Raw genomic sequence first — 51,788 nt, 5'->3', positions numbered from 1 at the left:
GCGCCGGGCTCCCGCCCGCGGCGTCCGCCCGGCGGCCCGCCGGTCCCGCGCCCGGGACGGCGTACGGCCGCGGCGGCGCCGTCCCGCGCGGGGCCGACCCCGCGCGGGGGACCCCGTACGGGCGCCGCAGGCCCTGGCAGGCGCCGGAGGCCACCCGCGGCAACGCCCTGCACGCGGGGGCCTGGTGGCTGTGGGCCCTCGGGCTCGCCACCGCCGCCTCCCGCACCACCAACCCCCTGCTCCTCGGGCTGGTCGTCGGCGTGGCCGGCTACGTGGTCGCGGCCCGGCGCACCGCCGCCCCCTGGGCCCGGTCCTACGGGGCGTTCCTCAAGCTCGGCCTGGTCGTCATCGGCCTGCGCCTCGTCTTCTCCATGCTGCTCGGCTCCCCCATCCCCGGCTCGCACACGCTGTTCACCCTCCCCGAGGTCCCGCTGCCCGCCTGGGCCCAGGGCATCCGCTTCGGCGGCCGGGTCACCGCCGAGCAGCTGGTCTTCGCCTTCTACGACGGCGCCAAGCTGGCCGCCCTCCTCGTCTGCGTCGGGGCGGCGAACGCCCTCGCCAATCCGGCCCGGCTGCTGAAGTCCCTCCCGGCCGCCCTCTACGAGGCCGGGGTCGCCGTCGTCGTCGCCATGACCTTCGCGCCGAACATGGTCGCCGACGTCGTCCGGCTGCGGACCGCGCGCCGGCTCCGGGGCCGCCCCACCGGCGGGGTCAAGGCCGTCCTCCAGATCGGCCTGCCGGTCCTGGAGGGCGCCCTGGAGCGCTCGGTGGCGACCGCCGCGTCGATGGACGCGCGCGGCTACGGCCGCACGGCACAGGTCCCGCCCGCCGTCCGGCACACCACCAACGTCCTCACCCTGGGCGGCCTGCTCGGGATGTGCGCGGGCACGTACGGCCTGCTGGCCGCGCAGGGGGCGGCGTACGGCCTTCCCGTGCTCGGCATCGGCCTGATCCTGGCCCTGGGCGGGCTGCGCCTGGGCGGGCGCCGGTCGGCGCGCACCCGCTACCGGCCCGACCGCTGGGGCCCGCGCGCCTGGCTGGTCGCCGGATCGGGGGCGGTCGTCGCCGCCCTCCTCGTCCACGCGGGCACCGCCGACCCGGACGGCCTGCACCCGGGCGTGGTCCCGCTGGCCTCACCCGACCTCCCGCTCTGGCCGGCGGCCGCGATCCTGATCGGCCTGCTTCCCGCCTTCGTGGCCCCCGTACCGCCCCAGGAGGCGTCGCAGTGATCAGTTTCGAGCAGGTGTCGGTCACCTACCGGGGCGCGGACGCCCCCTCCCTCCGGGGCGTCGACCTGGTCGTCCCGGAGGGCGAGCTGACGCTCCTCGTCGGCCCGTCGGGGGTCGGCAAGTCCACCCTGCTGGGCACCGTCTCGGGGCTGGTCCCGCACTTCACCGGCGGGACGCTGCACGGGCGGGTGACGGTCGCGGGCCGTGACACGCGCACGCACCGGCCCCGCGAGCTGGCGGACGTAGTGGGCACGGTGGGACAGGACCCGCTCGCGCACTTCGTGACGGACGTGGTGGAGGACGAGCTGGCGTACGGGATGGAGTCCCTGGGCCTGGCGCCCGCCGTGATGCGGCGCCGGGTGGAGGAGACCCTCGACCTGCTCGGCCTGAACGAGCTGCGCGACCGGCCCATCGCGACCCTCTCGGGCGGCCAGCAGCAGCGGGTGGCGATCGGCTCGGTCCTGACCCCGCACCCGAGGGTGCTGGTCCTGGACGAGCCGACGTCCGCGCTGGACCCGGCGGCGGCGGAGGAGGTACTGGCCGTCCTCCAGCGGCTGGTCCACGACCTCGGCACCACCGTCCTGATGGCGGAGCACCGCCTGGAGCGGGTGGTGCAGTACGCGGACCGGGTGCTGCTGCTGCCGGCCCCGGGGGCGGCTCCCGTCCTGGGCGCCCCGGCCGAGGTCATGGCCGTCTCGCCGGTCCACCCGCCGGTGGTGTCCCTGGGCCGCCTCGCGGGGTGGTCCCCGCTGCCCCTCTCGGTCCGCGACGCCCGCCGCCTGGCCGCCCCGCTCCGCGCCCGCCTCACCGCCGCCCCCGCTCCCACCGCCACCCCCACTCCCACCCCGGAAACCTCCCCGGCCCATGCCGCACACCCGGCGCCCGAGTCCGCTTCTGGCCTGCTCGGCGGACGGCTGACCCGTCCGGCCCCGCCGGCGTGTGAGGCGCGGGGGTCCGGGGGCGCAGCCCCCGACAGCGGAGCCCCCGGCCTGTTCGCGCGCCTGCTCCGGCGGAACGCGCCCCCCGCCGAAGCCCCCGGCCCGGGGCACGACACGGGGCGCCCCGCAGGACCGGCCGAGGCCAGAAACCTCACCGTCCGGCGCGGCCGCGCAGAGGTCCTGCACGGCATCGACCTGAGCGTGGCCCCCGGCGAGGTCATCGCCCTCATGGGACGCAACGGCGCCGGCAAGTCCACCCTGCTGTCCGCCCTCGTCGGCACGGTCGCCCCCGCCTCCGGCTCCGTGGCCGTCGGCGGCCGCACGCCCCACCGCACCCCGCCGCACGAGATGGTCCGCCGGGTGGGCCTCGTCCCGCAGGAGCCGCGCGACCTCCTGTACGCCGACACGGTCGCCGGCGAGTGCGCCGCCGCGGACTCCGACGCCGGCGCCGCCCCCGGCACCTGCCGCGGCCTGGTCACCGCCCTGCTCCCGGACGTGGCCGACGACACCCACCCCCGCGACCTCTCCGAGGGCCAGCGGCTGGCTCTCGCCCTGGCCCTGGTGCTGACCGGGCGCCCCGCACTGCTCCTCCTCGACGAGCCCACCCGCGGCCTGGACTACGCCGCCAAGGCCCGCCTGATCGAGATCCTGCGGGCCCTGTCGGCGGAGGGCCACGCCATCGTGCTGGCCACGCACGACGTGGAGCTCGCCGCCGAGCTGGTGCACCGGGTGGTGATCCTGGCGGGCGGCGAGATCGTCGCCGACGGTCCGACGGCCGAGGTCGTCGTGTCCTCGCCCGCCTTCGCGCCGCAGGTGGCGAAGGTCCTGGCGCCGGGTCACTGGCTCACGGTGGGCCAAGTCGCCGACGCCCTCGACACCGCGGGCTCCCCGGGAGCCACCCGGGGAGGCACTCCGTGAGCCGCGCCGTGAGCCGTCCCGTGCGGATCGGCCCGCGGGCCGCCGCGGCCCTGGTCCTGGTCACCCTGATCGGCATCGCGGCGTTCGGCTGGCCGCTCCTGGCCGACCGGCAGTCCGGGCTCGCCCACTCCCAGGACGCCCCCTGGCTCTTCGCCGCGCTGCTGCCCCTGCTGGTCGCCGTGGTCGTCGCGACCATCGCGGACGACGGCATGGACGCCAAGGCCGTGGCGATGCTCGGTGTCCTGGCGGCCGTCGGGGCGGCGCTGAGACCGCTGGGTGCGGGGACGGCGGGCCTGGAGCCGATGTTCTTCCTGATGGTGCTCAGCGGCCGGGTCCTGGGACCCGGCTTCGGCTTCGTCCTGGGCTCGGTGACGATGTTCGCGTCCGCGCTGCTGACGGGCGGGGTGGGTCCGTGGATGCCGTTCCAGATGCTGGCGCTGGGCTGGTTCTCGCTGGGCGCGGGGCTGCTACCGGGCCCCGAGCGGATCCGGGGGCGGGCGGAGCTGCTGATGCTGGCCGCGTACGGCTTCGTCGGTTCGTTCGCGTACGGCACGGTCATGAACCTCCAGGGCTGGGTGATCCTGCAGGGCATGGGGCAGGGCGTCTCCTTCCACCCCTCGGAGCCGGTGGGGGCGAATCTGGCGCGGTTCGTCGCGTACTGCCTGGCGACCTCGGTGGGCTGGGACCTGGGGCGGGCCGCGCTGACGGTCGTACTGACGCTGACGCTCGGGGCCACGCTGTTGAAGGCCTTGCGGCGGGCGACCCGTAAAGCGGCGTTCGGTGCCCCGATTTCCTTTGATTCGGGGGTTTAGTCCGTTTTCGACTACCCCCTCAACAGGGTACGTACGGTTGCGGAGCGTGAGATCCGGGCCGGTCGGCGGTGACCCGCCCCACAGGACGTGCGTCACATACGAGCAGGCCTAGTAGCCCCCGAACGTCCCCTGAAGACCCCCTCGAACCGGTCGCCACCTGCACGGACGGTGATCGCGGCCGAGGGGGGCCGATCCGCCCCGACTGCGAGGCCCACTAGTAAGAGGGGACGTTGCCACGCCGTCGGGGCGTCTGTAGAACTGGATGAGTCGCAAGGCGGCACGGGTGCTTCACCCCCCGCCGACGAACCCCTCTCCACCGCGTGAGTGGCTCACGCATGCCTCCGGCATGCCTGCGGCTGATCCTGTCCCCTGTGAAAGGCATTCCGTGTCCCACACCGTCATCCGCCGCATCGCCGCTTCCAAGAAGACCTTCGTGGGCTCCGTCCTCGCCCTGGGAGTCGCCGGCTCGATGCTCGCCACCGTCCCCGCGCAGGCCGCCCCGATGAACGCCAAGGCGATCGCGCAGCAGATGATCAAGGACCCGGCGCAGTTCGCGGCGTTCAACAACATCGTGTCCCGCGAGAGCGGCTGGAACCACACCGCCACGAACTCCTCCTCGGGCGCCTACGGCCTGGTCCAGGCCCTGCCGGCCTCGAAGATGTCCTCCGCGGGCTCCGACTGGAAGACCAACCCGGCCACCCAGATCAAGTGGGGCCTGGACTACATGAACTCCCGCTACGGCAGCCCTGCCGGCGCCTGGAAGTTCTGGCAGTCCCACCACTGGTACTAAGCCGACCCCCGGCTTGGCATCCCAGTGGCAGCAGACGCCGCACCAGCACCACCAGCACCACCCGTCCCTGCGCCCGCACCAGCGGTTGAAGCAGCGGTTGCAGCAACAGCTCCACCAGAACGCGTGCGAAGGCCCCGGCAGCCCGACCTCCCCAGGTCCGGCCACCGGGGCCTTCGACTTTCCCATCCCACTGGGTTCAGAGCGCGCCCGCGCGGGTCACAGGCGCTGAATGATCGTGCCGGTCGCCAGCGCGCCGCCCGCGCACATGGCGACCAGCGCGAATTCCTTGTCGCGGCGCTCCAGCTCGTGCAGCGCGGTGGCGATCAGCCGGGCGCCGGTGGCGCCGACGGGGTGGCCGAGCGCGATCCCGCCCCCGTTGACGTTGACCTTCTCCAGGTCCTGGTCGAAGACCTTGGCCCAGCTGAGGACCACGGAGGCGAAGGCCTCGTTGATCTCGACGAGGTCGATGTCCTTCAGGGACATCCCGGCCTTGCCGAGCACGGCGCGCGTCGCGTCGATCGGCCCGTCGAGGTGGAAGTGCGGGTCCGAGCCGACCAGGGCCTGGGCGACGATCCGGGCCCGCGGCCGCAGCTTGAGCGCGCGGGCCATCTTGCGGGAGGCCCACATCACGGCGGCGGCCCCGTCGGATATCTGCGAGGAGTTCCCGGCCGTGTGCACGGCGGTCGGCATGACGGGCTTGAGCCGGGCCAGCGCCTCCATGCTGGTGTCCCGCAGCCCCTCGTCCCGGTCGACCAGGCGCCACATGCCCTGCCCGGCCGCCTGCTCCTCCTCGGTCGTCGGCACCTGCACGGCGAACGTCTCGCGCTTGAAGCGCTCCTCGGCCCAGGCGGCGGCGGCCCGCTCCTGGGAGAGCACTCCCAGCCGGTCCACGTCCTCGCGGGTCAGGCCCCGGTGGCGGGCGATCCGCTCGGCGGCCTCGAACTGGTTCGGGAGGTCGACGTTCCACTCGTCCGGGAAGGGCTTGCCGGGGCCGTGCTTGGAGCCCGAGCCCAGCGGCACCCGGCTCATGGCCTCGACGCCGCAGGCGATGCCGATGTCCATGACCCCGCCGGAGATCATGTTGGCGACCATGTGGTTGGCCTGCTGCGAGCTGCCGCACTGGCAGTCCACCGTGGTCGCGGCGGTCTCGTACGGGAGTCCCATGGCGAGCCAGGCGTTGCGGGCCGGATTCATCGACTGCTCGCCCGCGTGGGTGACGGTGCCGCCGACGATCTGCTCGACGCAGTCGGGCCGGATTCCGGTCCGGGCGAGGAGTTCGCGGTAGGTCTCGCCGAGCAGGTAGGCGGGATGGAGGTTGGCGAGCGCGCCCCCACGCTTGCCGATGGGGGTGCGTACGGCTTCGACGATGACGGGTTCCGCGGCCATGAGCTCGTCCTCTCCTGCATGCGCCAGCGCGGCGGGCCGTCCCGGCGCCCCGCCCGAACTAGTACGCGTTCTAGTTCCCCCCGCAGTCTTATGACCGCAGGCCCCCTCACGCAAGGGTCTTGCACGCGGCCTGCACGGATTCCACACGCAACAGTTGACGCGCCCACCCTTGTCACTTCTGGAACTCGTTACTACCTTCAAGCCAATCTCTGATGGGCCGTCAGACTTTGGAGTCGCCCGATGTCCTGCCCCGCGCTGCCCGAAGGCTTCGACGCCACCGACCCCGATCTGCTCCAAAGCCGCGTACCGCTCCCGGAGTTCGCCCGGCTGCGACAGACCGCGCCCGTGTCGTGGTGTGCCCAGCGGCGCGGCGTCACCGGCTTCGACGACGAGGGCTACTGGGTCGTGACCCGGCACGCGGACGTCAGGTACGTCTCCACGCACCCGGAGCTCTTCTCCTCCACCACCAACACCGCGATCATCCGCTTCAACGAGCACATCCCGCGTGATGCCATCGATGCCCAGCGACTGATCATGCTGAACATGGACCCGCCGGAACACACCCGGGTACGCCAGATCGTGCAGCGCGGCTTCACCCCGCGGGCCATCCGCGGCCTGGAGGACGCCCTGCGGGACCGCGCCCGGAAGATCGTCGAGGAGGCCGCGGCGGCCTCCGCCGACGGCAGCTTCGACTTCGTCACGCAGGTGGCGTGCGAGCTGCCGCTCCAGGCCATCGCCGAGCTGATCGGCGTACCGCAGGAGGACCGCTCGCGGATCTTCGACTGGTCGAACAAGATGGTCGCCTACGACGACCCCGAGTACGCCATCACCGAGGAGGTCGGCGCCAACGCGGCGATGGAGCTCATCGGCTACGCCATGAACCTCTCCGCCGAGCGCAAGGAGTGCCCGGCCAAGGACATCGTCACGCAGCTGGTGGCGGCCGAGGGGCAGGGCAACCTCGGCTCCGACGAGTTCGGCTTCTTCGTGCTGCTGCTGGCCGTCGCGGGCAACGAGACCACCCGCAACGCCATCAGCCACGGCATGCACGCCTTCCTGACCCACCCCGACCAGTGGGAGCTGTACAAGCGCACCCGCCCCTCGACGACGGCGGAGGAGATCGTCCGCTGGGCCACGCCCGTGGTGTCCTTCCAGCGCACCGCGACCCAGGACCTGGAACTGGGCGGCCAGAAGATCAAGGCGGGCGACCGGGTGGGCCTGTTCTACTCGTCCGCCAACCACGACCCCGAGGTCTTCACGGACCCGGACCGCTTCGACGTCACCCGCGACCCGAACCCGCACCTCGGCTTCGGCGGCGGCGGCCCGCACTTCTGCCTCGGCAAGTCCCTGGCCGTGATGGAGATCGACCTCATCTTCAACGCCCTGGCCGACGCCCTGCCCGACCTGCGCCTGACCGGCGAGGAACCCCGCCGACTGCGCGCGGCCTGGCTGAACGGCATCAAGGAACTGCGGGTAACCCGCACCTGACGCAGCACCCCACCGCCCCCGAACCAGCCCCGCCGGCGTGTGAGGCGCGGGGGCCCGGGGGCAGAGCCCCCCGGCACCGGCGCCGCACCCACCCACCGCCGGACGGCTACCGGCTACCGGCTCCGCGCAGCGGCCACAACCCCGTCCTCCGCCGCGCCCCGCGGCCTCGGCACGGACAGCCCCGCCCGCCACTTCGGGCACAGGCGCCCCACCGACCGCCACCGCCCCCGAACCAGCCCCGCCGGCGTTTGAGGCGCGGGGGCCCGGGGGCAGAGCCCCCCGGCACCGGCGCCGCACCCGCCCACCGCCGGACGGCTACCGGCTCCGCGCAGCGGCCACAACCCCGTCCTCCGCCGCGCCCCGCGGCCTCGGCACGGGCAGGCCCGCCGCCCCCGAGGCAACCGCTCCGCGCGGCCCCGACAGCACGTACACCAGCCCGAAGCCCGCACCCACCACGACCGCCCCGCCCACCGCGTCCAGCACCCAGTGGTTGGCGGTGGCGACGATCGCGCACACGGTGATCAGCGGGTGCAGCGCCCCCAGCAGCTTCTGCCACCCCTTCGGCGCCAGCACGACGATCACGATGCCGCACCACAGCGACCACCCGAAGTGCAGCGAGGGCATGGCCGCGTACTGGTTGGAGATCGCGGTCATCGCCCCGTACGACGGGTTGGCCAGGTCCTGCGGCCCGTGCACGGTGTCGATGAAGCCGAGCCCCGGCATCAGCCGCGGCGGCGCGAGCGGGTACAGCCAGAAACCGGCCAGGGCCAGCACCGTCGCCAGCCCCAGCGAGGCCCGCGCCCACCGGTAGTCGCCCGGCCGGCGCCAGTACAGCACGGCGAGGATCGCCAGCGGCACCACGAAGTGGAAGGAGGTGTAGTAGAAGTTGAAGAACCCCTCCAGCCAGGGCGTGTCCACCACCGCGTGGTTCACGGCGTGCTCGATGTCGATGCCGAGCGCCTTCTCGATCCCGTGGATCTCGTCGGCGTTGCCCTCGGCGAGCGAGCGGCTCGTGGGCGCGGCGGCGCGGATGTGCGAGTACAGCGAGTACCCGACGCGTATCAGCAGCAGTTCCAGCAGCAGGTTCGGCCGGGACAGGACCCGCCGCCAGAACGGCAGCAGCGGCACCCACGCCCACCGGGCGGTCGCCGGGCGCCCGTACGCGGTCGGTACGGGCTCCCGCCAGTGCGGCGCCGAGCGCGGCAGGAACGGCACGGCGCAGGCCGCCGCCAGGGCGGTCAGCAGCAGCACGTTGTCCCGTACGGGGGCCAGCGCGGCCAGGTTGGGCAGCAGCACGTCGCTGGGCAGGGTCAGCGCCAGGACCACCGCAACGGGCCACACGGGCCGGTCGGCGGCGCGCTTGCCGACCTTGCCGGCGACGGCGAGCAGCACCCACAGCAGCTGGTGGCGCCAGCCGGCCGGGGACACGGCGACGGCCACGCAACCGGTGACGGCCACGGCGAGCAACAGTTGCCCGTCACGGGCGTAGCGGGCGGCGCGGCGCAGGCCGATCCAGACGGCTCCGGCCGCGAGGGCGGCGTAGAGGGCGATCTCGCCGGGCCCGCTCATCCCGAGGCGCAGCAGTGCGCCGTGCAGGGACTGGTGGGCGGGGCCGCCCGGGGCGCCGCCGAGGCCGGCTCCGGCCAGGTGCTCGACCCAGTACGTCCACGAGTCCCGCGGCATGGCCGCCCACGACAGCGCGGTGGCTCCGGCGAAGGTCACGGCGGCGGTGTGGGCGGCGGGGCGGCGCCCCGCCGCCCACAGCAGCGGCGCGAAGAGCAGGAGCGCGGGCTGGAGCGCGGCGGCGAGGCCGATCAGCAGGCCGGCGGGCCGGTCGGCGGGCACCCGGAAGACGGCCAGCAGCACGAGCAGCACCGGCAGCACGGCCGTCTGGCCGGGCGAGGCGGCCTCGCGGACGGGCAGCGAGACCATCATCAGCGCGGTCAGCACGGGTGCGGCCAGCAGGGCCGTGCGCCGCGGGACGGGATCGGGCAGGCCGCGCGCGGCGACGAGCCCGATGGCGGCGACGCACAGCAGCGTCACGCAGGTCCAGGCCACCTCCAGCGACGGGGCGGCGAAGCCGGTGAGCGGCTTGAGGACCAACCCGGCGAAGGGGGTCCCGGTGAACTGCCCGGCGTCGTACAGCGAGCCGGGGAGGCTGCCGGGGAGGTGGAATCCGCTGAGCCACTCGCCTGGCGGCACGCGCAGCACCGCGGCGGCCTGTCTGACGGCGAGCGCACCCGCCAGCGCCCACAGCAGGAGGCGTACCGCCCCCAGTCTGCCGCTATCGCCTATGACCCCGGCATGTCCGGTCGCACCACTGTGCTCTGCCGCGTTAGCCACGCCTCGCCGGCCTCCCGCCCTGTTGACCGCAACCCCGACTTCGCCTGGCTGCCGCGTTTCGTACCGCGTGTGATTACCGGGACGACGATATCCCCCGCGGGATACCTAGGATGGCCCGCATGAGCATCGTGAAGATCAACGCACTCACCGTTCCGGCAGAGCAGAGGGAGGTGCTGGAGCAGCGCTTCGCCTCCCGGGCGGGCGCCGTGGAGGGCTCGGACGGGTTCGAGTGGTTCGAGCTGCTGCGGCCCGTGGAGGGCATTGACCAGTACCTCGTCTACACGCGGTGGCGTTCGGAGGAGGACTTCCAGGCGTGGATGGAAGGTCCGATGAAGGCCGCTCACCAGGGCGGCGGGCAGGGCGGCGGCGAAGGCGAAGGACGTCCGAAGCCCGCGGCTTCGGCCTCTTCGGTGTGGTCGTTCGAGGTCGTGCAGCAGGCGGCGCCGAAGAAGGGCTGAGGCCGCGGTACCGGTGTGACGGGGCGGGGAGCGCCGCCCGGGGGCGGCGCCCCGGGCGGCGCTCCTTGCCCCTGCCCTGCCGTCACCCCTCATCCGTCAGGCCCAGCAGGCGTCGGCCGTCAGGCCCAGAAGGCGTCGGCCTCGTCGATGTCCTCGGTGCACTCGTCGATATCGGTGATCTTGTGGCCGATGACGGTGCAGAACAGGCCGCCGCGGATCTCGATCCCCCGGTCGCCGCGGTCGCCGCGGGACGTGTGGAAGGTCATCACGTGGCCCCGGCCGTCGGCGAGGACGGTTTCCAGGTCCACCCGCAGGGTGCCCTTCGTCTCCTGCCCGAGCCGGCGGTAGAGGTCGAGGACGGCTTCCCGCCCCTTGTGGTGCCCTGACAGCGGGTTGCTGCCGGGTACGTGGTGGATGACGTCAGCCGTCATCAGCGTGCCCAGGGTCTCCATGTCGCCCTTGCCGAAGGCCTCGTAGCCGCGGCGGATCAGGGCACAGTCCGGATGCTCCGACATGATCGTTCACACCCTCCACGTGCGGGAACGCCCCCTTTTCCTATCATCGGCCCGACGCTGTGGATATTCCACGCGGCCCTCGCCGACCGAACTCCACAATGGCCCCATGAACACGTACACGTACAGCGAGCAGGACGAACAGAGCGCGAGGATGCGGCCTGACGCACGGGCCACACCTCCGCCCGTCGCACGCGACGCAGAAGGGCGCGGAGGCGGCGGGGCCCTGGGGCGGGCAGGTGCGTGGGCAGTCGCCCCCGAGCGGGTCGACTCCCCGGACGCCGTCGCCCTGCGCCGCGCCTACTACGCGGAGGTGGCCGGCCGGTACTGGAACCGCCCGGTGACGGAAACCGAGATCGACGCGGGGCTGCTGGACTTCCCCGATGACGGGCTGGTCCCTCCGACGGGCCGGTTCGTGGTCGGCAGACGGGACGGCGCGCCCCCTGGCGTGCGGCGGAATACGCCTGCTCGACCCCCGGACCGGCCCCGTCACCGCCGAGCTCACCAAGGTGTATGTCGACCCGCGCGCCCGCGGCACCGGAGGCGGGGCGGCCTTGCTGGAGGTCCTGGAAGCGCAGGGCCGCGCGATGGGCGCGGAGCGGGTCCGGCTGGACACCCGGTCGGACCTCGTGGAGGCCCGCGCGCTGTACGCGCGCCGGGGCTACGCCGAGATACCTGCGTACAACTCCGGCCCGTATGCGGAGCACTGGTTCGAGAAGAACCTGCTCACGAGCACACTCTGAGCACCGGGTCGGGACGGTCCGGAACGGGTCGGGACGGTCCGGGGGCGGAGGCGCGGCAGGGGGTGGATCGGCGGCCGGCTAGTGCGCGGCGTGGTCGCGCCGGGGCGCGGAATCGTAAGGCTCTTCGGCGTCGGAGCCGCATAGGTCGGCGTTGAGCTCGCGGACGAGTTTGATCAGGTCGGTCGGGCGGTCGGGTCCCCACCAGTCGCCGAGCAGTTCGGCGAGGGACTCCTGTCTGGCGGCGGAGAGTCTCGCCGCGCTCTCGCGCCCCTTCTCGGTCGCGATCAGCGACAGCCCCTCCCGCGTGGCGAGCCCGCGCCCCTCGATCTGGCGGGCGGCGTCCGTGATGACCTTCAGGGGCACGTTCGTGCGTTCGGCCAGGACGGCCGGGTCGGCGGAGCCGTACTTGTTGATCCGCAGCAGCAGCCAGCTGGAGGCGGGCAGCAGGTCGTAGCCCGCCTTCTGGGTGATCTTCTCGTAGACGTGGCGTCGGCCCTCGCGGGTGCCCAGCACCGACAGGGCGCGGGCGACCTCGTCGTGGGATGAGCGCTGGACGGGGTTGGAGGCGAGTGTCTCGCTCACGTCGGGTGCGGTCACCGAGCCGCGGAGCGTGTCCTCCTTGAGGAACCACGCAACGACGAAGGCGATGAGCACGATCGGCACGGCGTAGAGGAAGACGTCGGTGATGGCGGTCGCGTAGGCGTCCAGGACGCGCGGGCGCAGCTCGGCCGGGAGCACGCCGATGGCCCGGGGGTCCGCCTCCAACTGGGCGGGGCCGACGCCGGGCGGCAGCGCGGCGCCCCGCAGGACGGAGACCAGCTTGTCGTCGAGCAGGTTGGTGAAGATCGTGCCGAAGATCGCGACGCCGAAGGAGGCGCCGATGGAGCGGAAGAAGGTGGCACCTGAGGTTGCGACGCCCAGGTCGGCATAGCTGACGGAGTTCTGCACCACCAGGACGAGGACCTGCATGACCAGGCCGAGCCCGGCTCCGAAGACGAAGAAGTAGACGCTCATCTCCCAGGTGGAGCTGGTGCGGTGGAGCTGGTGGAGGAGGAGCAGACCGAGGGCGGTGACGCCGGTGCCGGCGATCGGGAAGACCTTCCACCGGCCGGTGCGGCTGACGATCTGGCCGGAGGCGGTGGAGGAGATCAGCATGCCGAGGACCATCGGCAGCATGTGGACGCCGGACATGGTGGGGGAGACGCCCTGGACGACCTGTAGGAACGTCGGGAGGTAGACCATCGCCCCGAACATCGCGAAACCGACGACGAAGCTGATCACCGAGCAGAGGGTGAAGGTGCGGATGCGGAAGAGCTTCAGCGGCAGGACCGGTTCGGCGGCCTTGCGTTCCACGAGGACGAAGGCGGCGAGCAGGACGGCTCCGAGGACGGCGAGCCCGATGATCCGGGGGGAGCCCCAGCCCCAGGTGCCGCCGAGGGAGGCGACGAGCACGAGGCAGGTGGCCACGGAGGCGATGAGGAAGGTGCCGAGGTAGTCGATGGTGTGCTTCGAGGAGCGGGCCGGGATGTGCAGGGCGGCGGCGATGACGACGAGCGCGACGAGTCCGATGGGGAGGTTGATGTAGAAGACCCAGCGCCAGGAGAGGTGGTCCACGAACAGGCCGCCCAACAGGGGGCCCAGCACGCTGGTCGCGCCGAAGACGGCGCCGAAGAGGCCCTGGTACTTCCCGCGTTCGCGGGGCGGGACGATGTCGCCGACGATCGCCATCGACAGCACCATCAGTCCGCCGCCGCCCAGGCCCTGGAGGGCGCGGAAGCCGATGAGCTGCGGCATGTCCTGGGCGAGACCGCACAGGGCGGAACCGATCAGGAAGAGGACGATGGCGTACTGGAAGAGCTTCTTGCGTCCGTACTGGTCGCCGAGCTTGCCCCACAGGGGGGTGGCCGCGGTCGAGGCGAGCATGTAGGCGGTGACGACCCAGGACAGGTGCGCCATGCCGCCCAGGTCGCTCACGATGGTCGGCAGGGCGGTGGAGACGATGGTCTGGTCGAGTGCGGCGATCAGCAGGCCCAGCAGCAGTGCGCCGATCGAGACGAGCACCTCGCGGGTGGTGTGTTCGGAGGCGGGGCCGGACTTCCGCGGGCCGGAACCGGAGCCCGCGGCCTCCGTGGTCACATCCTGAGCCATCGATTCCTCCTCAGGCCGGATCAACATCTCCATCCTGAGCGGTGTGTCCGGTTATGGCCTCTCGGACGGTTGGGTGGGCCCTGCCGGGTCTGCATAATCGCAGGCAATGGCCAGGGAGAGGGATTCCAGTGAGCGGTGAACACTGTCTGAATTGCGGCGCTGCCGGCGCCGGCTGCGGGTGTGCGCCGGGTGCGGGTTTCGACCCCCTGCGCATCCGCCCGTACGTGACGCTGTCGGACCCCGGCGCGCCCGGCGCCGAGGCCTCGGCGCCGCCGGTGTCCCGTCCGGTGGCACCGCCGCCGGGCGACGACACCCCGGCGTACGGCATACCCGTACCGCCGGTGCACCAGCCGTGGCCAGCGGGCCCGGCCGACACCGTCGGCCTCCCGACGGTCCCCCCGGAGCCCGCGCCGCCCCGGGACGGACAGGCACTCGGCACACCAGACGAATGGACGGGCGGGGGCGGGGGCGGGGGCGGGGGGCCCGAGAAGCAGTCCGGCGCTGTCGCCCGGCGGCTCATGCCGCTCCTGCTCGGCGCAGCTGCGGTCATCGCCCTCGGCGGGACGGCGATGGCGCTGTGGACGATGCCGGACTCCTCCGGCGACGGGGGCACCCGGCTCGATGCCAAGCCCTCTACTCCCGTGGCGGCCATGGCCCCCACCGAACCTTCCCCGAGCCCGTCCGCAGCCTCGCGGAGCCCGTCGCCCTCGGTTTCGCGCTCCCCGTCGCCGAGCGCGTCCCGCTCGGCTTCCCCGTCCGCCTCGCCGAGTCCCTCCCGGTCGGCGTCGCCGACCGCCTCCTCCCCGAGCCCGTCACCGAGCACGAGCCGCTCCCCCAGCCCCAAACCGCCGCCGCCCGCGCAGGCCGCGACCCTGCGGTACGGCGACTCGGGCGCGGAGGTGGAGAAGCTGCAGCACCTGCTCGCGGGCCAGGGCTTGTACCGCGGGAGGTTCAACGGCCAGTTCGACTGGCGGGTCGAGCAGGCGGTGTCGAAATTCCAGTTCGACCGCGGCATCGACGACGAGGAGTGGGGCGTCTACGGCCCGGTGACGCGTCGGGCGCTGGAGGGATAGGCGGGATCAGGTGGGAGAGCCGGGCGCGGAGGAGAGCCGAGCACCGGGGGAGGAACCGGGCGCAAGAGGGGACGGGGGTCACACGGCCTGCGGTGGCGCGGAGGGCCCCGAGTTTTGTATTCTGTGGGAACAAAGTGGTTCCGTCCTCACTCCCTGACCGGTGGACGGAACCACTTGTTCTCTTTCCCGCCCCGTCTGGAGCCCAGCCCATGCCGGCCAGCACCACCACCGCACCCGTCGTCCTGAGCGCCAAGGCACTGCTCCTGGACATGGACGGCACCATCGTCAATTCCGACGCGGTGGTCGAGCGCTGCTGGCGCAACTGGGCGGTCTCGCACGGGCTGGACCCGCAGGAGGCGCTCAAAGTCGTCCACGGACGCCAGGGCTACGCCACCATGGCCGTCCTGCTGCCGGACCGCCCCATGGAGGTCAACCGCGCGGAGAACGCCGTGATGCTCGCCCGCGAGACCGCCGACACCGACGGCGTGGTCCCGGTCCCGGGCGCGCCGGAGTTCATGGCCTCGCTCGACGGACTGGCGCACGCCCTGGTCACCTCGGCCGACGCGGCCCTGGCCACGGCCCGGATGACCGCCGCCGCCCTGCCGATGCCCGAGGTGCGGGTGACGGCCGAATCCGTCGAGTCCAGCAAGCCCCACCCCGAGGGCTTCCTCAAGGGCGCCGCCGCCCTGGGCGTGGACCCGGCCGACTGCATCGTCTTCGAGGACTCCGCCGCAGGCATCGCCGCGGGGCGCGCCGCGGGCATGCGCGTGATAGGCGTGGGCCCGCGCGCGGCCGCCCACGCCCCGACGGCCCACGTCCCGGACCTGACGGACCTCCGCGTCACGTCGACCGCGGACGGCTCGATCCTGGTGACGCTGGGAACAGCGGGGGCTTAGCGGCAAGATTCGGCCGGCGGGGGTGTGGGGGGCGGGGGCTTCGGCGGGGCGGGAGCGGGCGGGTTTGGGGGTTTCCCGTCAGTCTCATCGTCTCTCCGGGTCGGGCCGGTCCCTCAAGGGCGCTCCTCCTTCGTCGTCGCGTCGCTTCGCGATGGCCTTCGGCCACCCTTGACCGACCGTCCCGCCCCGGACATACGAAGACTGTCGGGAACCCCCCAAAGGAACGGGCCGGGGGACATATCCCCTTCCCGGCGGCCAGGGAAGGGCGGGCCGGCTTCGGGGCGCGTCAGATCGCTACGCGCTTCTCTTTGCTTGGCGGCTGCGGTCCGTCTGGGGCTCATGTAGCGGGCACGCCCTCCAGACGGGGTCCAGGGCACGCCTTTCCGGACCGGGCAGCCGGGTACCTGCGCCAAACAGCGGTGAGATGACCCGGACGGCAGTCCGGCCGGGCCTCACGCAACAGATCGCTACGCACTTCCCTCGGTCTGGCGTCCGACCGCCGTCCACCCAAGACCCCGTCAGCGGGCCATTACCCCGCCACAGGCGTCCATTTGGGGTGGGAATGGGCTGTGTTGGAGTGTGAGGTTGATGAATCCAACCTGACGCTCCACCATCTGATCGTTTACATCCCGCACGGTCCGCAGACGCCGTCACAGCGCCCCCACCACGATCCGTGGGGGGCCTATGTCCAGCCCCAGACGGACCGCAGCCGCTATGCCGAGTGAAGCGCGTAGCGATCTGACGCGCCCCGAAGCCCACCCACCCGCCCATCCCTGGCCAAGGCCGATGCGGACTGCTCCCCCCGGCCCGTTCCTTTGGGGGGTTCCCGACAGTCTTCGTATGTCCGGGGCGGGACGGTCGGTCAAGGGTGGCCGAAGGCCATCGCGAAGCGACGCGACGACGAAGGAGGAGCGCCCTTGAGGGACCGGCCCGACCCGGAGAGACGATGAGACTGACGGGAAACCCCCAAACCCGCCCGCTCCCGCCCCGCCGAAGCCCCCGCCCCCCACACCCCCGCCCCACCCCTTCAGCCCGCTATCGCCTCGTACAGCGAGAAGGCGGCCAGCGCCGCCATCACGCCCGCCGCGATCTTGGTGATCAGCCGCAGCGGCACGTACTTCATCAGGGTGCGTCCGCCCAGGATGCCGATGCCCGCGACCGCCCACAGGGCGAGCACGGCGCCGACGCCGACCGAGACCGGGTCGTCGTACCGGGCGGCGAGGTTGGCGGTCATGATCTGGGTCAGGTCGCCGAACTCCGCCACCAGGATCAGCATGAATCCGGCTCCGGAGACCTTCCAGAAGGACTGGTCGGCGGGCGGTTTGACCTCCTCGTCCTCGTCGTTCTTCTTCAGGAGCAGCATGGCCGCGCCCGCGAGGAAGAGGAGTCCGACGACGGTCTGGACGAGGCGGTGCGGCAGGAGCGTGAGCACGCTGCCCGCAGCGATGGCGAGTGCGACGTGCACGGCGAAGGCCGCGGCCACGCCGGCGAAGACGTAGGAGGCGCGGTAGCGCGTACCGAGCATCAGGCCGGCGAGGGCCGTCTTGTCAGGGAGTTCGGCGAGGAAGACGACGCCGAAGGCGATCGCCGTGACGCTGAAGCTGAACACGGGGTGGAACCTCAATCGGTCGGGCAGGACGCCGTCGGCACCGAGAGACCTGGGGAGTGTCAGGAGTCGCTTCGGCTCGGCGGCGTCCCGGCGTGCGTGAGCGCGTACGTGCGTACGCGTCCACGCAGGAACAGGACACTGCGGCCGAAGGTCTCGCTGGCCCACCGCTGTGCGCGGTGTGCCTCCGGGCGCCGGCTGGTGTGACCCAGCAGTATGTCGACGTTCCGGCGAAGAGCTACTCCCCTTCTGCTCCGCCCACGATACGCGATGGGCCCGGGTGCCCGGAATGGCCGCCTTGATCCGGAACGTCGGCGGCCGCGCTCGGCGACCGGCCCTTCCGCCGTGCCGGCCACCACCGGAATTTCAACTTCCGCTTGAATCAGGGGCTTTACACCCCTTGATGTGACGTGTTCATGTCGCCAGGCTGTCACCCGGCGCCCATCCCCGCGAAACCTGGCGCCGCCACCATGGCCGCGGCCCGCCGGGTCCGCACGGCCTCACCCCCCGCACCCAGGGAGCCCCTCATGGCACTCATACCCGCTGTCTACGCGCGTCGCGTCGGCGTCCTCGCGTCGACCGCCGCCCTCGCCGCCCTCACGTCCCTCGTCACCGCACCCGCCGCCCAAGCCGCCCCGCCCGCCCCCATCAGCGCCGCGGCCGCCCGCTCCTACCTGGCCACGGTCACACCCAAGGCGGAGGGCTCGACCAGCGGCTACAGCCGCGACCTCTTCCCGCACTGGAGCACCGTCTCGGGCAGCTGCAACACCCGCGAGACCGTCCTCAAGCGGGACGGGGTGAGCGTCGTCCAGGACTCCGCCTGCGCCGCCGTGAGCGGCAGCTGGTACTCCGAGTACGACGGGGCCACCTGGACCGCCGCCTCCGACATCGACATCGACCACATGGTCGCGCTCGCCGAGGCCTGGCGTTCCGGCGCCGCCTCCTGGACCACGGCCAAGCGCCAGCAGTTCGCCAACGACCTCGCCCGCCCGCAGCTCATCGCGGTCACCGACAACGTCAACCAGGCCAAGGGAGACCTCGACCCCGGCAAGTGGCTTCCCCCGCGCACCGCCTACCGCTGTACGTACGCGCGGATGTGGGTGAACGTGAAGCAGTACTGGGCCCTGAGCATGGACTCCGGTGAGAAGACGGCCCTCGTCAACATCCTGAACGGCTGCTGACCGGCTGATCGGCGCCGCCCCCGCCGCCCCCGCCGGCCTGCCCGCTCTGTCCACTCCGCCCGCCCGGCCGTCCGGCCCGGTAGGCCGATCTATCCCCCGCCAGGGGGAGGTGCGACTCCCCCTCGCCGTCGTACCGTGATCACACGGGGCACGTCAGGAGGGGGAGTCGTATGGCCGGACTGCGTCTGGGGCCACTGCTGCGGTACGTCGACTGGGACACGGGTGGTTCGGCCACGATATGGGTCGAGGCCGACCGCCCGTGCACGGCCGAGGTGCGGTGCGCCGGCGGGGCGGGCGGCAGCGCGCGCACGTTCCAGGTGGCCGGCCACCACTACGCCTTGGTCCCGGTGACCGGCCTGTCACCCGGCTCCACGACGGCGTACGAGGTGCTGCTCGACGGCGTGCAGGTGTGGCCGCTGCCCGACAGCGGCTTTCCACCCAGCACGATCAGCACGCCGGCCGTGGCGGGCCCCGGTCGGTCCGCGCCCGGGCCCGGGCTGCGCGTCACGTTCGGCTCCTGCCGACAGGCCGCGCCGCCCGCCGGCGGGCGGCGCGGGCCGCACGGCGCGGACGCCCTCGACACCCTCGCGGCGCGCCTGGCCGCCGACCCGGAGGCGGAGCGCCCGGACGTCCTCCTGCTACTGGGCGACCAGGTGTACGCGGACGCGCTGTCCCGGGAGACCCGGAGATGGATCGCGGCCCGCAGGGACCTGCGGGAGGCGCCGGGAGCCCAGGTCGCGGACTACGAGGAGTACACCCGGCTGTACTACGAGTCCTGGCTCGACCCTGAGATCCGCTGGCTGCTGTCGACCGTGCCGAGCCTGCAGATATTCGACGACCACGACGTCATCGACGACTGGAACACGAGCGCGGCCTGGGTCGTCGAGATGCGGGCGACCCCGTGGTGGCGGGAGCGAATCCTCAGCGGACTGATGTCGTACTGGGTGTACCAGCACCTGGGCAACCTCTCCCCCGCCGAACTGGAAGCCGATGACCTCTACGCCGCGGTACGGGACACCCCTGACGGTACGGAACCGCTGCGCGCCTTCGCGTCCGCCGCGGATGCCGACCCGGCCACGGTGCGGTGGAGCTACCGGCGGGACTTCGGGCGCGCCCGGCTCCTCATGGTGGACACCCGGGCCGCCCGGGTACTGGCCGAGGACGGGCGGGCGATGCTCGATCCGGTGGAGCAGCAGTGGCTCCGGGACAACGCGCTCGCGGGGCGCGGGGGTTACGACCACCTGCTGATCGGTTCCTCGCTGCCGTGGCTGATGCCACCGCTGATCCATGACGCCGAGGCGTGGAACGCAGCGCTGTGCCGGGGTGATCGCGGGCCCCGGTGGGCCCGGTTCGGGGAGAGGCTGCGGCGGCGCAGCGATCTGGAGCACTGGGCGGCCTTTCCGGCCTCGTTCGCGGCGCTGACCGATCTGATCGAGGAGGTGGGGACGGGTCCGCGGGCGCCGGCGACCGTGTGCGTGCTGTCGGGGGACGTGCATCACGCGTATGTGGCCGAGCCCCGAATACCCAGCACGGCGCGGTTGTTCCAGCTGACGTGCTCGCCCGTGCACAACTCCATCCACACGGCGGTGAAGCTCGGGTTCAGGCTGGGCTGGTCGCGTATGGGGAGGTGGCTGGGGCGCGGCTTCTCGCGGCACGCGCGGACGGGGCGTCCGCCGGTGAGCTGGCGGCGTACGGATGGGCCGTGGTTCGGCAACCAGCTGATGACTCTGGCGTTGGCCGGGCGGACGGCGCGGCTTCGGCTGGACCAGGCACACAAGCACCGCAAGGGCGCCCGGCTGGTGACGGTGCTGGACCGGGAGCTGACCGGGGCGGAGACGGCGTAGGCGTGGCGGGCGCTGGGGCGGGCGCGGCTCCGGACGCGGTGCGGGGCGCCCGCGGAGGCGACGCGGCCGGGTGGTGCGGGGACACGGCGCTGACGGAGCGGCGGTCCGGGGGCGGCCCCGGGCGTCCGGGGGGTGGACGCCGGGCGTACGCTGTCTGGCTGTCAAGCCGCTCCTGCCGCTCCCCCGCGACGTCGCGGCGCTTCATGCCGCTGCACGTCAACCGGACTGGGGAGTCCCGCTTTGTTTGAGACTCTGGGGTCGCTGACCGCGAGCCCATGGATCTACGCCGTGGTGGCGGTTTCCATCGTGCTCGACGTCTTCCTTCCGGTGCTGCCGAGCGGAGTCCTGGTGATCACCGCTGCGGCCGCGGCGGCGGCTGCCGGGGCAGCGGGTCCGGTGGCGGTGCCCGCGCAGGTCCCGGACATCCTGGCGCTGCTCGTGATCGCCACGACCTCCTCGGTACTGGGCGACATGGCCGCGTTCCGGCTGGCGCGCCACGGCGGGGCCCGGCTCGACCGGGCCATCGCCCGCTCCCGGCGGCTGACCCGCGCGCACGACCGCCTGGGCACAGCCCTGGCCCGGGGCGGTGGCGCCCTCGTGGTGATCGCCCGGTTCGCTCCCGCCGGGCGCTCCGTGGTGTCCCTGGGCGCGGGCAAGACCCACCGCAAGGTGAAGGAATTCCTTCCCTGGTCGGTCTTGGCGGGCATGGCCTGGGCGGGCTACAGCGTGGCGCTGGGGTACTTCGGTACGCAGTGGCTCGGCACCCAGTGGCTGGGCACCGCCGTCTCGCTCATCGCGCTCTTCGCGGCGGGCGCGCTGGCCGCGTACCTCGTACGACGCCCGACCGCGCCCGCCGCGCCCGCGACGGCTCCGGCCTCGTAGGGCGCCTGCCCCCAGCTGCGCGCCCGGCGCTCGGCTCCCGGTCCGCCGGGTAGTCACGGCCCCGGCGCCGCGCGGGCTCGACCGGCAGTTCTGCGCGCGTTCGGCTCGCCGGCTCCGCGGCGGCACAGCGCGGCCCGCCCGTCGGTGGGACCACCGGTGTGACCGGACCGCACCCACACGGCGCGGCGCCCCTCGTCGGTCCCCCCGCGCACGCCGGGATGGGCGGCCGCGCCCTCCCCGCCTCCCCCGCGGCCCCGGCACATGGGCCGGTCCGTCCCGTCCGGGTGTACGGATTCCCCCGGTCGGAGCAGCGGCTCACCCGTTCACCCGGCCCCGATCGCCGCGCCCGGGCCGGGCTCTTAGCGTCCTTCATGCGGTGCGCAACCGAATCCGCGTCACATCCGTGCCCTGGCCGCGCCGTTTCGAGGAGCCCGAGGAGTTCTCTCCATGCCAGCCAAGCCGCACGCCACCCCGCCCCCCGAGTCCGCCGGACCGGCCCAGCGCGTCAGGCGCATCGGGCCGGCCACCGCACGCCGTCTGCTGGCCGTCGCGGCCGCGACGCTCGCCGTCGCCGCCGCCGGCCCCGCCACGCTCGCCTACGCCGCCCCCTCCGCCAGCGTCTCCCCCGGCACCGTCGCCCCGGGCGGGCGGGTGGGCCTCAACGTCGTGGGCTGCGGCACCAAGGCCGGCAGGGCCACGTCCAGCGCCTTCGGCGAAGTGCGGCTGACCCCCGGCAACCTGGAGGCCAGCAACCTCTTCGGCACCGCCACCGTCTACAACAACGCCAGTCCGGGCACCCACCGCGTCACCTTCGAGTGCGGCGGCGCGGGCGGCCAACGCGTCACCGCCAACCTGTACGTGACCCCGGGGGCCGCGCGCGGCGGGGAGGGCGGCAGCATCGGCTCGATGAGCCCGGGACAGATCGCGGTCGGCGGCGCCCTCGTCGCGGGCGCGCTCGGTGCCGGGGTGTGGGTGGTGCGCCGGCGGGCGGCCTCGTCCTGACCCGAACGCTCGCCCCGGCATCCATCGCACCACCCGCCGGGGCGGCGGGCGACCCGGTGGCCGCCCCCGGTGAGGAGGACGGCGTACCCGCCGCGGCCTGACCGGTCTCACACGGCGGCGGCCTGCCCCCGTACCTGCACCCCGTCGAGCAGCACCCGGGTCGCTTCGGCGACGGCGTCCACGGCCGTCTCGAAGACTTCGCGGTTGTGGGCGGCGGGGGCACGGAATCCGGACACCTTCCGTACGTACTGCAAGGCTGCGGCGCGGATCTCCTCCTCGGTGGCCTTCTCGGGGATGGCGGGCGGGCGCAAGGTCTTAATGGAACGGCACATGCCTCCACTATCCCGCTACCGGGCCGGCTCGGCGCCGTACGGTTCGAGGACGGGTCCGACCGGAGCCGAGCCGACGAGGGCCCGGCTCGACCTCTGCCCATGGCACTCCACAACGAGGCCGTGAAGTCGTCCCGCCGGGCGCCGGGTTGCACGGGTGGGCGCTGCACCGGGCCGACACCGCCGGGTGCATGACCGCCCCGGTGCTGATGCGGACTCGACAGCCGCTACCTAAAATGGCGGGAGGCAGGAAGATCCCGATCCGAGGGAGAGGTGCGCCATGGCCAAGCGAGGCAACAAGCGACGCGCCCGCAAGAAGAGGAAGGCCAACCACGGCAAGCGCCCCAACGCCTGACCCCCGCCCGACCGCCGCCAAGTCCCGTGGGCGGGACGGGTATGCGAATGACCAGCCGGGCCGAGCGCGCCCCCGCGCGCAGCGTCGGATCCGAATGCAAAAGGCCCCCCCGCCATGATCGGCGGGGGGTCTTTTTGCTGGTGGGCGCGGACGGTTTCGAACCGCCGACATCTGCTTTGTAAGAGCAGCGCTCTACCCCTGAGCTACGCACCCGTGAATGAGTGGACAGCCTACATGCCGGGCACACCCCCCACGCAAACCCGTTCCGGTGGGGGAGAATGGACCGGGGCACGGCGGACGCGGTACGGGAGAGGGATTGTGACGACGGCATCCCGGCGTTGGTTCGGTGGGCGGGACGAGAGTCGGCGGGCGGATGCGCAAGCGGCCAAGGATGCCGCCGCCGCGGCCTTCTACGAGCTGGACACCGCGCAGCGGGACCTGCGGATCTCGCTGGAGACGATCGCGGCGGCGGACGGTTCGCCCGCCGCCCGGCAGGCCGGTGAGGGGTTCGCCGCGCTCGGCCGGCGGATCGACGAGGTCAGCCACGTGTACATCGAGGCGGTCGACGCCCACGACCTGGACCGGGTCGACCTGGAGGGCTCCGTCGCCGCGCAGGCACGGGAGCAGCTGACCCGGGCGCGCGACGAGCTCGTGCGGGTGAAGGCGGAGCTGGACCGGTTCGAGCAGGGGCTGCGCCCGCTGCTGGACAAGGCGGAGACGCAGCTGGCGCGGGTGGCGCCGGCGCGGGAGCGGGCCAAGGCGGCACTGCTGGCGGCGAGTGAGGCGCTGGACGCCGTACGGGGCAAGGGGATGCGGGCGGACGATCTGGCCGCGCGGCTGGCGGCGCTGGGGCCCGAGCTGACGATGCTGAACCAGGGCGCGGCGCTCCACGGGGTGCAGGCGACGGTGCAGCGCGCCGACCGTATCCTGCGGGACGCGGAGGGTGTGCGCGCGGAGGCGTCGCGGCTGCCGGAGCGGGCTGCGGAGATCGACCGGCGGCTGGTGAGCCTGCGGACGCGGGCGCAGGCGCTGCGCAACCGGGCGGACCGGGTGGATCCGGTGCTCAGCGAGCTGCGTCGGCGGTTCAGCGCCGCGTGCTGGCAGGACCTGCAGCAGGTGCCGGACCAGGCGGTACGGGACGTCGCCCAGGCGGAGGACCGGCTGGCGGAGGCCGGTCTGGCGCGCGACGAGCAGCGCTGGGCCGATGTCGGGACGCTGATCGACGCGGTGCGGGGGTCGCTGGACGCGGCCGACGAGGCGGTGTCGGCGGCGCAGGACCGGCTGACACGGCTGGAGGCGGTGGCGCGGGATCCGCGGGCCGAGGTGGACCGGACCCGGTTCGCGATCCGGGACGCGCAGCGGCTGGCGATGGCGGGCCGCAGCGTGCCCGATCCGCGGCACGCGCGGCCGCTGGACGAGTCGGTGGCCCGGGTGGAGCGGGCGGTGGCGGGGCTGGAGGCACGCCACCCGGACTACTGGGCGTTCCTCCAGGAGATGGAGGGAGTGCGTGCCTCGGTGCACCACGTGGTGTCCGAGATACGGGAGGACCTGGGGCACGGCTGAGGCGAACCCGGCGAACCGTGGCCGCGGCAGCGGCTGCCGAAGCGCCCGGCGGACGGCCTGCGGCACCCGCCTGCCGAAGCCCGCGCCCCGCGGCAGCCGGAGCCCGACGCACCCGATGCCGGATGCGGTGGACGGTCCGCGGTGCGACCCAGTCCGAGCCGCACGGGGCGAGACCGCTGCCGGGTGCGTGCGGGGTCGGCGTGGTGGTCGGCGGTCGCGCCCCGTGCGGTGTGTCCCCCGATCGGGGATACCCGTACGCGGTGCGGCGGCATAGCCTTGGCCGCATGCCCCGATACGAGTACCGCTGCCGGACCTGTGACGACACCTTCGAGGTCAGTCGGCCCATGGCCGAGTCGTCCGCGCCCGCCGACTGCCCCGCCGGTCACGCCGACACCGTCAAGCTGCTGTCCGCCGTGGCCGTCGGCGGGTCCAGCCGCGGCCCCGCGCCCGCCCCGTCCATGGGCGGCGGCGGGGGCGGAGGCTGTTGCGGCGGGGGCGGCTGCGGCTGAGGCGCCGGCGCCTCAGCGCGGGCCGTCCCTGCCGCTGCGGCTGAGGCGCCGGCGCCGGGGCCGGGGCGCGGCCGCCCCCGCGCGGCTCAGCGCGTCCGGCGCTTGCGGGACAGGGTCAGGCCGTCCGAGATTCCGAGGAGGACGGATTCCATGCGCGGGTCGGCCGCGACGTGGTCGTTGTAGGCCCGGACTCCCGCCGCCGCTCCGGTGGCCGACTCGTCCAGGACCGTGCCGTGGTAGAGGGTGTTGTCCGTGACGATCAGGCCGCCCGGGCGCAGCCGCGGCACGAGCTCCTCCCAGTAGGAGATCTGGCTTTCCTTGTCCGCGTCCACGTACGCCATGTCGATGTGCTCGTCCGCGGGCATGGCGCGCAGGGTGTCGAGCGCGGGGGCGATCCGCAGGTCGATGCGGTCCGCGACGCCCGCCGCCTCCCAGGCTTCCTGGCCGTAGCGGGTCCACTCCTGTGAGACGTCGCAGGCGATGATGAGGCCGTCCGCGGGGAGTGCCTGGGCCATCGACAGGGCCGAGAAGCCGGTGAAGGTGCCGATCTCCACGATGTGGCGGGCGCCGGTCAGTCGGACCAGGAAGGCCAGCAGCGGCCCCTGCTCCTCCGCCGACTGCATGCCCGCGACGTCCGGGAACTTCTCGTACGTGGTCGCCACCAGCCCCCGCTGGACGGCGTCCAGCGGGGGGTTGTGCGCGAGTACGTACCGGTAGAGCTCGTCAGTGATCTTGGTGCTGTTGCCCTTGGTCATGCGCCCAGTGTGCCGACTCCGGCCGCCGCCCGGGTGAACGCGCGGAGGATGTCCTCGCCCGCGAGGACGCCGCCGGTGGTGAGCGAGGTGACCGACGGCGCGGTCCATTGCGCGTCGGCCAGTTCGCCGTGGCCCGGGCGCCAGCCCCGGTCCGCCGCGAGCAGCAGGTCGGCGTCCAGCAGGGAGTCGCCGGCGGCCAGGGTGGTAGTGGCTCCCGTGCGGCGGGCGATCTCCCGCATGGCCGCGCTCTTGGTCAGCGGCTGCGGCACGGCGTAGATCTTGCGGCCCTGGAGCGAGACCGTCCAGCCGCGGGCCTCGGCCCACTCCGCCAGCGACTTGATCCATTCGGCCGGGACCAGGACCCGCTCGACGACGAGGTACGCGAACAGGTCCTCGGCCAGCCGCGTCTTGCGCAGCCACACCGGGTCGGCGGTGGCCAGCAGGTGGGCGTGGACCTCCTCCAGCGGGGCGCACTCGGCCGCGAGGCGCGTGGCGACCTGCCGCCGCCAGTCGCGGTCCGGTACCCCGTCGACCAGCAGCTGGCCGCCGTTGGCGCAGATCGCGTACGGGATGGGGCGGCCGGGGAAGCGGATGCGCTGGTACTGCTTGCGGGTCCGGGTGGTCGTCGGGACGAAGACCACCCGGGGGTCGGCCGTCAGCTCCGTCAGCAGGCCCGCCGCCGTCTCCGTCATGTAGGACAGCGGCTTGCTCTCGTGGACCTCCACGCACAGCAGCCGCGGGGCCACCGGGTCGGGCATGGTGAGGCCGAGGGCGGCCGCGGAGTAGATGAGCGTGCGGTCGAGGTCACTGGCGATCAGGAGGGTCACTTCGAGGCCACTGCCTTTCCGTCGGCGCCCGTGGCGCCGCGCGTGAAACGGGGATGGATGAGTCCGACGCACGTGTAGGGCAGCCCGTCGACCTCTTCCACGGGGACTCCGCGCTGCTCGGCGAGCAGCCGTACGTGGTCCAGGTCGGGTCCGGCGCCGCGCTGGGCGAGGATCTTCCACGGGACCCTGCGCAGCAGGACCCGCGTGGTCTCGCCGACACCCGGTTTGACCAGGTTCACGTCGTGGATGCCGTACTCCTCGCTGATGCGCTCGACCGCGGCCCAGCCGATCCAGGTGGGTGCCCGGTCGGCGGCGAGGAGTTCCTTGACCTCTTCGTCGACGGCCTCGGCCACCTCGTCGAAGTGGGCGGCGACGGTGTCGACGAAGGCGACGGAGACGTCGGCTCCGGCGAGCTCGCGGTAGAACTTCGCGCCGTGGAAGTCGGCGGGTCCGACGAGGTCGGACCTGAGAACCGTACGGGAGACGAGACCCGAGACGGTGGAATTGAGACAGGCGGAGGGGATCAGGAAGTCCTCGCGGGTGCCGTAGGTCTCCACGCAGGAGCCGGGGTCGGCGAGGACGACGATTTCGGGGTTGAAGCCCTCGAACTCCGCGAGGGCGTCGCGCAGCTCGCGGGTGATGGCGCCCTTGCCGGTCCAGCCGTCGACGAAGACGATGTCGGCGGGGTCGTGGTGGGCGGCGAGCCAGCGCAGGGCGTTGGCGTCGATACCGCGGCCGCGGACGATGGAGACGGCGTAGTGCGGGAGGTCCAGGCCGTGCCGGGTCTGGGCCCAGCGGCGCATCAGCACGCCGACGGGGGTGCCGGCGCGGGCCAGGGAGACCAGGACCGGGGACGGGGAGCGCTCGGCGAGGACGGTCTCGGTGACGGTGCCGACGGCGCGGGCGATGCGGGCGGCGGAGGCGGTGAGGGCGCTCTGGTAGAGCTCCTGGTACTGCGGGGACGGCTGGTATTCGACGGGCAGGGATTCGGCGTAGTGGGCGCCGCCCGCCTGGATGGCCTCCTCGCGTTCCTCGGTCGGCGCCTCCAGTTCGACGTCGGAGAGGTCTTGGAGCAGCCAGCCGACGTCCTCGGGGGCGTAGGAGGAGAACGCGGGGCCGCGCAGGGGCTCGGGCAGCATGGTCGGCTCCTGCCGGTCGGGTGTGTAGGAGGGCACGACGGCGAGCAGGACCCGGCCGGTGTGGGGGGCGAGGGCCGTCAGGAGTCCGGTGCGCAGCGCGGGGGTGTCCCCGGTGGAGTCGACGACGGCGACGACCGCGTCGAAGCGGGGGCCGGCCGCGGCGGCGCGGACGTTGTAGGCGTACCGGTCGCCGGGTCCGTCGGCGGGGTCGTCGTGGGCGGGGAAGACGAGGCGGGTGCGGATGGCGTAGCCGGGGTCGTCCACGGCGAGGACGGGTGAGCGGGTGGTGGTGGAGAAGCGGACCTCGGCGGCCGCGTCGGACTCCTCCAGGGCCTTCGCGAGGCGCAGCGGGGCGTACATCAGCTCCTCGTTGCCGAGTACGAGGATCCGCCCGGGCTCGGGACCCAGTGCTGCGGCGAGCTGCCGGGCGAGGGCGGGCAGGGCCGCTTCGAGCGTCTCGCGGTGGGCGGGGGTGAATCCGTGGCGGCCGCCGTCGGGAACACCCGCGGGCCAGTCCAGCGGGACCTGCCGGTAGGCGGCTCCGGCCCCGGCGGGGGATGCGTCGGGCCCCGGGCCGGCCGGGGGGGTTTCGGGCTGCGCCGGGGTGGTCTCGGGAGCGGCCGCCGCCTCGTGCTCCTCGACCAGGGCCCGGCCCTTGGCCAGGACCCCCTCCGGGAGGGTGACCGTGCCGGAGGCCAGGGCGATCAGGTCCACGCGCGCGCCCAGCTCCGCCGCGAAGGCGGTGAGGCGGTCGCGGTCGGCCGGGGAGCGCATGTCGACGAGCGCGACGACGACGTAGTGCCGCCGGGGGTGGCGGCCGTGCAGGTCGCGGATGGTGTTCAGGACGGTGTTGCCGGTGGAGAACTCGTCGTCGACCAGGACCAGCGGGCCGCTCCCGGCGAGCAGCTCGGGGTCCTCGGGCAGCAGCAGGTGCGAGGTGGCGTGCGAATGCGCCTCCTCGAAGCCCCCGGCGGGCTCCACTCCCGGCACCGGGCGCCGGGTGGAGTGCAGGTAGGGGGCGGGCCCGAGCCCGTCGGCGACGCAGTGGCCCAGCCCGGTGGCGGTCTCGGCGTAGCCGAGGACCACGGCGTCGGCGGCGTCCTCGCCGAGGAGGTCGCGGACCCGGCGGCCGAGGCCGTGGCCGGCGGCGTACACGGCTCCCGGGGACTGCGGGACGTGCTTGCCGAGCACGTGTGAGACCAGCAGGTGCGCCCGCTTGGGGTTGCGGCGCAGTGCCAGGCCCAGCAGTTCGCGCAGCCGCGGCCTACCGGCGTCCGGCGCTTCCTCCAGGCCCACGCCGAGCCGTTGCGCGACCCAGGTTCCCGACCACACCTCGTCGATCGTCTTGCCCTTCCTCGTCGTCACGGGCCGGCTCACACCTGGAGCCCCGCCGTGAGGAGGTCGACGAAGCCGACCTCTTCCTTCGCCACGCCGAAGACCTCGGCGCGCAGCATGGTGCGCTCCGCCCAGGCCCGGTGGGGCTTCACTTCGTTCATCTTGTTCGTGTAGGCGGAACGCATCACGCCGCCGCCGCCGCGCTCGGGGCGCAGGATGTCCTGGGCGTCGCTGAACTCCTCGTGGGAGACCACCGACAGCGCGTGGACGGGCGTGACGTGGGCGGGGTGGATGCAGGTCTTGCCCAGCAGTCCGTTGGCCCGGTCCAGCTCGATCTCGCGCAGCAGTCCGTCGAGGTCGTGCTCGATCAGCGCGGTGCGCAGCTCCTCCACGCCTTCCTCCAGGAAGGGGCTGCGGCGCAGCTGGGGCTTGAAGAGCCGCTGCTGGCTGCGGAAGTACTCCCATACGGGACCGGTGACGGTGAAGCCGGTGCCGTCGGCGCGGCTGAGGACGTTGACGACGTCCGCGATGACGCCTGCCACGATCTGGACGTCGTAGGCGGTCATGTCGGGGGTGCGCCGCAGGCCGTAGGCGGAGCAGAAGTCCGTCACGCCCAGGCGCAGGGCCAGGACGCGCTCGCGGTGGGCGTTGACCGTGCGGGAGATGCCGGCGAGGGCTTCGACCCGGGTTTCGAGGTGGAGCAGGTCGGGAGTCTCCAGGACGGGCATGGCATACAGCCGCGGCAGTCCGCTTGTGGCTTCCGCGTCGGCGACGGCCTCCAGGAAGGCGATTCCGCGGGTTTCGTCGAATTTGGGGAGTACGAATCCGGCCAGTCGCCGTCCGGAGCGGCCCAGGCGGCGCACGAGGTCGGGAATCTGCCCGGGGGTGCGGACGCGGACGAAGAGCAGCGGGAGCTCCGCGGCATCCTCGTCGTCGGTGTCCAGCGCGGCGAACTGCCGGACGAGGTTCTCCTCGGCTCCGACGACATCGCTGTCGCTGATGGAATCCTCCAGGCAGAGGACCATGGAGACGACTCCTCGGCCGGCCTGCTTGCGGACGTCCGCGGCGAGCTGGGGGCGGGTGGCGGGGCTGTAGAGCGTGGCTCCCAGCGCGGCGGCGAGGACGCGGGCCGGGGAGGCTCCGGTGAATTCCGCCGGCTCTTGGTGGAAGAGGTCCTTGCGGACGGTGGGCGAAATATGCCCGAAGTGACGCATGTGCTTCCCCCGTACTGCCTCGGCGGCCCAACTGGCGTGGCCGGTAATAGTACGTACGAACCTGAGTCAAGAGTTCCGCAAGCACATGAAGTTCAGGTAACCCTCTTGCACCATGCCCAGCTCTCGCGTTCGAAACAAGGCCCTCCGGCGGGGCCGCATTGTCCCGCTCACCCCCGGGAGGGCAGGATGACGGGCATGACGCACGCGATGCAGAAGGGCTCCAACATCCCGGTGGCCGCCGTGGCGGTCCGGGCGGTGCTGCGCTGGACCGGTGGCCCCGAGGTACCGGACGTGGACGCGTCCGCGCTGCTCGTCGGCCCGGACGGCCGGGTGCGTTCGGACGAGGACTTCGTCTTCTACAACCAGCCACGGCACCCCTCGGGGGCCGTCTGGCGCCTGGGCAAGAAGCAGGTCGGCGACGCGGTGACGGACGCCGTCCAGGCGGACCTGCGGACGGCGCCCGCCGCGGTGGACCGCATCCTGGTGGTCGCCTCCGCGGAGGACGCCCCCTTCCAGCGGGTGCACGACCTGCGCATCCTGCTGTACGACGCCGGCGCCGCGGGCGGCTCCGACCCGCTGGCCTACTTCGACGTGCGGCCGGAGACCGGCTCCGAGACGGCGCTGATCTGCGGGGAGCTGTACCGCCGGGGCGAGGGGTGGAAGTTCCGCGCGCTGGGCGAGGGCTATTCCGACGGGCTGGTGGGCCTGGCCACCGACCACGGCATCTCGGTCGACGAGAACGCCGCCGAGGGCTCGGCCGGGGCCGCCGGGAGTCCGACGGCCGGTCCCACCTCCGAGCAGACGGCCGCCATGGCGCCGCCCACGCAGGCCCCGCCGGCCGTTCCGCCCGCGTACGGGTACCCGCAGCCGGTGTCCCCGGCGCCGGTGCCCTCGCCGGGCGGGGACCCGTCCTTCCGGATGCCGGTGCAGGGCCCCCAGTTCATCCGGCGCTGAGCCCTCGGGCCCGGTCACGCCTTGGTGCTCTTGTAGCCCCGCCCCCACTGGAGCCCCCAGCCGTACAGCCGGTCCAGCTCGGCCTGGAACCCGTAGACGAACTTCACCTCGCGGCGCACGACGAGCTCGCCTTTGACCTTCTCCAGGGAGACGACGGCGCAGGAGCGGGCCTGCGGCTGCCGTTCGTCCAGCGGGATCTCGATCCGCGGGCCGGTGACCGGGAAGAGGGTCACCATGGCGTGCGTCCGGTCGAAGGCCGGGGTCTGGTCGTAGATGTACACGAAGACCAGCAGCCGCTTGATCTCGTCGGCGTGGTCGAGGTTGACGTACAGGGTCTCGCCCGACGCCGAGCCGAACCGGTCGTCGCCGCTGAGCTTCACGAACGGCGGGTCGTTGAGGTCGCCGAGGAGGTTGCCCAGGGGCTGCACGGCTCCCCTGGTGCCGTCGGTCAGTTCGTACAGGCAGCCCATGTCGAGGTCGACGTTGACCATGCCCTGGGTGTGCGCCTGCACCATCTCGGGCTTGAAGAGTTGGAAGGGGTGCCGGAAGAGCTGCCCGCTCTGGCCGGAGCGGCCCCCTATGTCCGAGGTGCGCATGCGCCAGGACAGGTTGACGCGCAGATTGCCGTGGACCGCCCCCTGTTTGGTGAGCGACACCGTCGGTTGTCGCTTGGTCAGCTCGATCGCGTTCGACGAGGCGCTGCCCGACTGGAACTGCACGGCGCGGCTGCCCAAGATGCCGTCGAAGAAGCCCATTCCTACCCCCTGGTAACCCCGGTCCCCCGGTTGCATACGGCAGACGGGGCGGCCTGCCGGATCCGTGGACCCGGCGGGCCGCCCCGCCTTGGAGCGTTCCGCATTAATGCCCCGGTCATGCCTCGGCGGCGGATCCCTCCAGCTCCAGGCGCTTGTTGCGGCGCACGGAGGACCAGAAGGACCATCCGATCAGGAGGACGCCGACGAGACCGGTGATGATCTCGTTGATCTCGTGCTGGATGGTGACGAGCAGGATGACGGCGAGCGCGCCGATGGCGTAGTGCGCGCCGTGCTCCAGGTAGACGTAGTCGTCGAGGGTGCCCTGGCGGACCAGGTAGACCGTGAGCGACCGGACGTACATGGCACCGATGCCGAGGCCGAGGGCCATGAGCACGATGTCGTTGGTGATGGCGAAGGCGCCGATGACCCCGTCGAAGGAGAAGGAGGCGTCGAGGACCTCGAGGTAGAGGAACATGAAGAACGCGGCCTTGCCGGCCATGACGACGGCCGAGACGGGCTTGCCGGCCTTCTTGGCCTCTTCCTCCGCCTCGTGCTCCGCCTCCTCCTCTTCCTCCAGCTTGTTCTCGAAGTAGCCGGAGAGGCCGCCGACGACCATGTAGGTGATCAGGCCGAGGATCCCGGAGATCAGGACGGTCTGCGCCTTGTCCACGTGCGCGCCGCCGTGCTGGTGGGCGTTGGCGCCGAAGGTCATCGCGGTCACGGCCAGGACGATCAGCGCGATGCACGCCGAGAGCATGTCGACCTTGCCGAGCTTGGCGAGGGGACGCTCCAGCCAGCCGAGCCACTTGATGTCACGGTCCTCGAAGATGAAGTCGAGGAAGATCATCAGGAGGAACATGCCGCCGAAGGCGGCGATGGACGGGTGCGCGTCCGTGACGAGCTGCTCGTACATCTCCTTGTCGTTCATGGCCAGATCGACGGCTTCGATAGGACCGATGCTGGCACTGATCGCGACGATCACGACGGGGAAGACCAGCCGCATGCCGAAGACCGCGATGAGGATGCCGATGGTGAGGAAGATCTTCTGCCAGAAGGCACTCATCTTCTTCAGGATCCCGGCGTTGACCACCGCGTTGTCGAAAGACAGCGAGATCTCCAGGACGGACAGGATCGCCACGATCCCGAACGCCTGCCACCCCCCGTAGAACACCGCTGCGACCAGACCGAGCGCAGTGACTGCGAACGACCAGCCGAAGGTTTTGAGAACCACTGGCACCCCATCGTGTTGTACGGCTTTACGAAACGTTGACCCCGAAGTCTAGAGCGATGCCCCGCAGGCCCGACGCGTACCCCTGCCCTACCGCCCTGAACTTCCACTCGCCGCCGTACCGGTAGACCTCGCCGAAGATCATCGCGGTCTCGCTGGAGGCGTCCTCGGAGAGGTCGTAGCGCGCCAGTTCCTGGCCGTCCGCCTGGTTCACCACGCGGATGAAGGCGTTGGCGACCTGCCCGAAGCTCTGCCGCCGGGCCTCGGCGTCGTGGATCGAGACCGGGAAGACGATCTTGTCGACCTGGGCCGGCACCTTGGAGAGGTCGATGAGGACCGACTCGTCGTCGCCCTCGCCCTCGCCGGTGAGGTTGTCCCCCGTGTGTTCGACGGAGCCGTCGGGGCTCTTCAGGTTGTTGTAGAAGACGAAGTACTCGTCCCCGAGCACCCGGCCGCTGTTGCACAGCAGCGCGCTGGCGTCGAGGTCGAAGTCCGCCCCGGTGGTCGAGCGCGCGTCCCATCCGAGGCCGACCAGGATTCGGGTCAGGTTCGGTGCGGCCTTGGAGAGGGAGACATTGCCCCCCTTGGCGAGTGTGACGCCCATGCTGTGGTCCTCCCCGGACGACGGTGTGACAGGTGTGACGGGTGCGGCCGGTGTGCCGGGCGCGGCGCGGGCCGCCGGCAGTGCGGCGCGGGCAAGCGGGTAAAGCCCGTCCGGCGCCGTACACACAGTGCACGGCGCCGGACGGGTGAACAGCTTCTCGGCTAGACGTTGACGCCGAAGTCCTGGGCGATGCCGCGCAGGCCCGAGGCGTAGCCCTGGCCGATCGCGCGGAACTTCCACTCGGCGCCGTTGCGGTACAGCTCGCCGAAGACCATGGCGGTCTCGGTCGAGGCGTCCTCGGAGAGGTCGTAGCGGGCGAGCTCGGAGTTGTCGGACTGGTTCACGACGCGGATGTACGCGTTGCGGACCTGGCCGAAGCTCTGCTGGCGGCTCTCGGCCTCGTAGATCGAAACCGGGAAGACGATCTTGTGGACGTCGGCCGGAACCCCGGCGAGGTTCACCTTGATCGCCTCGTCGTCGCCCTCGCCCTCACCGGTGGTGTTGTCACCGGTGTGCTCGACCGAGCCGTCGGGGCTCTTCAGGTTGTTGAAGAACACGAAGTTCGAGTCGTTGGCGACCTTGCCCTGGTCATTGGTCAGGATCGCGCTGGCGTCGAGGTCGAAGTCGCCACCGGTGGTGGTGCGGGCATCCCAGCCGAGACCGACGATGACCGCCGTCAGGTTAGGTGCGGCCTTGGTCAGCGAGACGTTGCCGCCCTTGCTGAGGCTGACTCCCACGGGTCCTCCATTGGGTTCTGTGTGGGGCGGTGCCCCGTCGTGCGTTTGCCATCGGATCAACGTTTCGATCCTAGTGACGGGTTCCCGCCTGTACGCGGTTTTCCTTCGGATGCCGCCCGGCGGCGCTCAGAGGGCGTCGAGCGCCTTGACGTACTCGTTCAGGTCACGCGCGTCGGGCAGTCCGTTGACGACAGTCCACCGCACGATGCCGTCCTTGTCGATGATGAAGGTGCCGCGGACCGCGCAGCCCTTCTCCTCGTCGAAGACACCGTACGCCCGCGAGGTCTCCCCGTGCGGCCAGAAGTCCGACAGCAGCGGGTACTCCAGGCCCTCCTGCTCGCCGAAGACCCGCAGCGTCGGCACGGAGTCGTTGGAGACCGCGAGCAGCTGCACGTCGTCGTTCTGGAAGCGCGGCAGCTGGTCGCGCAGCTCGCAGAGCTCGCCGGTGCACACGCCGGTGAAGGCGAACGGGTAGAAGAGCAGCACGACGGCCTTCTCCCCCCGGAAGTCCGAGAGCCGCACGGTGGCACCGTGGTTGTCCTTGAGCTCGAAGTCCGGGGCCTTGTCGCCGACCTCGATCGCCATCTTTCGCATCCCTTCGTTCCTGCCTGCCTGCATGGGGCCGTTCGGGTGCCGCCCAGCTTATGGCCATGCGGCCCGGCGGGCCGTGAACGCGCACGCCCCGCCGTCCGGAGTGACCCGGGTCGGCGGGGCGTGCGTGTCCGCTTCGGCTGCGAGGCGCGGCTCAGCGCTTCTTGACGGCGGCCTTGGGCGTCACCAGCTTGGTGGCGGTCCAGTCCTTGCCGACAGTGACGGGCTTGGCCTGGGAGAGGCCGGCGGTCTCGACGGCCTCGCTGATGTCACTGGCCTCCACGAAGCCGGCACGGCCGGTCTTCGGAGTCAGAAGCAGGACGACGGCACTCTCGTCGACCAGTTCGATGGCATCGACCAGTGCGTCGGTCAGGTCGCCATCCTCTTCCCGGAACCAGAGGACCACGGCATCGACCTCGTCGTCGTAGTCCTCGTCGACGAGGTCGCTGCCGATCTGGTCCTGGATGGACTCACGGAAATCCTGATCGACGTCGTCGTCGTAGCCGATCTCCTGGACCACCTGGTCGGACTGGAAGCCAAGTCGGGTGACCGGGCTCTCCGCGTGGTCCGCGGTCGCGCTCACGGGGTGCCTCCTGCTCGTGTATCGATGATTGTCTTCGGCGGCGCGCGTACGCGCAGCATTGGGCGTAGTCCACACGGGCGGGGCGGATCGCGCAAGTACCCGGCCGCCGAGACCGTCGAAACGGTGACGATTGCGGCCGTCTCGCCGCAACTTTCAGCCTTCCCGTGTGCACCTCTGGTGATTCATCCCACACCATTCCAGCTCGTTCGGCATTCCTTGAGCACTTTCCTACCTGTTTGAGGGACGAACGGCCTTACGAAATCGTTGCCCGGCTTGGGCGTAAGGTTGCGGTTTGGCCGGACCGCCGCCCGTCCGCGGGCCCCGGAACCCTTGCCGAATCCGGGGTTACCCGGTGGTAAAGATGACGATCTCGGCCGAGCGTAAGACCATGGGAGGCGGCGCCCCCCAGGTGCGACTCCGGTACGACTCCCCCGACAGCGAAGGAACAGCGTGGCTTCCGCATCCGATCGCAACCCGATCATCATTGGCGGCCTGCCGAGTCAGGTCCCGGACTTCGATCCGGAGGAGACGCAGGAGTGGCTCGACTCCCTCGACGCAGCCGTCGACGAGCGGGGCCGTGAGCGCGCCCGCTACCTGATGCTGCGGCTGATCGAGCGGGCCCGTGAGAAGCGCGTGGCCGTGCCCGAGATGCGCAGCACGGACTACGTCAACACTATCGCCACCAAGGACGAGCCGTTCTTCCCCGGCAACGAGGAGATCGAGCGCAAGGTCCTCAACGCCACCCGCTGGAACGCGGCCGTGATGGTCTCGCGCGCCCAGCGCCCGGGGATCGGCGTCGGCGGCCACATCGCCACCTTCGCCTCCTCCGCCTCCCTCTACGACGTGGGCTTCAACCACTTCTTCCGGGGCAAGGACGAGGGCGACGGCGGCGACCAGATCTTCTTCCAGGGCCATGCCTCGCCCGGCATCTACGCCCGCGCCTACCTGCTGGACCGGCTCTCGGAGCAGCAGCTCGACGCGTTCCGCCAGGAGAAGTCGAAGGCCCCGTACGGCCTGTCCAGCTACCCGCACCCGCGGCTGATGCCCGACTTCTGGGAGTTCCCGACCGTCTCGATGGGCCTCGGCCCGCTCGGTGCGATCTACCAGGCGCGGATGAACCGGTACATGGAGGCGCGCGGGATCGCGGACACCTCCAAGTCCCACGTGTGGGCGTATCTGGGTGACGGCGAGATGGACGAGCCGGAGTCGCTCGGCCAGCTGTCGATCGCGGCCCGCGAGGGCCTGGACAACCTGACCTTCGTCGTGAACTGCAACCTCCAGCGGCTCGACGGCCCGGTGCGCGGCAACGGCAAGATCATCCAGGAGCTGGAGTCGCAGTTCCGCGGGGCCGGCTGGAACGTCATCAAGCTGATCTGGGACCGCTCCTGGGACCCGCTGCTGGCGCAGGACCGCGACGGCATCCTGGTCAACAAGATGAACTCGACGCCCGACGGGCAGTTCCAGACGTACGCCACCGAGTCGGGGGCGTACATCCGCGAGCACTTCTTCGGCGGCGACCAGCGGCTGCGCGCGATGGTCGAGAACATGACCGACTACCAGATCCAGCACCTGGGCCGCGGCGGCCACGACCACAAGAAGGTCTACGCGGCGTACGCGGCGGCCAAGGCGCACAAGGGCCAGCCGACGGTGATCCTGGCGCAGACGGTCAAGGGCTGGACGCTGGGTCCGAACTTCGAGGGCCGCAACGCGACGCACCAGATGAAGAAGCTGACGGTCGACGACCTCAAGCGCTTCCGCGACCGCCTGCACATCCCGATCACGGACGCGCAGCTGGAGGGCGGCGCCCCGCCGTACTACCACCCGGGCCGCAACTCCCCCGAGATCCAGTACATGCACGACCAGCGCAGCGCCCACGGGGGCTACGTGCCGACCCGCGTGGTGCGTGCGAAGCCGCTCCAGCTGCCGGGCGACGCGGCGTACGCGGCGGCGAAGAAGGGCTCCGGCCAGCAGTCGATCGCCACGACGATGGCCTTCGTCCGCATCCTGAAGGACCTGATGCGGGACAAGGAGATCGGCAGGCGGTTCGTGCTGATCGCGCCCGACGAGTACCGCACCTTCGGCATGGACGCCTTCTTCCCGAGCGCCAAGATCTACAACCCGCTGGGCCAGCAGTACGAGGCGGTCGACCGCGACCTGCTGCTCGCCTACAAGGAGTCGCCGACCGGGCAGATGCTGCACGACGGCATCTCGGAGGCGGGCTGCACGGCCTCGCTGATCGCCGCGGGTTCGGCGTACGCGACGCACGGCGAGCCGCTGATCCCGGTCTACGTCTTCTACTCGATGTTCGGTTTCCAGCGCACCGGTGACCAGTTCTGGCAGATGGCCGACCAGCTCGCGCGCGGTTTCGTGCTGGGCGCGACCGCCGGCCGGACCACCCTGACGGGTGAGGGCCTTCAGCACGCCGACGGCCACTCCCAGCTCCTGGCGTCGACCAACCCGGGTTGTGTGGCGTACGACCCGGCCTACGGGTACGAGATCGCGCACATCGTCAAGGACGGTCTGCGGCGGATGTACGGCCCCGAGGCCGAGGACGTCTTCTACTACCTCACCGTCTACAACGAGCCGATCCAGCACCCGGCCGAGCCGGACGGAGTCGACGTCGACGGCATCCTCAAGGGCATCCACCGGGTGTCGCAGGGCACCTCGGGCACGATCGGGGCGCAGCTCATGGCCTCGGGCGTGGCGGTGCCGTGGGCGCTGGAGGCGCAGCGGCTGCTGGCCGAGGACTGGAACGTCCGGGCGGACGTCTGGTCGGCGACCTCGTGGAACGAGCTGCGGCGCGAGGCCGTCGCGGTGGAGGAGCACAACCTGCTCCACCCGGAGGAGGAGCAGCGCGTCCCGTACGTGACGCGGAAGCTGTCCGGTGCGGAGGGTCCCTTCGTGGCGGTCTCGGACTGGATGCGGTCGGTGCCGGACCAGATCTCGCGGTGGGTGCCCGGCACGTACACCTCGCTGGGCGCGGACGGCTTCGGCTTCGCGGACACGCGCGGTGCGGCCCGGCGCTTCTTCCACATCGACGCCCAGTCGGTGGTCCTGGCGACGCTGACCGAGCTCGCCCGGGACGGGAAGATCGACCGCTCGGTGCTGAAGCAGGCCGTCGACCGCTACCAGCTGCTGGACGTGGCGGCGGCCGATCCGGGTGCGGCGGGCGGCGACGCCTGACACCCGCTCGGCGGGGCCGACCGTCCCCGCGGTGACGTGATCACGGTCCGACGACGGCCTCCGGTGCTCCCGGGGGCCGTCTCGGCTTTACGGGTTCCTTACGATGCTCCGCATGAAGGAACCCTCCCGCCAGCTGCTGTGGGAGCGGCGGAGCCAGACTCCGCTGCTCGTCCTCGCCGTGGCCTTCGCCGTCGCGTACGCCGTGCCCATCGTGGCCCCGGACGCCCCGCCGCCGGTGCACCGGGCCTGTCTGGTCACCGAGTGGGTGGTGTGGGCCTCCTTCGCCTGCGACTACCTGGTACGACTGGGCCTGTCGCCGGCCCGCCGGGCCTTCGTGCGGACCCACTGGATGGACCTGGCAGCGGTGCTGCTGCCGATGATCCAGCCGCTGCGGCTGCTGCGACTGGTCTCCACGCTGCTGCTGGTGGGCCGTCGGGCGCGGATGGCCCCGCAGATCCGGTTGACCACGTACGTGGCGGGGGCGGTCGTCGGGCTGCTGATGTTCGGCTCGCTGGCGGTGCTGAGCGTGGAGCGGGACGCGCCCGGCGGCAACATCAGGAACCTGGGCGACGCCCTGTGGTGGTCGGTGACCACCATGACGACGGTGGGGTACGGGGACCACTCCCCCACCACGGGGCTGGGGAGGCTGCTGGCGGTGGGGCTGATGCTGTCGGGGATCGCATTGCTGGGTGTGGTCACCGCCAACATCGCCGCCTGGTTCATCTCCCGTTTCGAGCGGGACGACCGGGCGGAGCGGGAGCAGACCGCCGCGATCGCCGACCTGGCCGCGGAGGTGCGGGCCCTGCGCGCGGAGGTGTCCCGACTGGGCGGGGCCGCGCCGGGCGCGGGGGCCGCGGCGCCGGCGCCGGTGCCCGCCGGGGCCGGGGGCACGGTCCCGGCGGTCGGGGCCGCTAGTGCTCCCACACCTTGAAGGCCCGCACCTGGTAGGGCGATTGGGGCAGCCAGACCCCGTCGCCCGGATAGGTCTGGAACTCGCCGGTCTCGGCGCATTCGGCGGACTGGTAGGTGGTCACCGGGCGGCCGGTCCGGTTGGCGAGGGCCTGGGCGGTCTTGCCCGCCGGCAGGGCGGTGCAGCTGTCGATGTCGAGGGTGCTGAGCTCGTGGACGTGCCGGACGCCCGTGAAGTCCGGTTTCGCCCACAGGCACAGCTGCCCGGCCGCGCAGGCGCCGAGCGCCGCCGGCGCGGGGGCCGGGGCGGCGTGGGCTGCGGGCGCGGGGGCCGGGGCGGCGTGGGCTGCGGGCGCGGTGCTCGGGATCAGCGCGGTGGAGGCCAGCAGGGCGGCGGCCAGGACGGTGGTGGCGCGGAGGGTGTTACACGTACGCATGACGGGTCAACTCCTTGTGGACTTCGGCGCCCCGGACCGTTCCGCTGCGCCGTCCACACCACGCTGACCTGCGGCGACGGCCGGGCGGAAGAGGCTTCGGCCGGGTCCACCCGGATAGGCGACAGCCCTGCCGGAGACCTCCGGCGGGGCTGTGGCGGGTACGGGGTTGACGCCCCTCCCGGCGAGCTCCGTCTGCTCCGGGGTGGGCGGGGGCAGCTCCGCGGCCCGCCAGTTGTCCCCGAACGAGTTGTGGCAGGGGTCAGGGGTGGCCCCGCAGCCCCGCCGTGGGGCCGGGGCCGGGGCTGGTTCCTTGGCGGGCACCTGGTCGTGGGCGGTGATCTGACGAGTCGTGCGGACGGGCCAATGACAGCGACTGACACTTCACGGACGGCTCAGCCGGACGGCAACCGTCACGTCGGTCACAGGTACCCTGACCGCTCACTCAGCGTCAGATCCACAGGCGGACCAGCGGCAGAAGGGAACCCCTCGGTGACGACCGACGAGCGGCCGGCGCCGCCCGCACCGGTGCCCGGGCTGCGCGAGCGCAAGAAGCGGCGCACCCGGGACGCACTCCTGCGCGCCGCCCTCCTGCTCTTCATCTCCCAGGGGTACGAGCAGACGACCGTCGACGAGATCGCCGACGCCGTGGACGTGTCCCAGCGCACCTTCTTCCGGTACTTCGCCAACAAGGAGGAGGCCGCCTTCGCCGTCCAGGACCTCGTGGAGTCGCACTTCGTCGCCGAACTGCGCGCCCGGCCGGCCTCCGAGGGCCCGCTGGAGGCGCTGCGGGCGGCCGTGCTGGCCGCCTGGGACTCCGTCGAGGAGGCCATCTCCGCGGTGGTCCCCGTCGAGCTCTACATGCGCAGCTACCAGCTGATCGAGTCCACCCCGGCCCTGCTCGCGGTGCACCTGCGCCGCTCCGCCGAGCTGGAGGAGCAGATTTCCCTGCTGATCGCCGGCCGCGAGGGCTTGGACGTGGACGCCGATCCGCGGCCGCGGGTGGCCGTGGCCGCGTTCTCGGGCGTGATGCGGGTCACCGGCCGGCTGTGGGGGCAGGGCCAGGACGCCAGCGTGGCCGCGATCCGGCGGATGACGGAGGCCTACCTGGACCAGATCGGCCCGGCACTGGCGGCGGACTGGCGCGCCCCGCGCGTCGCGGGCGGCAGCTGACGAAGCCCCCGAGCGGGCGGCGTCGCCCGGTCGGCCGTGAATCCGGTCACCCGGCAGGCCGCGGCGGGGGAGGTTCTCTTAGGCTGGGCGCCAGTGAACCTGCCCGGCCATGCCCTCCCCAAACCCCCCGGCGCCGCCCCGCGTCCCGCCGCGGTGCGCACCCTGCTCGCGCTCGTGGTGGTCCTCATCATGCTGGCGACCACCGGGTGGACCGCCGTGCACCGGCCCGAGGGCGCTGCTCCGCTGCGGGCCGCGGCCCTGGCCGCCTGGGCGCAGGCGCGGATCGGCGGCCTCCCGGTGCCTGCCGCCGACGCTCCCGCACGGACGGTGGCGCGCTTCTTCGCGGGTCTGGACGGCGCCCAGCGGGCCCGCCTCGCCGAGGGGTACCCCCTGGTGGTCGGCAACCTCGACGGCGTTCCCACCTCCACCCGCTACCGGGCCAACCTGCACGGGCTGGCGCAGGCGGAGCAGGTCGAGGAGGCCCGCAGCCACGACGTGGCCCTGACGCCCGCCGACCGGGCGGCGGCCGGCCGCCGCGCGCACCGCTTCGCCTCGCTCTCCGAGCCCGGCCGGCAGATCCTCTCCTTCGACCCCACCGGCGGCGGCCGGGTCGCCGAGGTCTTCGGCGACCTCGACCGGGCCCGCCGGGTCTCGGTGGTCGTCCCCGGTGTGGACACCGACCTGATCACCTTCGAGCGGACCCAGCGCCGCTTCGCCGCCCCCGTCGGGATGGCCGACTCGCTGTACGCGACCCAGCGCGCGGTCGCGCCCGACAGCCGCACCGCGGTCATCGCCTGGGCCGGGTACACGGCTCCCACCGGGGTCGGCATGGACGCCGCCACCGGCAGGCTGGCCGTGGACGGCGCCGTGCGGCTCCGGGCGCTGACCGCGTCCCTGCCGGGGAACGCGAGCGTGGCGCTGTTCTGCCACAGCTACGGCTCGGTGGTGTGCGGGGTGGCCGCGCACGAACTGCCGGACCGGGTCACCGACCTGGTGGTGCTCGGCAGCCCCGGGATGCGCGCGGAGAACGTCGAGGGGCTGCGCACCCCGGCCCGGGTGTGGGCCGCCCGCGACGAGGACGACTGGATCGCGGACGTGCCGCACCTGGAGTTCGGCGGGCTGGGACACGGCGCGGACCCGGTGTCGCCGGAGTTCGGCGCGCGGCTGCTGTCCTCGGCCGGGGCCAGGACCCACACCGGCTATTTCGCGCCAGGTACCGGATCGGTGGAGAACTTCGCCCGCATCGGAACCGGCGCGTTCGGTTCCGTTGTCTGCGCGACCGGGGACGATGCCTGCCGCAGTGGAATTTCCGCCGCGGTACGGGACTGACGCGCGTAGAGGCGTGGGAAACGGGCTCCGCTCCGAGGGGGACGCGCGGGGGCGCCGCCCTCTACGATGTGCCGCATGGGTGACGTACTGGCCGGAAACCATGCCGTCTGGGAGTTCGAATCGGACTCCGTGCTCATCCGCTTCACACGGGGGATCAGAACACCGAGGCTGTGGAACGCCCTCGGCGTGCGCCGGATTCCCCTCGAAGCGGTGTCCGCGGTGAGCCTGACCGCGGGGAAGCGGAACACGGTGGTGCTGCGCGCCGTCCCGCGGCCGGGCGCCGATCCGCTGGTGGAGGCAGCCGCCGGGCAGCTGAAGGAGTCCTGCGACCCCTACCGGATGGTGCTCCCGGCCGACCGGGCGCCGCAGGCCGACATCTTCGCCGCCGCGCTGCGCGCCCGGCTGGGGCCGGATGCCGCCGAGCCGGCGCCGGACTTCCTGGTCGCGGCGCCGCGGCCGCCCGTGCAGATGAAGGCGTACGACGCGCGCGTGGCCTTCGACGGCGCGGCGGTGACCTTCCAGTGGTCCCGCACCGGCGCCACCGGCACCAAGTGGAAGGCGGGCGACCAGCGGTACCCGCTGGCCGCCCTGACCGGCGTCGAATGGGCCTCGCCGGACGGACCGGGCGGCCACCTGCGGCTGCTGCTGCGGGACGTCACGGGCGATCCCCGCCCCGACCACGACCTCGCGGCGGCCGTCTTCGGCGTCGGCCACGGGACGGTGCACGAGTCGCTGCCGTTCGCCGCGTCCGTCCTCGCCGCCCTGCGCGCCCGCACCCCGGTCGGCTCGGTGCCCCGGGCCCGCTCCGACGACCGGCTGCGGCACCTGAGCGAGCTGTACGGCGCGGGCCTGCTGACGGACGCCGAATACACGGCGCTGCGGGACCGGTTCGCGGCGGAGTCGCGTTAGGCCTGTCGTCAAAGTCCCGCCTGGCCCGGGGGGTCAGGACTCGCGGGCCGCCGACGTGGAGCTCATGTCCGGGTAGCGGTCCCCCGCGACCCGGCCGGCGATCGGCTCCAGCAGCGCCAGCTCCGCCTCCGTCAGCGTGATCCGCGTCGCCGCCGCGTTCTCCGCGAGCCGTTCCGGCTTGCGGGTGCCCGGGATCGGGACCACGGTCAGCGCGTGCACCGCCGCCCGCTGCTGCACCCAGGCGAGGGCGATCTGCGCCGGGGTCGCACCGTGCGCCCGCGCGATCTCCCGGACCGGTGCCAGGAGCTCCGCGTTGGCCTTCGCGTTGTCCCCGGTGAAGCGGGGCTGGTGGGCGCGGAAGTCGCCCTCCGCCAGGTCCCTGCCCGCGTCCGCGAACGCGCCCGTCAGGAATCCGCGCCCGAGCGGGGAGTAGGGGACGAAGGCCACGCCCAGCTCGGCCGCCGCGCCCACCGCGCTGCGCTCCACGTCCCGGCTGAACAGCGACCACTCCGACTGGAGCGCCGCGATCGGGTGCACCGCGTGCGCCTCGCGGAGCTCGGCTCCGGTGACCTCGCTGAGCCCCAGGTGGCGCACCTTGCCCTCCTGTACCAGCTCCGCCATGGCGCCCACCGACTCGGCGAGCGGCACGCCGGGGTCGCGCCGGTGCATGTAGTAGAGGTCGATGACGTCCACGCCGAGCCGGCGCAGGCTGTGCTCGACGGCCCGGCGCAGGTACGCCCGGTCGTTGCGGATGCCCCGGTACCGGGGGTCGTCGGTGCGCTCTATGGCGAACTTGGTCGCCAGGGTGATGCCGTCCCGGTGCGCGGCGACGAACGGGGCGAGGAACTCCTCGTTGCGGCCCCGTCCGTACACGTCCGCGGTGTCGATCAGGGTCACCCCCGCGGCCAGGGCCGCGTCCAGGGTGGCCCGGGCGGCCGACTCGTCGGTGTCCCCGTAGAACTCGCTCATGCCCATGCAGCCCAGGCCCTGGACCCCGACCAGCGGGCCCCCCGTGCCCAGTTCGACCCGCTCGATGGTGGTGTCGTGCTCCGTCATGGCCGTGCCTTCCCCGCGACCGCGTTCCCCGCCGTCGCGTGCGTCGCAGTCGTGGCCGCGGTCGTGGCCGCGGCATACATGCCGATCTTGTAGTCCAGTACGCCGAGCGCGTCCGTCAGCTCCGTGATCCGCGCCCGTACGTCGCGGCGCGTGCGCTCCAGGAGCTCGCGCCTCGCGTCGACCGTGTGGGCGCCCTCGCGGACCAGTCCGGCGTACCGGACCATGTCCGCCACCGACATCCCGGTGGCGCGCAGCTTGCCCACGAAGGCCAGCCAGTCGAGGTCCTTGTCGCTGAAGCGGCGCTGGCCCGAGTGGGAGCGGTCCACGTGCGGCATCAGGCCGATCCGTTCGTACCAGCGCAGCGTGTGCTGGGTCAGACCGGTCCGGGCCTCGACCTCGCTGATCGTGTACCGCGTCTGCGTCAGGCTCTGGCTCATGGCGTCCACGCTAAATCCCTGGAGTGCACTCCAAGCAAGTAGGCTCGGCGGCATGGAGCGCGTAGAGGCCGTCAACGGCATGGAAAGCCTGCGGATCATCGAGGACTGGCCGGTACCGACCGCCGCGGCGGCCGTGGTGCGGGCCGACGGGAGCCTCGCCGGTTCCCACGGCCCCCTCGACCACCGGTTTCCGCTGGCCTCGGTCACCAAGCCGCTCGCCGCGTACGCCGCCCTCGTCGCGTACGAGGAGGGGGCGCTGGAGCTCGACGAGCCCGCCGGCCCCGAGGGGTCGACGGTCCGTCACCTGCTGGCGCACACCAGCGGCCTGGCCTTCGACGAGCACCGTGTGACGGCGCCGCCCGGACAGCGCAGGCTGTACTCGAACGCCGGTTTCGAGGTGCTCGGCGACCACATCGCCAAGGCCACCGGCATCCCCTTCGCGCAGTACCTGCACGAGGCCGTCTTCGAGCCGCTCGGCATGGCGTCGAGCGCCCTGGAGGGATCGCCCGCCAAGGACGGCGTCTCCACCGTCGCCGACCTGGTGCGGTTCGCCGCGGAGCTCCAGGCCCCGCGGCTGCTCGACGCCCGCACGGTCGCCGCGGCCACCTCCGTGGTCCATCCGGGACTCAAGGGCGTCCTGCCGGGCTACGGCCACCAGTCCCCCAACGACTGGGGGCTCGGCGTGGAGATCCGCGACGGGAAGTCCCCGCACTGGACGGGCACCTCCTCCTCGCCCCGCACCTTCGGCCACTTCGGCCAGTCCGGCACCTTCCTGTGGGTGGACCCGGACGCGCGCGCGGCGTGCGTGGCACTGACCGACCGCCCCTTCGGGCCGTGGGCGGCGCAGGCCTGGACCCCCTTCACGGACGCGGTCCTGGCCGAGCTGGCCGGCGGCCGCGACTGACCCCCGGGGGCGCGCCCGCGGGGCGGCGCCCTACGGCAGTTCCAGGAGCAGCAGCTCCCCCGGGGACCCGGCGACGACCTGCAGGCCTGTCTCCGCGGTGATCCGCGCCGAGTCGCCGGGACCCAGCTCCTCCCCGTCCAGGCGCAGGTCCCCGCGCACCACGTGCAGGTAGACCCGCTCCGCGTCCGGTACGGCCACCCGCTCGCCCGCGCCGGGCCGCCGCACGTGCAGGACGGCGCCGGCTCCCGGGACCTCGTAGGGCGTCCCGTCGGCGGTGCCCCCGGCCACGTCGTACGAGGGCGTTCCGCCCGCCGCGAGCGGCGCGAGCCAGATCTGTACGAAGCGCAGCGGCCGGTCGCCGTCGTTGCGCTCCACGTGGCGCACCCCGGAGCCGGCGCTGAGCCGCTGTACGTCCCCGGGCCCGACCAGGCCCTTCTCCCCGGTGGTGTCCTGGTGGGTGAGCGTGCCCTCGGCCACCCAGGTCACGATCTCGGTGTGGCTGTGGGGGTGTTCGTCGAAGCCGGCGCCGGGGGCGAGGGTCTCCTCGTTGCAGGCCAGGAGGGGGCCGAAGCGCAGGTTGTCCGGGTCGTAGAAGGAGCCGAAGGAGAAGGCGTGCCGGGTGGTGATCCCGGCGGCCGGGTCCCCGCCCTCGTACCGGTCGGCTCCGCGGCGTACATCAATCATGGGGGCCACGGTAGACCCCGGGGGCGAGGACCGGACTCCGCGCTGCCGCGCCGATAAGGCAGTCTTGTCACGTGCCTCAACCCGAACGTGAGCATTCCCCCGCGACCCATTCCGCACATCCCGTACCCGCCCATCCGCATGTCGCGACGCTGCGGCGGCTGGAGAAGTCCTCCGGCAGGCTCGCCGCCAACGCGATCGCGCGGATGGACGAGACCCTGCCGTGGTACCGGGCCATGCCCCCGGAGAACCGGTCGTGGATCGGTCTGGTCGCGCAGGCCGGCATCGCCGCGTTCACCGAGTGGTTCCGGCACCCGGAGACCCCGCAGGCCATCTCCACCGACGTCTTCGGGACGGCCCCGCGGGAGCTGACCCGGGCGATCACGCTGCGCCAGACCGTCGAGATGGTCCGCACCACGATCGAGGTCATGGAGACCGCGATCGAGGAGGTCGCCGCCCCCGGAGACGAGTCGATCCTGCGCGAGGCGCTGCTGGTGTACGCCCGGGAGATCGCCTTCGCGACGGCACAGGTGTACGCGCAGGCCGCCGAGGCGCGGGGGGCGTGGGACGCCCGGCTCGAGTCCCTCGTGGTCAACGCGGTGCTCTCCGGGGAGGCGGACGAGGGGGCGCTCTCGCGGGCTGCGGCGCTGGGCTGGAACTCGCCGGAGCACGTGTGCGTGGTGCTCGGGACCGCGCCGGAGGGGGACAGCGAGCTGACGGTCGAGGCGATCCGCCGTGCGGCCCGCCACCACAAGCTCCAGGTCCTGACGGGCGTCCTCGGCGACCGGCTGGTCGTCATCGCGGGCGGCAGCGACAATCCGATGCAGGTCGCGAAGTCCCTGATCGGCCCGTTCGCGGCCGGTCCGGTGGTGGCCGGACCGGTCGTACCGGATCTGCTGAACGCCACGAAGTCGGCGCAGGCCGCGGCGGCGGGGCTGAAGGCCTGCACGGCGTGGCAGGACGCCCCGCGGCCCGTCCTGGCGGACGATCTCCTTCCGGAGCGCGCGATCGCCTCGGATCCCGCGGCCCGCGAGCAGTTGGTGGAGGAGATCTACAGACCACTGGAAGAGGCGGGCTCGGCGCTCCTGGAGACGCTGAGCGTCTACCTGGAGCAGGCGAGCAGCCTGGAGGGGGCGGCCCGGATGCTGTTCGTGCACCCCAACACGGTGCGCTACCGGCTCCGACGTGTGACCGACGTCACCGGATGGTCGCCCTCGGATGTCCGTTCCGCGTTCACGCTGCGGATCGCCCTGATCCTCGGGCGTCTGGCCGACGGCGATCCCCAGTCCTAGACTTTTGTCGGACATCAACAATTACCCCGACGGTTCTTCGTCCCTGTCCCCACGGGCGGCCGGGACCTTCAACAAGAGAGAGTGTGAGGGTGCTCGTACTCGTCGCTCCCGGCCAAGGCGCTCAGACGCCCGGCTTCCTGACTCCCTGGCTCGACCTGCCCGGCGCCGCTGACCGCGTCGCCGCCTGGTCGGACGCCATCGGGCTCGACCTTGCCCACTACGGCACGAACGCCGACGCCGACGAAATCCGCGACACGGCCGTGGCCCAGCCGCTGCTGGTCGCCGCCGGCCTGCTGTCCGCGTCCGCGCTCGGTTCCCGTACGGCCTTCGGCGCCGTCGCGGGCCACAGCGTCGGCGAGTTCACCGCCGCCGCGTACGCGGGCGTGCTGTCCGAGACGGACGCGCTCCGGCTGGTCCGCACGCGCGGGCTGGCCATGGCCGATGCCTCGGCCGTGACCGAGACCGGCATGGCCGCGGTCCTGGGCGGCGACCGGGACGTGGTCGTCGCACACCTGGAGAGGCTGGGCCTGACCCCGGCCAACATCAACGGCGCGGGCCAGATCGTGGCCGCCGGCACCATGGAGCAGATCGCGGCCCTGGAGGCCGAGAAGCCCGAAGGCTCCATGAAGGTCGTCGCCCTCAAGGTCGCGGGCGCCTTCCACACCCACCACATGACCCCGGCGGTCGCCACGCTGGCGAAGGCCGCCGAGGCCTTCGCTCCGGCGGACCCGGCGCTGACGTACGTTTCGAACAGGGACGGTCTCGTCGTCACCACGGGCGCCGACGTCGTCGCCCGCCTGGTCGGCCAGGTCGCCAACCCGGTCCGCTGGGACCTGTGCATGGAGACGTTCGCCGAGCTGGGCGTCACGGGGATCATCGAGCTCAGCCCCGGTGGCACCCTGACGGGTCTGGCCAAGCGCGCGCTCAAGGGCGTTCCGAGCGTGGCGCTGAAGACCCCGGACGATCTCGACAAGGCCGCGGCGCTCGTCGCCGAGCAGTCGGCCTGAGAGAAGGAGCCCACACAGCATGTCCAAGATCAAGCCGGCCAAGGGCTCCCCGTACGCCCGCATCCTCGGTGTGGGCGGCTACCGCCCGGTCCGGGTGGTGCCCAACGAGGTCATCCTGGAGACGATCGACTCGTCCGACGAGTGGATCCGCTCCCGCTCCGGCATCGCGACCCGGCACTGGGCCTCGCCCCAGGAGACCGTCGCCGCGATGTCGGTGGAGGCCTCGGGCAAGGCTCTGGCCGACGCCGGTATCGCTCCGGAGCAGATCGGCGCCGTGATCGTCTCGACGGTCTCGCACTTCAAGCAGACCCCGGCCGTCGCGACCGAGATCGCGCACCGGATCGGCGCGGGCAGGCCCGCCGCGTTCGACATCTCCGCCGGATGCGCCGGCTTCGGCTACGGCCTGACCCTGGCCAAGGGCCTCGTGGTCGAAGGCTCGGCCGAGTACGTGCTGGTCATCGGCGTGGAGCGGCTTTCGGACCTGACCGACCTGGAGGACCGCGCGACGGCCTTCCTGTTCGGCGACGGCGCCGGCGCGGTCATCGTCGGACCCTCGCAGGAGCCGGCCATCGGCCCCACGGTGTGGGGTTCGGAGGGCGACAAGTCCGACACCATCAAGCAGACCGTGCCGTGGGACGAATACCTCGGCAAGGACGGCGGCGAGAAGTTTCCGGCCATCACGCAGGAGGGTCAGGCGGTCTTCCGCTGGGCCGTCTTCGAGATGGCCAAGGTGGCCCAGCAGGCGCTCGACGCCGCCGGAATCACCGTGGACGACCTGGACGTCTTCATTCCGCACCAGGCAAACATGCGGATCATCGACTCGATGGTGAAGACTCTGAAGCTGCCGGAGCACGTCACGGTCGCCCGTGACGTGGAGACCACCGGCAACACCTCGGCCGCCTCGATCCCGCTCGCTATGGAGCGGCTCCTGGCGACCGGAGCGGCGAAGAGCGGCGACACCGCGCTCGTCATCGGCTTCGGGGCGGGACTCGTCTACGCCGCGACGGTCGTTACCCTCCCCTAGGACCGGGATGCGCATCCCGGCCCTTACACCCAGTACTGAAAGAAGGAGCGCCACATGGCCGCCACGCAGGAAGAGATCGTCGAAGGTCTCGCGGAGATCGTCAACGAGATCGCCGGCATCCCGACCGAGGACGTAGCGATCGAGAAGTCGTTCACCGACGACCTCGACGTCGACTCCCTGTCCATGGTCGAGGTCGTCGTCGCCGCCGAAGAGCGCTTCGACGTCAAGATCCCGGACGAGGACGTCAAGAACCTCAAGACGGTCGGCGACGCCGCGGACTACATCCTGAAGCACCAGGCCGCCTGAGCCTGACGAGCGTTTGTCGCCACCTGGCGGTGGCGCCGTGACAATTCAGCACCCCCTGAGACGTGGAGAAAGAATTCCTGTGAGCCCGACCAATCGCACCGTGGTCGTCACCGGTATCGGCGCAACCACTCCGCTGGGTGGCGACAGCGCTTCGACCTGGGACGGCCTGCTTGCCGGCCGTTCCGGCGTAAAGCCCCTGGAGGGCGAGCGCTTCGCCGAACTCCCGGTCCGCATCGCCGCCCCGGCCGCCGTGGACCCGAGTGAGGTCCTGCCCCGGCCCCTGGCCCGGAAGCTCGACCGCTCGGCGCAGTTCGCCGTCATCGCGGCCCGCGAGGCGTGGGCCGACGCGGGCTACACCGCTCCGGCCGGCGAGGACGCGGCCATCGAGCCCGAGCGGCTGGGCACCGTGATCGCCTCCGGCATCGGCGGCGTGACGACCCTGCTCGACCAGTACGACGTGCTCAAGGAGAAGGGCGTGCGCAGGGTTTCCCCGCACACGGTCCCCATGCTCATGCCGAACGGCCCGTCGGCCAACGTCGGCCTCGAGGTGAACGCCCGCGCGGGCGTGCACACTCCGGTCAGCGCCTGCGCCTCCGGCGCCGAGGCCATCGGGTACGCCGTGGAGATGATCCGCACCGGCCGTGCCGACGTGGTCGTCGCGGGCGGCACCGAGGCGGCGATCCACCCGCTTCCGATCGCCGCGTTCGCCAACATGATGGCGATGTCCAAGAACAACGAGAACCCCGAGCAGGCGTCCCGTCCGTACGACAAGGCCCGTGACGGCTTCGTGCTGGGCGAGGGCGCGGGCGTCGTGATCCTGGAGTCCGCCGAGCACGCCGCCGCCCGCGGCGCCCGGGTCTACTGCGAGGTGCTGGGGCAGGGCCTGTCCGCGGACAGCCACCACATCGCGCAGCCGGAGCCGACCGGTCGCGGTGTCGCCGCCGCCGTGCGGAACCTGCTCGACAACACGGGCCTGGACCCGGCCGAGCTGGTCCACCTGAACGCGCACGCCACGTCCACCCCGCAGGGCGACACGGCCGAGCTGAAGGCCCTGCGCAAGGTGCTGGGCGACGACCTCGACCACATCGCGATCTCCGCCACCAAGTCGATGACCGGCCACCTCCTGGGCGGCGCCGGCGGCATCGAGACCGTCGCGACCGTGCTGGCGCTGTACCACCGGCTGGCCCCGCCGACGATCAACGTCGACGACCTGGACGACGACATCGACGCGGACATCGTGCGCGGCGAGCCGCGCAAGCTGCCTGCCGACGGTCCGATCTCCGCGATCAACAACTCCTTCGGCTTCGGCGGACACAACGTCACCCTGGCGTTCCGCAGCGTCTGATTGTGCTGTCGGCGCCGGCCGCGCTTCGTACGAGAGGGCCCCGCCCGGCAGTCGCGGGGGGGGGCCCTCTCGTAC

The 51,788-nt window shown here is 72.4% G+C and carries 47 protein-coding genes, 1 tRNA gene and 1 pseudogene; 28 read left to right on the top strand and 21 right to left on the bottom strand.

What is annotated here, in order from left to right; translation table 11 throughout:
* From ACFWU6_RS24220 to ACFWU6_RS24205, 4 genes are all read left to right on the top strand, one after another.
* On the top strand, window positions 1–1,229 hold a 1,229-nt coding region (locus ACFWU6_RS24220), incomplete at its 5' end, for an energy-coupling factor transporter transmembrane protein EcfT (RefSeq protein WP_383983008.1).
* Entirely contained in the window at window positions 1,226–3,085 is a 1,860-nt protein-coding gene (locus tag ACFWU6_RS24215) for an ABC transporter ATP-binding protein (protein ID WP_383983006.1), read from the top strand. The genes ACFWU6_RS24220 and ACFWU6_RS24215, both read left to right, overlap by 4 nt.
* Window positions 3,082–3,897 carry an ECF transporter S component gene (locus ACFWU6_RS24210; protein ID WP_383983004.1) on the top strand — a complete coding sequence of 272 codons (816 nt, stop codon included), beginning with the start codon at window positions 3,082–3,084 and terminating at the stop codon, window positions 3,895–3,897. Before ACFWU6_RS24215 ends, ACFWU6_RS24210 begins: the two co-directional genes overlap by 4 nt.
* 346 nt (window positions 3,898–4,243) lie before the next feature.
* Complete coding sequence (locus tag ACFWU6_RS24205; RefSeq protein WP_383804709.1) at window positions 4,244–4,687, top strand: transglycosylase SLT domain-containing protein; 444 nt, start codon at window positions 4,244–4,246, stop codon at window positions 4,685–4,687.
* Window positions 4,688–4,903: 216 nt separating this feature from the next.
* Here the strand turns inward: ACFWU6_RS24205 and ACFWU6_RS24200 are convergent, their stop codons facing one another.
* Complete coding sequence (locus tag ACFWU6_RS24200; protein ID WP_383983002.1) at window positions 4,904–6,073, bottom strand: steroid 3-ketoacyl-CoA thiolase; 1,170 nt, start codon at window positions 6,071–6,073, stop codon at window positions 4,904–4,906.
* A gap of 240 nt (window positions 6,074–6,313) precedes the next feature.
* Between ACFWU6_RS24200 and ACFWU6_RS24195 the strand changes: the two genes are divergently transcribed.
* Window positions 6,314–7,558 (top strand): cytochrome P450, encoded by a 1,245-nt coding sequence (locus tag ACFWU6_RS24195; protein ID WP_383804713.1) that lies wholly within the window; start codon window positions 6,314–6,316, stop codon window positions 7,556–7,558.
* A gap of 315 nt (window positions 7,559–7,873) precedes the next feature.
* Here ACFWU6_RS24195 and ACFWU6_RS24190 read toward each other — a convergent pair whose 3' ends face one another.
* Entirely contained in the window at window positions 7,874–9,901 is a 2,028-nt protein-coding gene (locus ACFWU6_RS24190; protein ID WP_383804716.1) for a bifunctional glycosyltransferase 87/phosphatase PAP2 family protein, read from the bottom strand.
* A gap of 119 nt (window positions 9,902–10,020) precedes the next feature.
* Here ACFWU6_RS24190 and ACFWU6_RS24185 point away from each other — a divergent pair, with 119 nt between their 5' ends.
* Window positions 10,021–10,359: an antibiotic biosynthesis monooxygenase family protein gene (locus ACFWU6_RS24185; protein WP_383983000.1), complete on the top strand. Its 339-nt coding sequence runs from the start codon at window positions 10,021–10,023 to the stop codon at window positions 10,357–10,359.
* A gap of 119 nt (window positions 10,360–10,478) precedes the next feature.
* Here the strand turns inward: ACFWU6_RS24185 and ACFWU6_RS24180 are convergent, their stop codons facing one another.
* Complete coding sequence (locus ACFWU6_RS24180) at window positions 10,479–10,874, bottom strand: nuclear transport factor 2 family protein (RefSeq protein WP_383982998.1); 396 nt, start codon at window positions 10,872–10,874, stop codon at window positions 10,479–10,481.
* 151 nt (window positions 10,875–11,025) lie between these two features.
* Between ACFWU6_RS24180 and ACFWU6_RS24175 the strand changes: the two are divergent.
* Window positions 11,026–11,614: pseudogene (locus ACFWU6_RS24175) on the top strand (GNAT family N-acetyltransferase).
* A gap of 78 nt (window positions 11,615–11,692) precedes the next feature.
* Here ACFWU6_RS24175 and ACFWU6_RS24170 read toward each other — a convergent pair.
* Window positions 11,693–13,762 (bottom strand): DHA2 family efflux MFS transporter permease subunit, encoded by a 2,070-nt coding sequence (locus ACFWU6_RS24170; RefSeq protein WP_383982996.1) that lies wholly within the window; start codon window positions 13,760–13,762, stop codon window positions 11,693–11,695.
* Window positions 13,763–13,986: 224 nt separating this feature from the next.
* Between ACFWU6_RS24170 and ACFWU6_RS24165 the strand changes: the two genes are divergently transcribed.
* Together ACFWU6_RS24165 and ACFWU6_RS24160 are read left to right on the top strand one after the other, a co-directional pair.
* The gene (locus tag ACFWU6_RS24165; RefSeq protein WP_383982993.1) at window positions 13,987–14,835 is read left to right on the top strand and encodes a peptidoglycan-binding protein; all 849 of its coding nucleotides are present in this window, start codon (window positions 13,987–13,989) and stop codon (window positions 14,833–14,835) included.
* A gap of 209 nt (window positions 14,836–15,044) precedes the next feature.
* Window positions 15,045–15,731, top strand: coding sequence for an HAD-IA family hydrolase (locus tag ACFWU6_RS24160; protein WP_383982991.1), 687 nt, complete (start codon window positions 15,045–15,047; stop codon window positions 15,729–15,731).
* Window positions 15,732–16,758: 1,027 nt separating this feature from the next.
* Here ACFWU6_RS24160 and ACFWU6_RS24155 read toward each other — a convergent pair.
* Complete coding sequence (locus ACFWU6_RS24155) at window positions 16,759–17,340, bottom strand: TMEM165/GDT1 family protein (protein WP_383804728.1); 582 nt, start codon at window positions 17,338–17,340, stop codon at window positions 16,759–16,761.
* 533 nt (window positions 17,341–17,873) lie between these two features.
* Here ACFWU6_RS24155 and ACFWU6_RS24150 point away from each other — a divergent pair.
* The 4 genes from ACFWU6_RS24150 (at window position 17,874) to ACFWU6_RS24135 (ending at window position 22,246) form a co-directional block, all read left to right on the top strand.
* Window positions 17,874–18,518, top strand: coding sequence for an HNH endonuclease family protein (locus ACFWU6_RS24150; protein WP_383983012.1), 645 nt, complete (start codon window positions 17,874–17,876; stop codon window positions 18,516–18,518).
* Between the two features lie 170 nt (window positions 18,519–18,688).
* Window positions 18,689–20,362: an alkaline phosphatase D family protein gene (locus ACFWU6_RS24145; protein ID WP_383982989.1), complete on the top strand. Its 1,674-nt coding sequence runs from the start codon at window positions 18,689–18,691 to the stop codon at window positions 20,360–20,362.
* 240 nt (window positions 20,363–20,602) lie between these two features.
* Window positions 20,603–21,244 carry a DedA family protein gene (locus tag ACFWU6_RS24140; protein WP_383804732.1) on the top strand — a complete coding sequence of 214 codons (642 nt, stop codon included), beginning with the start codon at window positions 20,603–20,605 and terminating at the stop codon, window positions 21,242–21,244.
* A gap of 447 nt (window positions 21,245–21,691) precedes the next feature.
* Complete coding sequence (locus tag ACFWU6_RS24135) at window positions 21,692–22,246, top strand: hypothetical protein (protein ID WP_383804734.1); 555 nt, start codon at window positions 21,692–21,694, stop codon at window positions 22,244–22,246.
* Window positions 22,247–22,353: 107 nt separating this feature from the next.
* Here the strand turns inward: ACFWU6_RS24135 and ACFWU6_RS24130 are convergent, their stop codons facing one another.
* Window positions 22,354–22,578 carry a DUF2277 domain-containing protein gene (locus ACFWU6_RS24130; RefSeq protein ID WP_383804735.1) on the bottom strand — a complete coding sequence of 75 codons (225 nt, stop codon included), beginning with the start codon at window positions 22,576–22,578 and terminating at the stop codon, window positions 22,354–22,356.
* A gap of 277 nt (window positions 22,579–22,855) precedes the next feature.
* Between ACFWU6_RS24130 and ACFWU6_RS24125 the strand changes: the two genes are divergently transcribed.
* On the top strand, window positions 22,856–22,930 hold the full coding sequence (locus ACFWU6_RS24125; protein WP_383804791.1) for a 50S ribosomal protein bL37: 75 nt from the start codon (window positions 22,856–22,858) through the stop codon (window positions 22,928–22,930).
* Between the two features lie 138 nt (window positions 22,931–23,068).
* Here the strand turns inward: ACFWU6_RS24125 and ACFWU6_RS24120 are convergent.
* A tRNA-Val gene (locus ACFWU6_RS24120) sits at window positions 23,069–23,143 on the bottom strand.
* Between the two features lie 21 nt (window positions 23,144–23,164).
* On the opposite strand from ACFWU6_RS24120, the gene ACFWU6_RS24115 reads away from it, so the two are divergent.
* Together ACFWU6_RS24115 and ACFWU6_RS24110 are read left to right on the top strand one after the other, a co-directional pair.
* The gene (locus tag ACFWU6_RS24115) at window positions 23,165–24,493 is read left to right on the top strand and encodes a hypothetical protein (protein ID WP_383804737.1); all 1,329 of its coding nucleotides are present in this window, start codon (window positions 23,165–23,167) and stop codon (window positions 24,491–24,493) included.
* A gap of 284 nt (window positions 24,494–24,777) precedes the next feature.
* The gene (locus tag ACFWU6_RS24110; protein WP_383982987.1) at window positions 24,778–25,002 is read left to right on the top strand and encodes a zinc ribbon domain-containing protein; all 225 of its coding nucleotides are present in this window, start codon (window positions 24,778–24,780) and stop codon (window positions 25,000–25,002) included.
* 86 nt (window positions 25,003–25,088) lie between these two features.
* Here ACFWU6_RS24110 and ACFWU6_RS24105 read toward each other — a convergent pair whose 3' ends face one another.
* The 4 genes from ACFWU6_RS24105 to ACFWU6_RS24090 are packed head-to-tail and all read right to left on the bottom strand — an operon-like array spanning window position 25,089 to window position 30,272.
* Window positions 25,089–25,757, bottom strand: coding sequence for an O-methyltransferase (locus tag ACFWU6_RS24105; RefSeq protein ID WP_383982985.1), 669 nt, complete (start codon window positions 25,755–25,757; stop codon window positions 25,089–25,091).
* Window positions 25,754–26,584, bottom strand: coding sequence for an HAD family hydrolase (locus ACFWU6_RS24100; protein ID WP_383982983.1), 831 nt, complete (start codon window positions 26,582–26,584; stop codon window positions 25,754–25,756). Before ACFWU6_RS24100 ends, ACFWU6_RS24105 begins: the two co-directional genes overlap by 4 nt.
* The gene (locus ACFWU6_RS24095) at window positions 26,581–29,088 is read right to left on the bottom strand and encodes a phosphoribosyltransferase (protein WP_383982981.1); all 2,508 of its coding nucleotides are present in this window, start codon (window positions 29,086–29,088) and stop codon (window positions 26,581–26,583) included. Before ACFWU6_RS24095 ends, ACFWU6_RS24100 begins: the two co-directional genes overlap by 4 nt.
* A gap of 8 nt (window positions 29,089–29,096) precedes the next feature.
* Entirely contained in the window at window positions 29,097–30,272 is a 1,176-nt protein-coding gene (locus ACFWU6_RS24090; RefSeq protein WP_383804750.1) for an HpcH/HpaI aldolase/citrate lyase family protein, read from the bottom strand.
* A gap of 195 nt (window positions 30,273–30,467) precedes the next feature.
* Between ACFWU6_RS24090 and ACFWU6_RS24085 the strand changes: the two genes are divergently transcribed.
* Window positions 30,468–31,226: a TerD family protein gene (locus ACFWU6_RS24085; RefSeq protein ID WP_383804752.1), complete on the top strand. Its 759-nt coding sequence runs from the start codon at window positions 30,468–30,470 to the stop codon at window positions 31,224–31,226.
* Window positions 31,227–31,240: 14 nt separating this feature from the next.
* On the opposite strand, the gene ACFWU6_RS24080 is transcribed toward ACFWU6_RS24085, so the two are convergent.
* The 6 genes from ACFWU6_RS24080 to ACFWU6_RS24055 form a co-directional block, all read right to left on the bottom strand.
* Complete coding sequence (locus ACFWU6_RS24080; protein ID WP_383804754.1) at window positions 31,241–31,981, bottom strand: Tellurium resistance; 741 nt, start codon at window positions 31,979–31,981, stop codon at window positions 31,241–31,243.
* Window positions 31,982–32,096: 115 nt separating this feature from the next.
* On the bottom strand, window positions 32,097–33,212 hold the full coding sequence (locus tag ACFWU6_RS24075) for a DUF475 domain-containing protein (protein ID WP_383804756.1): 1,116 nt from the start codon (window positions 33,210–33,212) through the stop codon (window positions 32,097–32,099).
* A gap of 25 nt (window positions 33,213–33,237) precedes the next feature.
* Complete coding sequence (locus ACFWU6_RS24070; protein ID WP_383804758.1) at window positions 33,238–33,813, bottom strand: TerD family protein; 576 nt, start codon at window positions 33,811–33,813, stop codon at window positions 33,238–33,240.
* Window positions 33,814–33,974: 161 nt separating this feature from the next.
* Window positions 33,975–34,550, bottom strand: coding sequence for a TerD family protein (locus tag ACFWU6_RS24065; protein ID WP_383804760.1), 576 nt, complete (start codon window positions 34,548–34,550; stop codon window positions 33,975–33,977).
* A gap of 126 nt (window positions 34,551–34,676) precedes the next feature.
* Window positions 34,677–35,135, bottom strand: coding sequence for a peroxiredoxin (locus ACFWU6_RS24060; RefSeq protein WP_383804793.1), 459 nt, complete (start codon window positions 35,133–35,135; stop codon window positions 34,677–34,679).
* 160 nt (window positions 35,136–35,295) lie between these two features.
* Complete coding sequence (locus ACFWU6_RS24055) at window positions 35,296–35,724, bottom strand: DUF3052 domain-containing protein (protein ID WP_383804762.1); 429 nt, start codon at window positions 35,722–35,724, stop codon at window positions 35,296–35,298.
* Between the two features lie 450 nt (window positions 35,725–36,174).
* Here ACFWU6_RS24055 and aceE point away from each other — a divergent pair, with 450 nt between their 5' ends.
* The gene (gene aceE / locus ACFWU6_RS24050) at window positions 36,175–38,907 is read left to right on the top strand and encodes a pyruvate dehydrogenase (acetyl-transferring), homodimeric type (protein WP_383982979.1); all 2,733 of its coding nucleotides are present in this window, start codon (window positions 36,175–36,177) and stop codon (window positions 38,905–38,907) included.
* Window positions 38,908–39,019: 112 nt separating this feature from the next.
* Window positions 39,020–39,838, top strand: coding sequence for a potassium channel family protein (locus ACFWU6_RS24045; protein ID WP_383982977.1), 819 nt, complete (start codon window positions 39,020–39,022; stop codon window positions 39,836–39,838).
* Here ACFWU6_RS24045 and ACFWU6_RS24040 read toward each other — a convergent pair.
* Window positions 39,819–40,253: a peptidase inhibitor family I36 protein gene (locus ACFWU6_RS24040; protein ID WP_383804768.1), complete on the bottom strand. Its 435-nt coding sequence runs from the start codon at window positions 40,251–40,253 to the stop codon at window positions 39,819–39,821. The two genes, ACFWU6_RS24045 and ACFWU6_RS24040, sit on opposite strands and share 20 nt — an antisense overlap.
* 489 nt (window positions 40,254–40,742) lie before the next feature.
* Here ACFWU6_RS24040 and ACFWU6_RS24035 point away from each other — a divergent pair, with 489 nt between their 5' ends.
* The 3 genes from ACFWU6_RS24035 to ACFWU6_RS24025 all read left to right on the top strand — a co-directional run bounded on the left by ACFWU6_RS24035 (window position 40,743) and on the right by ACFWU6_RS24025 (window position 43,661).
* Complete coding sequence (locus tag ACFWU6_RS24035; RefSeq protein WP_383982975.1) at window positions 40,743–41,423, top strand: TetR/AcrR family transcriptional regulator; 681 nt, start codon at window positions 40,743–40,745, stop codon at window positions 41,421–41,423.
* A gap of 189 nt (window positions 41,424–41,612) precedes the next feature.
* Window positions 41,613–42,752: an alpha/beta hydrolase gene (locus tag ACFWU6_RS24030; protein WP_383804795.1), complete on the top strand. Its 1,140-nt coding sequence runs from the start codon at window positions 41,613–41,615 to the stop codon at window positions 42,750–42,752.
* A 75-nt stretch (window positions 42,753–42,827) separates the two neighbouring features.
* Window positions 42,828–43,661, top strand: a complete 834-nt coding sequence (locus ACFWU6_RS24025; RefSeq protein WP_383982973.1) for a DUF4429 domain-containing protein — start codon at window positions 42,828–42,830, stop codon at window positions 43,659–43,661.
* A gap of 33 nt (window positions 43,662–43,694) precedes the next feature.
* On the opposite strand, the gene ACFWU6_RS24020 is transcribed toward ACFWU6_RS24025, so the two are convergent.
* Together ACFWU6_RS24020 and ACFWU6_RS24015 are read right to left on the bottom strand one after the other, a co-directional pair.
* The gene (locus ACFWU6_RS24020; protein WP_383804774.1) at window positions 43,695–44,717 is read right to left on the bottom strand and encodes an aldo/keto reductase; all 1,023 of its coding nucleotides are present in this window, start codon (window positions 44,715–44,717) and stop codon (window positions 43,695–43,697) included.
* Window positions 44,714–45,154 carry a MerR family transcriptional regulator gene (locus ACFWU6_RS24015; protein WP_383804776.1) on the bottom strand — a complete coding sequence of 147 codons (441 nt, stop codon included), beginning with the start codon at window positions 45,152–45,154 and terminating at the stop codon, window positions 44,714–44,716. Before ACFWU6_RS24015 ends, ACFWU6_RS24020 begins: the two co-directional genes overlap by 4 nt.
* Before the next feature lie 79 nt (window positions 45,155–45,233).
* Here ACFWU6_RS24015 and ACFWU6_RS24010 point away from each other — a divergent pair, with 79 nt between their 5' ends.
* The gene (locus tag ACFWU6_RS24010; protein ID WP_383983010.1) at window positions 45,234–46,058 is read left to right on the top strand and encodes a serine hydrolase domain-containing protein; all 825 of its coding nucleotides are present in this window, start codon (window positions 45,234–45,236) and stop codon (window positions 46,056–46,058) included.
* Between the two features lie 30 nt (window positions 46,059–46,088).
* On the opposite strand, the gene ACFWU6_RS24005 is transcribed toward ACFWU6_RS24010, so the two are convergent.
* On the bottom strand, window positions 46,089–46,742 hold the full coding sequence (locus ACFWU6_RS24005; protein WP_383982971.1) for a pirin family protein: 654 nt from the start codon (window positions 46,740–46,742) through the stop codon (window positions 46,089–46,091).
* A 71-nt stretch (window positions 46,743–46,813) separates the two neighbouring features.
* Between ACFWU6_RS24005 and ACFWU6_RS24000 the strand changes: the two genes are divergently transcribed.
* The 5 genes from ACFWU6_RS24000 to fabF all read left to right on the top strand — a co-directional run bounded on the left by ACFWU6_RS24000 (window position 46,814) and on the right by fabF (window position 51,713).
* Window positions 46,814–48,031 (top strand): PucR family transcriptional regulator, encoded by a 1,218-nt coding sequence (locus ACFWU6_RS24000; protein WP_383804780.1) that lies wholly within the window; start codon window positions 46,814–46,816, stop codon window positions 48,029–48,031.
* A gap of 89 nt (window positions 48,032–48,120) precedes the next feature.
* Window positions 48,121–49,038: an ACP S-malonyltransferase gene (locus ACFWU6_RS23995; RefSeq protein ID WP_383804782.1), complete on the top strand. Its 918-nt coding sequence runs from the start codon at window positions 48,121–48,123 to the stop codon at window positions 49,036–49,038.
* A 19-nt stretch (window positions 49,039–49,057) separates the two neighbouring features.
* The gene (locus tag ACFWU6_RS23990; protein ID WP_383804783.1) at window positions 49,058–50,062 is read left to right on the top strand and encodes a ketoacyl-ACP synthase III; all 1,005 of its coding nucleotides are present in this window, start codon (window positions 49,058–49,060) and stop codon (window positions 50,060–50,062) included.
* A gap of 54 nt (window positions 50,063–50,116) precedes the next feature.
* Window positions 50,117–50,368: an acyl carrier protein gene (locus ACFWU6_RS23985; RefSeq protein WP_373039061.1), complete on the top strand. Its 252-nt coding sequence runs from the start codon at window positions 50,117–50,119 to the stop codon at window positions 50,366–50,368.
* Window positions 50,369–50,447: 79 nt separating this feature from the next.
* Window positions 50,448–51,713 (top strand): beta-ketoacyl-ACP synthase II, encoded by a 1,266-nt coding sequence (fabF, locus tag ACFWU6_RS23980; protein ID WP_383804785.1) that lies wholly within the window; start codon window positions 50,448–50,450, stop codon window positions 51,711–51,713.
* Window positions 51,714–51,788 lie beyond the last annotated feature (75 nt).

The sequence above is a fragment of the Streptomyces sp. NPDC058674 genome, from assembly GCF_042716505.1.
Lineage (GTDB): Bacteria > Actinomycetota > Actinomycetes > Streptomycetales > Streptomycetaceae > Streptomyces.
The sequence above is the reverse complement of the archived record's forward strand: the minus strand, read 5'-3'. Positions and strand labels throughout refer to the sequence as shown.

Excerpts from the sequence above, each read along its gene's own strand:
- ACFWU6_RS24105 (WP_383982985.1), bottom strand. The coding sequence starts at position 25,757 with ATGACCAAGGGCAACAGCACCAAGATCACTGACGAGCTCTACCGGTAC.
- ACFWU6_RS24025 (WP_383982973.1), top strand. The coding sequence starts at position 42,828 with ATGGGTGACGTACTGGCCGGAAACCATGCCGTCTGGGAGTTCGAATCG.
- ACFWU6_RS24160 (WP_383982991.1), top strand. The coding sequence starts at position 15,045 with ATGCCGGCCAGCACCACCACCGCACCCGTCGTCCTGAGCGCCAAGGCA.
- ACFWU6_RS24045 (WP_383982977.1), top strand. The coding sequence starts at position 39,020 with ATGAAGGAACCCTCCCGCCAGCTGCTGTGGGAGCGGCGGAGCCAGACT.
- ACFWU6_RS24090 (WP_383804750.1), bottom strand. The coding sequence starts at position 30,272 with ATGCGTCACTTCGGGCATATTTCGCCCACCGTCCGCAAGGACCTCTTC.
- ACFWU6_RS24135 (WP_383804734.1), top strand. The coding sequence starts at position 21,692 with ATGCCAGCCAAGCCGCACGCCACCCCGCCCCCCGAGTCCGCCGGACCG.
- ACFWU6_RS24130 (WP_383804735.1), bottom strand. The coding sequence starts at position 22,578 with ATGTGCCGTTCCATTAAGACCTTGCGCCCGCCCGCCATCCCCGAGAAG.
- ACFWU6_RS24040 (WP_383804768.1), bottom strand. The coding sequence starts at position 40,253 with ATGCGTACGTGTAACACCCTCCGCGCCACCACCGTCCTGGCCGCCGCC.
- ACFWU6_RS23985 (WP_373039061.1), top strand. The coding sequence starts at position 50,117 with ATGGCCGCCACGCAGGAAGAGATCGTCGAAGGTCTCGCGGAGATCGTC.
- ACFWU6_RS24020 (WP_383804774.1), bottom strand. The coding sequence starts at position 44,717 with ATGACGGAGCACGACACCACCATCGAGCGGGTCGAACTGGGCACGGGG.
- ACFWU6_RS24085 (WP_383804752.1), top strand. The coding sequence starts at position 30,468 with ATGACGCACGCGATGCAGAAGGGCTCCAACATCCCGGTGGCCGCCGTG.
- ACFWU6_RS24170 (WP_383982996.1), bottom strand. The coding sequence starts at position 13,762 with ATGGCTCAGGATGTGACCACGGAGGCCGCGGGCTCCGGTTCCGGCCCG.
- ACFWU6_RS24070 (WP_383804758.1), bottom strand. The coding sequence starts at position 33,813 with ATGGGCGTCACACTCGCCAAGGGGGGCAATGTCTCCCTCTCCAAGGCC.
- ACFWU6_RS24080 (WP_383804754.1), bottom strand. The coding sequence starts at position 31,981 with ATGGGCTTCTTCGACGGCATCTTGGGCAGCCGCGCCGTGCAGTTCCAG.
- ACFWU6_RS24005 (WP_383982971.1), bottom strand. The coding sequence starts at position 46,742 with ATGATTGATGTACGCCGCGGAGCCGACCGGTACGAGGGCGGGGACCCG.
- ACFWU6_RS24200 (WP_383983002.1), bottom strand. The coding sequence starts at position 6,073 with ATGGCCGCGGAACCCGTCATCGTCGAAGCCGTACGCACCCCCATCGGC.
- ACFWU6_RS24180 (WP_383982998.1), bottom strand. The coding sequence starts at position 10,874 with ATGTCGGAGCATCCGGACTGTGCCCTGATCCGCCGCGGCTACGAGGCC.
- ACFWU6_RS23990 (WP_383804783.1), top strand. The coding sequence starts at position 49,058 with ATGTCCAAGATCAAGCCGGCCAAGGGCTCCCCGTACGCCCGCATCCTC.
- ACFWU6_RS24030 (WP_383804795.1), top strand. The coding sequence starts at position 41,613 with ATGCTGGCGACCACCGGGTGGACCGCCGTGCACCGGCCCGAGGGCGCT.
- ACFWU6_RS24010 (WP_383983010.1), top strand. The coding sequence starts at position 45,234 with ATGGAAAGCCTGCGGATCATCGAGGACTGGCCGGTACCGACCGCCGCG.
- ACFWU6_RS24205 (WP_383804709.1), top strand. The coding sequence starts at position 4,244 with ATGCCTGCGGCTGATCCTGTCCCCTGTGAAAGGCATTCCGTGTCCCAC.
- ACFWU6_RS24185 (WP_383983000.1), top strand. The coding sequence starts at position 10,021 with ATGAGCATCGTGAAGATCAACGCACTCACCGTTCCGGCAGAGCAGAGG.
- ACFWU6_RS24110 (WP_383982987.1), top strand. The coding sequence starts at position 24,778 with ATGCCCCGATACGAGTACCGCTGCCGGACCTGTGACGACACCTTCGAG.
- ACFWU6_RS24195 (WP_383804713.1), top strand. The coding sequence starts at position 6,314 with ATGTCCTGCCCCGCGCTGCCCGAAGGCTTCGACGCCACCGACCCCGAT.
- ACFWU6_RS24115 (WP_383804737.1), top strand. The coding sequence starts at position 23,165 with ATGCCGGGCACACCCCCCACGCAAACCCGTTCCGGTGGGGGAGAATGG.
- ACFWU6_RS24060 (WP_383804793.1), bottom strand. The coding sequence starts at position 35,135 with ATGGCGATCGAGGTCGGCGACAAGGCCCCGGACTTCGAGCTCAAGGAC.
- ACFWU6_RS24015 (WP_383804776.1), bottom strand. The coding sequence starts at position 45,154 with ATGAGCCAGAGCCTGACGCAGACGCGGTACACGATCAGCGAGGTCGAG.
- ACFWU6_RS24145 (WP_383982989.1), top strand. The coding sequence starts at position 18,689 with ATGGCCGGACTGCGTCTGGGGCCACTGCTGCGGTACGTCGACTGGGAC.